This is a genomic window from Dyella acidisoli (assembly GCF_030160295.1).
GTDB lineage: Bacteria > Pseudomonadota > Gammaproteobacteria > Xanthomonadales > Rhodanobacteraceae > Dyella_B > Dyella_B acidisoli.
The window spans coordinates 399622-456006 of record NZ_BSOB01000010.1; the positions used below are offsets into that span (position 1 = coordinate 399622).

Genomic DNA, 56385 nt, shown 5'->3' on the forward strand with positions numbered 1-56385 from the left:
GATCTTCCAGCTGCATCGCCGACTGCGTCAGCACGAGCTGGTCGCCGTCCTTGAGCGAATTCGGCGAGCCACCGGGCTGGATCGCAACATACTGGCTGCCGATCAAACCACTGGTGAATACGGCGGCGGCCGAATCGTCAGGAATCTGGTTGTATTTGCTGTCGATGGCCAGCGTGACGGTAGCGTCCAGTTTCACCGGATCGGCCTTCACATCGGCCACACTGCCGATGGCCACGCCCGCCATCTTCACTGGCGCCCCTTCCGACAGTGCACCGACATTGGTGAAATGGGCGGTCACTTTGTAACTGCCACCGATAGCGTCAGCCACGCCGCCCGCGCCAAAGAACTTGCCGAGCATTTCTTCCAGCGGCTGCGTCGAGCGGGTCAGCACCAGATGACCGCCGTTCGCCAGATAGTTCTTGGCACTGCCGAACTGCAGACCTACGTACTGGTCGCCCAGCAAGCCGCTGGTGTAGATCACCGCGGTCGAATCGGTGGGAATCTGGCCGAACTTCTTGTCGATCGAAAGCTTGACATCAGCCACGTCTTTGCCTGGCTCCAGCGAGATCGACTGCACCTGGCCCACACGCACGCCCGCCACTTTCACCGGCGCACGCTCCTTGAGCTGGCCGACGTTTACGAACTGCGCGTCGATGACGTAGCTGGCCCCCTGGTGACTGTTGACGACCGACGTCGTCTGCGTCGCGAGATAGGCCAGTGCGGCGAAACCGAACACGATGAACAGGCCGGTGCCGACGGCATAGGATTTTCGCTGGCTCACGAGGAGGTCCTCAGAAATAAGCAATAAGTCATGATGGTCACATCAGGAAAGCGGTGAGCACGAAGTCCAACGCGAGAATCGCGATTGACGACGCCACCACGGTGCGCGTGGTGGCGTACGCCACGCCCTCGCTGGTCGGCGGCGTGGTGTAGCCCTGGAATACAGCGATCAGCGCAATCACTGCGCCAAACACGAGGCTTTTCCAGATCACGCCATTGATGACGTCGTCCCACACATCCACGTTTGCGGTCATGTTCGACCAGAACGTGCCGTTGTCGACGCCCAGCCAGTCCACCGCAACCAGCTGGCCACCGAAAATGCTCATTCCACAGAACACGCAGCACAGCAGCGGCATGGCGACCAGGCCGGCAAGAAAGCGCGGAACCGCGACATAGGCGATCGGATCCACCGCCATCATTTCCATCGCCGCGATCTGGTCGGTAGCGCGCATCAGACCGATTTCCGCTGTGATCGACGTGCCCGCGCGACCTGCAAACAATAGTGCGGTCACCACCGGCCCCAGTTCGCGATAGACCGCCAACGCCACCACTGAACCTGTGGCCGACGTGCCGCCGAAGATCGACAACACGTGATACAGCTGCAAGCTGAGCACCATGCCTATGAACAAGCCGCAGGTCATGATGATGGTGAGGCTCATCGCACCAACGAACCACAGCTGGCGGACCGTTTCGCGCGCATACCGCAGACTGCTTGGAATGGCTGCAAGAATCCGCAGCAGGAACAGCCCGCAGCGGCCGATCTGGGCCAGTGAGCCGATCACGACATTTTCGCCGCGCTCAAGTTGTGTGCTCATGCTGCGCCCTGCTTGAAACCGAGGGCCTGCGCGTAATCGCCGGCCGGATACTGGAACGGTACCGGACCATCCGCATCGCCACCGAAGAACTGGCGCGTCCATGGCGAACCGTCATGGTCGATGGTCTTGGGATCGCCCTGCGCCACCACTTTGCCGTTGGCGATCAGATAGATGTGATCGGCCACCTGCTTGATCGCCTCCAACTCGTGCGCCACCAGCACGCTGGTAATGCCCAGCGTCTCGTTGAGCGTGCGGATAAGTTTCAGCACCTGATTGAGCGCGATCGGATCCAGGCCTACGAACGGTTCGTCATAGAGGATCAGCATGGGATCGAACACGATCGCGCGCGCCAACGCCACGCGTCGCGCCATGCCGCCGGAAAGTTCAGCAGGCATCAGCGAGGCCGCACCACGCAAACCCACCGCCTGCAGCTTGGTGAGCACGATGTTGCGGATCAGCACTTCCGGAAGCTTTGTGTGCTGACGTAGCGGGAACGCCACGTTCTCAAACACGTCGAAATCGGTAAGCAGCGCGGAGTTCTGGAACAGATAACCGATACGCTCACGCAGCTCGAACAGGGCATAGCGCGACAACTTCGACACGTTGAACCCATCCACCCACACTTCGCCGGCAGCACCACGCATTTGTCCGGTGATGTGCTTGAGCAGGGTGGTCTTGCCGGTGCCGCTGGGCCCCATGATGGCCGTCACCTTGCCGCGCGGGATATCCAGGTCCAGCTTGTCGAACACGGTCTTGCCGTTGAGCACCGTGGTAAGGCCACGGATGCGCACCAGGGCACGATCCTCAGGTTGGGCTTGGACGGTCTCGGTCATGGCAAGGGGATGAGGGGAAAGTGCAAAAGTTAACTGAACTGGGCGCCTAATGCTATCCGGCCCGGTACAGTAATGATCCGAATTTCGAGTTCAGGTATTGGCCAGGAGTTCCCGAATCAAGGTCTCGTGGCGCTGGCATTGCAGCGAGCTGCGCTGGCGGACCGCCCGCACAATGGCCTGCAGGGTATCCAGCGCGTCCTCGAACCGGTCGTTCACGACGATGTAGTCGAACTCATGGGCGTGGGCGATTTCCCCACGCGAATTGCGCAGCCGGCGCTCGATCACTTCCTCGCTGTCCGAGCCGCGCCCTCTCAGGCGCCGCTCCAACTCCGTGCGCGACGGCGGCAAGATGAACACGCTCACGCAATCGGGCTTGGCCTTGCGTATCTGTGCGGCACCCTGCCAGTCGATCTCCAGCAGCACATCACGCCCTTGCTGCAGTAGATCCTGCACCGTCTTGCGCGAAGTGCCGTAGAAATTGCCATGCACTTCAGCATGTTCAAGAAAAATGCCCTCGACCACCTCGCGCTCGAACTCGGTGCGCTCCACGAAGTAATAGTGCCGGCCGTACTGCTCGCCTGGACGCGGTGGACGCGTGGTATGCGAAATCGACAACGAGATGCTCGGCTCGCGCTCCAGCAGTGCGTTCACCAATGTAGATTTGCCTGCACCGGAGGGCGCGGCAACCATGAAGAGCGTGCCTTCGGTAGCGCCAGTATTGGACGTATGCGCGCTCATTCGATGTTCTGCACCTGCTCGCGCATCTGCTCGATCAATACTTTCAGCTCTACCGCAGCATTGGTCGTACGCGCATCGATCGATTTGGAGCCGAGCGTGTTCGCCTCCCGGTTGAATTCCTGCATCAGGAAATCCAGGCGACGGCCGACTGGCTCCTTCAAACTGAGCACACGACGCGTTTCGCCGATATGCGTGCTCAAGCGATCCAGTTCCTCGTCCACATCGGAACGCGTAACTTGCAGCACCAGCTCCTGCTCCAATCGCCCGGGATCGGCCGGCTGCTTCAAATCGGCCAGGCGCGATTCCAGCCGCGCACGCAGGGCGGTGCGGATCTCCGGCATCCATCTGCGCACATCGGCCACGATGCGCTCGATGGCATCCAGTCGCTCGCGCAGAAGATCGGCCAGCTTGGTGCCTTCGCGCTCTCGCGTGGCCGTCAGTGCTTCCAATGCCCGGTCGAGCACGTCCAGCAGCGTGGCCTGCTGCGCTTCCTGATCCACCTCCGCGTGCTGGAGTACACCCGGGAAACGCAACAGTTCCGTGAATTCAATGCGCATGCGCGGAAAGCGCGCTTCCATATCCAGCGCCAGTTCGGACAGGCGGCCCACCAACGCGCTGTCCACCTGCAGCGATTCACTGCGCGATTCGCCACGCCGCACGATCACGTCCACCTTGCCACGCGAAAGCCGGCTTGCAATGCGTTCGCGCAACGCAGACTCGAAACTGCGCATGTCTTCCGGCAGCCGCGGGCTGAGTTCCAGATAGCGGTGATTGACCGCGCGCAACTCGCATGTCAGCGCCCCCACTGAGGTGGTCACTTCGGCGGACGCGTAGGCGGTCATGCTGCGAATCATGGAGACGTGGGGTCCGGACAGTAAGGAAAGTGGTCAATGGTAAACTGTCTCGTCCTGACTTGCCCAATAAACCTATGCCAGTGTCCCGTCCAAGCGGTCGCGCCAACGACCAGTTGCGCACCATCACCATCGAGCGTCACTACACCCGTCACGCCGAAGGTTCCGTGCTGATCGCCTTCGGCGACACGCGCGTGCTATGCACCGCCAGCATCGAAGATCGCTTGCCGCCCTGGCTGCGCGGCAAGGGCGAAGGCTGGGTCACCGCCGAATACGGCATGCTCCCGCGCGCCACGTCCACCCGCACGCAGCGTGAAGCCACGCGTGGCAGCCAGGGTGGCCGCACCATGGAAATCCAGCGTCTGATCGGCCGCAGCCTGCGCGCCTGCGTGGATCGCCAGTCGCTGGGCGAACGTGTGATCACCCTGGACTGCGACGTGATCCAGGCCGACGGCGGCACGCGCACCGCTGCCATCACCGGCGCCTACGTGGCACTGGTCGACGCAGTGAACGTGGTAATGAAGCGCGAGAACCTTCGCCGCAATCCGATCATCGGCGCAGTGGCTGCGGTATCGGTGGGCGTTTATCAAGGCATGCCCGTGCTCGACCTCGATTACGACGAAGACGCCAACTGCGATACGGACATGAACGTCGTGATGAACGACGGCGGCGGCATCATCGAAGTGCAAGGCACGGCCGAAGGTCACGCGTTCCGGCGCAATGAAATGGATGCCATGGTCGACTTGGCCGAAAAGGGCATCGCCGAATTGATCGGCCTGCAGCGCGCAGCGCTCGAACAAGGTTGATAGCCTTCATGCAACGCATCGTTCTCGCCAGCAGTAATCGCGGCAAGCTTGCCGAATTCAACAAGTTGCTCGCCGATAGCCCGTTCGAAGTGATTCCGCAGACCGAGCTGGGTGTTGAGGATGCCGAGGAAACCGGCCTCACCTTCGTCGAAAATGCGCTGCTCAAGGCGCGTCACGCATCACACGTCACCGGCTTGCCCGCTCTCGCGGATGATTCGGGCTTGTGCGTGATGCATCTACGCGGCGCCCCCGGCCTCTACTCTGCGCGATACAGCGGCGGACACGGCAACGCGGAAGCCAATAACGCACGCCTGCTGCACGAACTGGACGGCGTTCCGGCGGAACAACGCGGTGCTTTCTTCATAAGCGTGCTGGCCTTGCTATGGCACGCCGACGATCCCGCGCCGCTCATCGCGGAAGGACGCTGGCATGGCCGCGTACTCGATGCACCACGCGGCGAGCGCGGTTTCGGCTATGACCCGCTATTCCTGCCGCACGGTCAATCGCTGAGTGCAGCCGAACTGGACCACGACGTGAAAAATAGCCTCAGCCACCGCGGCCAGGCCATGGTCAAATTGCACGCACGCATCGCCGAATTGCACGCCTAAGATGTCGCTGATCGCACCACCGCTTGCCTTGTACGTCCACATGCCGTGGTGCGTAAAAAAGTGCCCGTATTGCGATTTCAATTCGCATGGCCTTCGGGGTGAACCGCCATACGCGGCGTATGTGGATGCCTTGCTGACCGACCTGGACGCCGACCTGGCCGACTTCGGCAACGCGCTGCAGAGCCGGCCGATCATCAGCGTGTTCTTCGGCGGCGGCACGCCGAGCCTTTTCTCGCCGGATCTGATCGCGCGTTTTCTCGACGGCGCCCGTGCACGCCTGCCATTCGTCGATGCGTGCGAAATCACGCTGGAAACCAATCCCGGCACCGTCGAGCATGGTCGTTTCGATGGCTATCTCGCCGCGGGCGTCAATCGCATTTCCTTCGGTATCCAGAGCTTCGACAACAACAAGCTCAAACGCCTCGGACGCATCCACTCTTCAGCCGAGGCGGAAGCTGCGGTGAAATCCGCACAGGATGCGGGCATGGCAAACATCAACCTGGATCTGATGTACGCGCTGCCGGAGCAGACACTGTCCGGCGCCCTGCACGACGTGGAGCGTGCTGTCGCGCTGCAGCCTGCGCACATTTCGCACTACCAGCTCACGCTGGAACCCAACACTGTATTTGCCGCGCACCCGCCGCCGCTGCCGGATGACGACACGGCGTGGGCCATCCAGGAAGCCTGCGAAGCACGACTGGCCGAAAGCGGCTATGCGCAATACGAAATTTCCGCCTACGCCAAACTCGACCGACGTTGCGAACATAACCTCAACTACTGGCGCTTCGGCGATTACCTGGGGATTGGCGCCGGCGCACACGGCAAGCTCACCGATACCGGCACCGGCGAAGTGCTGCGCCGCTGGAAAATCCGCCATCCCAACGCCTATCTCGAAGCCGCCAGTACACCCGCCCGCGTCGGTGGCCACGCGTCAGTGCCGGCAGATGAACTGCCGTTCGAGTACATGCTCAATGCCCTGCGCTTGATTGATGGCGTCCCGCTGGATGACTTTGCCGCCCGTACCGGGCTGCCTGCCGAGCACATCGCCGACCGCCTCGCCGCGGGCCGCCAGAAAGGCTGGCTGGAAAACGACCCTCGTTATCTGCGTACCACGCCGCTGGGCCAGCGCTTTCTCAATGATGTCATCGGAAGTTTCCTGGCGTAGTCAGCACCCAAAAATGTGACCTAATTCACAAAACCTATGACGAAGCCCTGGAACAGGCATACACTTGCCTTACGGGGAACTCACGGGGAATTCGGGTCATGGATGTCGAGCCAGGGGTGTATCCATCGTCTGCGCCTGCAGGTCGCTCTACCGACCTCAGCAGGATGCCCTTGCGCGTACGCAAACTGATCGAAACAGCCTGCATTCTGTGCGACCACTGGGCCGAACCCACACTGCGCCTGTGCCTGGACCGCTTCGATAAGCGCCTCTACGACTACGCCGAACAATCCCGCAATCATCTCGAAGAGCAGCGCTGTTTCGATAGCCGCCATCTGGTGCAACGCGGACGTACCGCGTTCGTGCAATCGTTCAGCGCCAAATTGCGTGCGAGCTTCGAGCGCATGGGCGAGGAAGAAGATGAGCGAGCTCCGCAAACGCTGAGTCAGCATTCGCTGACCCTGCTCGACCGCACCGAACACGAACTCACCGCCGCTCTCGACAAGCTCGCGGCGCGTGGCGAGGCACAGAACGGCCCGATTCTGTCCGAGCTTTCCTATCGCCTGGCCGTGCTCGTCGCAGCTCCGCCACTGGAAGGCAAGCAACTGCCAGCCGGCCCGCAAAATATGGCGCGTATTCTGCGCGCCGCCAGCGAACCACTGGATCTGCCGATCGAACATCGCCTGTTGCTGTTCCAGGAATTCGAAAGCAGCGTTGGCCGCACACTGGTGTCGCTCTACGAAGGCATCAACGCCAAGCTGCTGGCGGATGGCATTCTCCCAAGGCTGCGCGCATTCACTGTACCGCGTCCAGCGAACGGTCCCGCGTACGCCGGTTCGCCGAATGCCACTGCAGCGCCGTCGTCGACAACGGCGCCCCATCGTTCCGCACACGGCAACGAACCGATTGCCGTGCTCGAAACGCTGCGCGATTTACTCGCACGTCAACGCGTGCATCCATCCAGCGTAGCCGCGCCCACAAGCGCGCGCACAGCCACACCTGACGAACTGCAGGTAGCCATGTCGGCGTTGCAACAGCACATGGTGCAGGTCACCGATCGCACCAGTCGCGAGCTGCGCAGTGCGCAACGCCTCCAGGAGGAGTTGATATATCAATTGAATCTCGGCCTTCCGCACGATGCGCCACGCATGCAGTTGACGCCCGAGCAAGGCGATACGGTGGAATTGGTGGCCATGCTGTTTGAGCAGCTTGCCCAGCAGCTGCATCACGGCCCTGATGCGAACGCACTGCTTGGCAACTTGCAGTTGCCGCTGTTGCGTCTGGCCGTCTCCGATCGTGATTTCTTTGACCAGCGCGAACACCCTGCACGCCAGTTGCTGAGCAAGCTGACCGAAGCCCTTGATACTTGGCTGCATAGCGCAAACGGCGAAACTGATCACCAACTGCTCGCCAAGCTCGGCCAACTCGTGGAACGTGCGCAGCTGGAGCCACCCTCTGCAGGGCTCTACACCACCCTGCTGGCGGATATCGACCACCATCTGATGCAGCTGGTACGCAAAGCGCAAGCAGCTGAGCGTCGCCACGTGGAAGCCATGCAAGGCCGCGAGCGACTGGAGCAGGCACGTCGACGCGCCGATGAACTGATGGCCGAACGCTTCGCGATCGTATCGCCACGCGGCCTGTTGCGCACCTTGCTGGAGCGCGCGTGGACAGACGTACTGGCACTGACTCTGCTGCGTCACGACGAACACAGCGAAGCCTTCCTGCATCAGTTGCGCATCACAGATCAATTGCTCGGCCAGTTTCCGGTGAATGATCCCTTGGCATTGCAGCAGGAAGTGGAAACAGGCCTGCAACAAATTGGCATGCATGCGGACGAGGCTGAGCAAGTCGCACAACGCTTGATCAGCGTGGACGCACCGCCGCCTGTCGTCTCCACGCCCGCTGCACCCGATATTCCCAAACCTGTCGCTACCGAAGCAGCAAACCCCGAACCCGCTCCGCAACCAGAGCCGACACCAGCAGTGGCGGCAAAAACACATTCGACACGCCTATCCGATCCACCCAGCACGACCGATCTCGCAATCCGCCTCAAGCAGCGCCAGCGTCTGGGTGAACATCGCGCCGAGGAAACTCCGCAAGCGACGCAAGCCGCCGTGGTGCCACCACTCGGCTTGCGTGAGGCGCGTATCCATAATCATTTGCGACAACTGCCATTCGGCACCTGGTTCGAGTTCACCGATCCGGCCACTGGCAAAACCACACAGCAAAAGCTGGCCTGGTTCTCGCCGATCTCAGGCAACAGCTTGTTCGTGAATCGCCGTGGTCAACGCAACGACGTCATGAACTTGCAGGAACTGGCACATGCGATAGCAGATGGTCGCGTGCGCGAGATACCCGCGCAGGATGAAAACCTCCTCGACCGCGCCTGGCACGCACTCACCAACAACCTGCGGCGTCCTGCGCCACTGCTGCCAGAGGCCCGCCCATGAACGAACAACGCCGCGCCCCCCGCAAACGCCCTAACTACGTCGTCACCGTTACTGATGCGCTCACCGGCCAGTCGCTCGGCCACGTGGGCAATCTCTCCAGCAACGGCATGCTGCTGATCAGCCAGCACTCGCCTCGCAGCGAAGCGGTTTATCAAGTCTGTCTACCGCTACCTACGCGAGACGGCAACATGCCGACCATCGAGGTCGGTATCCAGGAGCAATGGCACGAACCGGCGGCCACACCCGGGCAAATCTGGTCCGGATTTCGCATCATCGCCATTGGCAGCAACGATGCTGCGCAATTGGAGCGTTGGCTGCACCAGCCTTGATGTTGTTAGCGCACGCACGAAATACGTAAACATTCCTGCGCCAACTTAGGCACATAACTTTTCACGAAACTGGATCTTTCCTAGCCGTCATTCCGGCGAAGGCCGGAATCCAGTTTAAATGCGTTGTGCGAAGCACTCAAAACCGGTTTTGTGTCCTTCGGACGCGATTTTTAACTGGATTCCGGCCTTCGCCGGAATGACGGTTAGGCATGATCAAGCATCTCTAAGGTTATGCTGAATTTCTCGCACGCATCGATGAATTTCCTCTACACCCGTAACGCACTCTGATACAGACGTACACCCGCGCTACACTGCCCGAATCAACACCTCCGCGGAACGTCGCATGAGCCAAGATCTCGCCCCCCTGTTCGCCCAACACATCGCCACGCTGCGCCAGCGCGCGGACCAGGCGCTGGCACTGGGCGGTTTCGATCATCTGCTGATCGCTGCAAGCACACCACTGCGCAAGTTCCTCGACGACCAGGACTACTCCTTCGTCGCCAATCCACATTTCCGTCATTGGTTACCGCTCACCGACACACCGGGTAGCTGGGTGGTGTATACCCCCGGCAACAAGCCAAAGCTGATCTTCGTGCAGCCGCGCGATTACTGGCATGTGGTGCCGGCTGCGCCGAGTGGCTATTGGGTGGATCAGTTTGACATCACAACGGTGCGCACGCATGCCGAAGCCGTGGCGTTGCTGCCGAAAGGCCAACGCGCCGTGATTGCGCCGGAATGCCCAAGCATCGACGGTGTGGAAGCCAATAATCCCGAAGTGGTGGTCAACTACCTCCATTGGCATCGCAGCTACAAAACACCCTACGAGTTGGAGCTGATGCGCGAAGCCAGCCGCATTGGCACGCGCGCACATCGCGCCGCCGAAAGCGCCTTCCGCGCAGGCGAGAGCGAATTCGGTATCCAGCTCGCTTACCTCGCCGCCGCCAGCCAGACCGAAGCAGAGCTGCCCTACTCGAACATCGTGTGCCTCAACGAACACGGTGCAGTGCTGCACTACACGCACTTCGATCGCACGCCGCCGAAGCAAAGCCGTTCGTTCCTGATCGACGCGGGCGCCAGCAAATCGGGTTATGCCAGCGATATCACGCGTACGTATGCAGCAGCGGGTCATCTGGAATTCCAGGCGTTGATCGACAGCATGGAACGCGCGCAACAAGGTTTTGCTGCGAAGGTAAAGGCCGGACAGAGCTATGCGGACCTGCACATCCATGCGCACCATGTGCTGGCCGAAGTGCTGCGCGAACATGGCCTGATCCGCCTGAACGCCGAAAGCGCAGTGCAATCTGGCGTGACATCCGCATTCTTCCCGCATGGTCTTGGCCACCCCATCGGCTTGCAGGTGCACGACGTCGCCGGCTTCCAGGTCAATGAGGCCGGCGGCTTCATTCCGCGTCCGCAAGGTCATCCGTATCTGCGCATGACGCGCGTGTTGGAACCGGGCATGGTCGTCACCATCGAACCGGGCCTGTATTTCATCGACATGTTGCTGGAAGAACTGCGCGCCAAGCCGGTTGCCAACGACATCGACTGGAACAAGGTGGACGCATTCCGTCCTTACGGCGGCATCCGCATCGAGGACGATGTGGTGTGCACGAACGACGAACCGGAAAACCTCACACGCAATGCGTTTGCAGTGCTGAGCTGAAAGCCATACAACGCGTAGTGCGTAGGTTGGGTTAGCTCAGCGTAACTCAACAATACCGTCCCAAAGATGTTGGGTTACGCTGCGCTAACCCAACCTACGGGCTTCACTACGGCCCGCTCGCAAGGAGCGGGCCAACATGCGGTGATTCGGCAAAGAATCACCAGACCAGTTGATCCTGGTCAATATCCCGCCTCTAGGCGACGCTGAAAATCCCCTACGAGATGAGTCTTTCATAGGGGCGAGCCACCACGACCAACGCCGTGCCTCGTGCTGCGTCAGCATGGCGCACGACAGTGCGCCGCAAACCGCGTTATGCTGCTCCGCAATGTCATAGTTGGTAGGAAACCTCTGCTATGCACATGTCTTCTGAGACTGTCCGTCCCTCTTCGCCGCGCAATCCGCTGCGCCGGCTGAGCGTTGAACTCATCCTCATCGTTCTCGCGAAAATCGCTCTCCTCTCGCTGATCGGCTGGTACCTATCGGCGCACTATCCGCGCGCCGATACACGCCCTGCAGCGGTCGAACGGCTGCTCGCCCCTCCTCCGACCTCCAAGCCGGAATCCAAGCCATGATGATCGACCCAGAAGTCGTCACCCTCTCCCGTCTTCAATTTGCGCTTACCGCGCTGTATCACTTCCTGTTCGTACCACTCACGCTGGGGCTGGTGTGGATTCTGGCCATCATGGAAAGCGTATATGTGATGACCGGGCGTGAAGTGTGGAAGCGCATGGTGCAATTCTGGGGTGTGCTGTTCGGCATCAACTTCGCCATGGGCGTGGCCACCGGCGTCACCATGGAATTCCAGTTCGGCATGAACTGGGCTTACTACTCCCATTACGTCGGCGATGTCTTCGGCACGCCGCTGGCTATCGAAGGCCTGATGGCGTTCTTCCTCGAAGGTACGTTGGTGGGAGTGTTCTTCATGGGTTGGAAACGCCTTTCGCGCCACGCCCATTTGCTGGTGACCTGGTTTCTCGCATTGGGCACCAACCTCTCGGCATTGTGGATACTGATCGCCAATGCATGGATGCAAAATCCGGTGGGTGCAAAGTTCAATCCACAGACGATGCGCATGGAGGTGACGTCGTTTACCGATGTGCTGTTCAACCCCGTCGCGCAGGCGAAATTTGTGCACACAGTAAGCGCGGGTTACGTGATTGGTTCGATGTTCGTGCTGTCGATCAGCGCCTGGTATCTGCTGCGTGGACGCAATGTTGATTTCGCGCGTCGCTCCATGACGGTTGCGGCAAGCTTCGGTCTGGCCGCTGCGCTGTCAGTGGTAGTGCTGGGTGACGAATCCGGCTACGCCGTCTCCGAAAACCAGAAGATGAAAATGGCGGCGATCGAGGCCATGTGGGAAACCGAACCGCCGCCGGCTTCGTTCACCCTGTTCGGTATTCCCGACGTGCAGAACCGCACCACGCATTACGCCATGCATATTCCGTGGGTGATGGGCCTGATCGGCACGCGTTCGGTAGACAAGCCCATCCTCGGCATCAACAACTTGGTGGAAGACACCAAGGGCAAGATTGGCAATGGCATCCAGGCTTACGATGCGATGCTGACCCTGCGCAAAGATCCCAATGATGCCCAGGCGAAATCGACCCTGGCGCAATACGACAGTGACATGGGCTACGCCTTGCTGCTCAAGCGCTACGTCGCCGATCCGCGCCAGGCAACGCCCAGCGACATCGACAAGGCTGCCGCGTCCACCATTCCCAACGTACCGGTGCTGTTCTGGTCGTTCCGCATCATGGTTGCCTGCGGCTTTTACTTCATTGCGCTGTTCGCGTACTCGTTCTGGTTGGCCAGCAAACGGCGGCTCGACAACAACCGCTGGTATTTGAGACTTGCGCTATACAGCCTGCCGCTGCCGTGGGTCTCTACGGAGCTTGGCTGGATCGTGGCCGAATACGGCCGGCAGCCATGGGCGATCGAAGGCATTTTGCCTACCGCACTGGGCGTGTCGTCGGTATCCGCCGGACAGGTATGGACTTCACTGAGTGGTTTCGTGTTGTTCTACAGCTTGCTCGCGATCGTCGATGCGGTGCTGATGCTGAAGTACGCACGCAAAGGGCCGGATGAACTCGGCATCTGGCCGGTGCGGGAAATAACGCCACCGCTTGAAAGCACAGTCAGCGCGCACTGAGGAGAACGCCATGTTCGACATCACGACTTTGCGAGTGATCTGGTGGGTGCTGCTCGGCGCCTTGCTGATCGGCTTTGCCATCATGGACGGATTCGATTTCGGCATCGCCGCCCTGCTGCGCGTGTTGGGTCGCGACGAGCACGAACGTCACGTGCTGCTGGAAACCATCGAACCGACATGGGAGGGCAACCAGGTGTGGTTCATTCTGGGCGGCGGGGCCATCTTCGCCGCATGGCCGATTCTGTATGCCACTGCATTCTCGGGCCTGTATTTCGCGCTCGCGCTGGTGCTGCTCGCTTTCATTCTGCGACCAGTGGGATTCAACTTCCGCGGCAAGATGCCCGATGCGCGCTGGCGCGCCGTGTGGGATGGCGTGCTGATCTTCTCCGGCTTCGTGGTGATGCTGATCACCGGTGTCGCCTTCGGCAACCTGTTTCTCGGCCTGCCGTTCCGTTTCGATGATGATCTGTACATGACCTGGCAAGGCAGCTTCTTCGATCTGCTGCATCCCTTCGCCGTACTCGCCGGCCTGGTCAGCATCACCATGCTGCTTACGCATGGCGCATGCTGGGCAGCGTATCGTGCCGATCACGCGATCGCGGAACGCGCTGCACGGATCGCTCGCTGGATGGCCTTGGCGTATGCCATTACGTTCATCGGTGCAGGTATCTGGTTGGGCTACGGCGTCCCGGGCTTTACCGTGCTCGGCCCGGTTGTGACCGATGGCGTATCCAATCCACTGCTCAAGCAGGTAGCGATAGGCAGTACCTGGTTTACCAGCTACATGCTGCATCCCTGGTTCTGGGCGGCGCCGGCGGTCGGCATTCTTGGTGCAATCGGTGTGCAGTGGACCGTCGGCAAACTGAATCTGCTTGGCTTCTTGTGCAGCACCCTGATGATCGCCGGCACCATTCTCGCCGCCGGATTCTCGCTGTTTCCGTTCCTGCTGCCGTCGAAGCTCGATCCGCGCTCCAGCCTCACGATCTGGGATGCTTCATCCAGCCACGGCACACTGATGCTGATGCTTGGCGCAGTAGCGGTGCTTTTGCCCATCATCATCATTTACACCAGCTGGGTGTACCGCGTGATGCGCGGACGCGTGATGTTGAAAGACGTACAGCACTCGCATAACGGTTACTGAGGAGCGAACCATGTGGTATTTCACTTGGGTACTTGGATTAGGCCTCGCCTGCGCTTTCGGCATTTTGAATGCGATGTGGTACGAGGTGCGCGCGACGGATGAGACACAGAAGCAAAAGGAATCCGAGCGGTCATAAGCGTCAACTTGAGATTTCTTCCCTCCTCTGCTGCAAGCAGAGGAGGGACAACAAACTCACACAACAGCCCAGAGTTTCTTCGCCTCCTCTGCGATCACATCCGGACGCTCCTCCGGATAGAACAGCTTCGCATTCGCCACTTTCCGTACCCCTAGCGAATTCCCAAGCGTCTTGTCCAGATACTCCGCTCCCGCTAGCGAAAAGATCGTATCGTCCACACCCCACACGATGCGCGTGGGCACTTTGCAGCGGCGAAGCGCGGGTCCGATGTCCTGCAGTGGGTTATGTTCCAGCGCCATTGCATAGGCATGCACCAGAGCCTTGCGGCGAGGTGAGCTCACTAGCGGCTTAAAGTAGCAGTCGATGGCTTCATCCGTAGGATCAGCAGGATTAGCGAAACACATGCCGCCGATGCCCTGCGGCGAGCGCGCCAGCTGCTTGTCTGCCAGCCAGGGGGCAAGCCATTGATCGACGAATTTGCCTTCATGCGATAGCGCGATCACCGGCAGCATGGCCGCTGGCGGACTTTCATGTTCCGTGTCGCAATTGGTAAGCAGCAAGCTGCGAACGCGCTCGGGATGCCGCGTCACGAACAACTGGGCAACCGCACCGCCGCTGTCGCTGCCAACCAGATCCACGCTCGCAATACCGAGTGAATCCAACAGTGTAATCAACATGGCAACTTGCGCGTCGGGTGTAACGCTCTGCCCTTCGGCCACTTCGGTATAACCCAGGCCAAGAAAATCTGCCGCGATGCAGCGACGATACGGCGAAAGGCGATCCAAGGCACCGCGCCATTGGAAGCTATTCAACGGGAAGCCGTGCAAGAACAGCGCCGCTTCTCCACTGCCGCGTTCCACGTAGGCAATACGACCGAACGACGTCTTCAGAAATCGACGACTGGCGTGAAAGCTCTTTTCGTCCAGGGCCTGTTCTACTCGGCTCTTTGCCAGAAGGCGTGGCGCGTGTCCCGTCAAAACGCTCGATGCGATCAGGCCAGCGGTGAGTTGCAAAAATGCTCTGCGTTGCACGTTGGTTTCCCCATGTGATGGATGGCCACATCATTCCATTCGATGGCTCATGCAATCAATGACGCGCAGGGTCATGGCTGTATGACCTGGAAGGTCATGGCTTTCTTGTAGTCGCCGGCTTAGCATCCCCGCAGACCATCTTGCGAGCTGCCCGCTTGGACGCTTCGATCTCCACCTCTCCTGCCCACGTTGGCCATCTACTGCGCGAATGGCGCGCCAGCCGACGGTTCAGTCAGCTAGACCTTGCGCTAGCAGCGGATGTATCGGCCCGTCACCTCAGTTGTGTGGAAACCGGCAAGGCCCAAGCCAGCCGTGACATGGTGCTGCGCCTGGCCGATGCGCTTGAGATGCCTCTGCGCGAATGCAATGCGCTACTGATGGCGGCGGGCTATGCGCCGAGATACCCGGAAACTTCGCTGAGCACACCGGCCATGGCGCAGGTGCGCCGCGCCATCGAGCTGATGCTCAAACAACAGGAACCCTATCCCGCGTTTCTGCTCAATCGGCATTGGGACGTGCTGATGGCAAACCAGGCCGCCGCACGTGTTGCGAACTTTGTATTGCGCGGCGCCAGCAGTTCGCATACGAACATGATCCGGCAGATCTTCGATCCGAACGATCTGCGCTCGGCCATCGTCAATTGGGAGGACGTTGCGGGCGACCTGATCCGGCACCTGCACGACGTGATTGCCGCCACACCATCCGACGGTGTTGCGCGTGCATTGCTGGAAGAAGCGCTCGCATACCCTGGCGTGCCTATGCAATGGCGGATAAGGGATCTGGGTGCAGCGCCATCACCGCTGCTCACCACCATCTTTCGCGTGGATGGCCAGCAGCTGAGCTTCTTCTCCACCATCACCACGTTCGGTACGCCGCGCGACGTCACCATCGATGAATTGCACATCGAATCGTGCTTTCCGATGGATGAGGAAACGGCCGAATATTGCCGCGAGTTGGTAAGTCGCGAAGCTTGATGCCCCCTCCCCCTGCTTTGCAGGGGAGGGCCGGGGTGGGGTTGCACGAGCTTGCTGCGCAATTTGCATTCGTCGCGAGGTTGCTTCACCCCACCCTAACCATCCCCTACTACACGTAGGGGAGGGGACCATTGCGTCGAAAATCAAAGTTTCTGGTAGTTCAACCAACGCGCTTGCCCAATTGCCGGATCGGTCACGCTCGCCTCGCCCGCCTCCACGTGCCCGGCCAGACGTTGCACGAAACCCGCTTCCGCGTCAGCTCGCACGATCAGGTCGTACCAGCCGTAGCTGTCACCGAGATGCCAGGGCTTCTCCGCGTGCTCGCCCGGCTTCAGCAGATAGGTGACGGACTCGCCGTTGTAGAGGTTCTCGACCGAGACGTTGCAATAGTCGCGGCCATCGTTCGCCAGCATCAGCACAATGCGGGCATGTTCGCGTTCGTAGCGGCTGGCGATCTGCAATACCGTCTTGCGCGAGGCACTATCGCCCTTGAAGCTGCGGACGAAGCCGTTCGGCCCATAGGCGTGCAATTCGTAGGCACCCTGGATCGGCCATGTGGCAGAAAGCGACTTTTCCGCTTCGACGGTATAGAACCACGGGCCGCTGGATGTTCCGGCCGAACGCACATGGAAGCAGGCACCTGCGCGGCCTTCGTTGTGGAAATCGATGCGCAAGTTTCCATCTTCCCAATGACCGTGCGCCTGCAAGTCGTAAGGCAGTGCACGCGCTGGCTTCACGCCTTGCTCCTGCACCGGCAACGCCTGATTCGTGGGCGGCATGGGCGAATAATCGGGGTGACGCAGATTGTCCGGCGGCACATAGGCCTGCGTGTTCGGCAGCGGCACCTGCGCACCATTGGGCTTGGCGAAGTCGAAAGCCGAAGTCAGGTCACCGCACACTGCACGACGCCATGCAGTGATGTTCGGTTCGGGCAACCCGTAGCGTTTCTCAATGAATTGAATGATCGAGGTGTGATCAAACACCTCCGAGCAGACAAAGCCACCCTTGCTCCACGGCGATACCACGATCATCGGCACGCGCGGCCCCAGGCCATACGGACCGGCCGGGTAATAGATGTTGCCCGGAAAGATTTCGTTGGCGGTCGAAACGGTCGACTGCCCATGCGCATCGGAAGGCGGCACGCATGGTGGCACGGCGTGATCGAAGAAGCCGTCATTTTCATCGTAGGTAATGAAAAGCACGGTCTTACTGAAAACGTCCGGATTGCTGGTCAACGCATCCAGCACCTGCGAGACATACCAAGCGCCATAGTTCGCCGGCCAGTTCGGATGCTCGGTATACGCTTCCGGCGCCGCGATCCACGACACCTGAGGCAATTTGTTGGCAAGTACATCGCTGCGCAGCTGATCGAACAAACCACCGCCGGCAGAGATATTCGTGCCAGTGCGCGCGCCCTGATACAGCGGACTGTTGGGCTGCGCATTCCGATATTGGTTGAAGTACAGCAGCGAGTTGTCGCCGTAATTGCCGATGTAGGCATCGTCGGTCCAACCCCAGAATCCGGCTGCATCCAGGCCCGTGCCAGCGTCTTGGTAGATCTTCCAAGAGATGCCGGCGTCCTGCAGCACTTCCGGATAGGTGGACCAGCCATAGCCGGCTTCAGCGTTGTCGATTACCGGACCGCCACCAGTGCCGTCGTTACCCACCCAACCGGTCCACATGTAGTAGCGGTTCGGATCGGTAGGGCCCAACACGGAGCAGTGATACGCATCGCACACTGTGAACGCGTCGGCGAGCGCGTAGTGGTAGGGAATGTCTTCGCGCGTGAGGTACGCCATCGTCGTAGTGCCCTTGGTCGGCACCCATTGATCGTACTGGCCTGCGTTCCATGCGCTGTGCGTGCTGGTCCAATCGTGTGCGAGGTCTTCCAGGAACTGCAGCCCCAGATCCGGCGCAGTGGGGTGGAACGGCAGCACATAACCCGAACCGTCGGGCTGGTACCACACCGAGTTGCCAGACGACAGATTCACCGGGCGAGGGTCACCGAAGCCGCGCACGCCCTTCAACGATCCAAAGTAGTGATCGAAGGAGCGGTTTTCCTGCATCAGGATCACGATGTGCTCAACGTCCTCGATCGTGCCCGTTCGGCGATGCGCGGGAATTTCCAGTGCGCGCGTAATGCTGGCGGGGAGCATCGAGGCCAGCGTGGTGCTGCCCAGTAGCTGCAGGAATCGGCGGCGGCTCATTGAGGTCATGCTGAATCCCTTTGTTTCGCGCGTGAATGATGCCGCGCGATGCTGCGTGGAGAACGTTGCAGGCGTGCGACATCCGTGGGACTGGTTGGCGAATCGAGTGGGTAATCACAGTGTTTGCGAAAGGTACGGCGACGAATCTTTCACGCGTTGCCAACGTAACGGCGTTTTCGGTGATGTGTGACCTTGCCTTGTCGTCATTCTGGCGAAGACCGGAATGACGATGAGGGGAAGCTGGCATCAGTACCGAGGCTTACCGTCCCGCCAACAGAGCCTCAATCTCCTCCGGCTCCTTCGGCACATCCACCGTCAGCACCTCATTGCCATCGCGCGTCACCGCTACATCGTCTTCGATACGAATACCGATGCCGCGCCATGCTTCAGGCACGGACATGTCGTCCGGCGCGATGTAAATGCCAGGCTCAACCGTAAGCACCATGCCCGGCTCCAGCATGCGCGGTTCGCCATCGACGCGATAATCACCTACGTCGTGCACATCAAGGCCCAACCAGTGACTGGTCTTGGCGGGGAAGAAACGTTTGTAGCTGCCTTGCGCGATGGCTTCGACTGGATCGCCCTTGAGCAGGCCGAGTGCACACAGACCCTCAGTGATCACATGCACGGCCACATCGTGCGCGGTGCTGTAGGAACGCCCTGGCTTCACTTCATCGATTGCAGCGTGCTGCGCCGTCAGCACGATTTCGTACAGCGCGCGCTGTTCGCGATTGAAGCGTCCGCTAATGGGAAAGCTGCGGCTGATATCGGACGCGTAACATTCCAGCTCCGCACCAGCGTCGATCAGTAACAGATCGCCTTGCCTGAGCGGTGCGCGATTGGCTTGATAATGCATGGTGCAGGCGTTTACACCGCCGGCCACGATGGGCGGAAACGCCGCCACCGCACCGCGACTACGCATGATGCGCAGCAGTTCTGCTTCCACTTCATATTCATGCCGGCCGGCGCGCGCCATCGCCATACCGGCCAGATGCGCTTCCGCAGCAATGGCGGCCGAGGCGCGCATCAACTTCAGCTCCGCGCGTGATTTGTACAAACGCAGATCGTGCAGCAGATGACCAAGCGCCACGAATTCTTTCGGCACCACGCCGCCGCCGCGCAATTGCCGCAACCGGCGCATCCAGCCGAGCAGTTGCGCGTCGAATTGCGGCTCACGGCCGAAATGGCAATAGACCCGCGCACGGCCTTCGATCATGCCCGGCAGGATGTCGTCGATGTCGTCAATGGGGAACGCATCATCCATGCCGTAATCGGCCACGGCGCGCTCGGTGCCGATGAATTCGCCATGCCAGCGCTCGCGTTCCGGATCGCGCTCGCGGCAGAACAGCACCATTTCGCCATGCTGGCGGCCCGGCAGCAACGCAAGCACCGCGTCGGGCTCGGGAAAGCCGCTCAGGTAATGGAAATCCGAATCCTGACGATACGGCCATGCGGCATCGGCATTGCGCATACGTTCGGGCGCGGTGGCGATCAACACCACTGCGTCTTCCCTGGCCATCTTCATCAATTGGCGGCGACGCCGCGCAAATTCCTCGGAAGCGATATTCAATGCAACGTGCCGCTGGAAGACGGGTTGGGAATGTGACACTCCGTGAACACCAGCATGGCGCCCATGCGCACGAATTCGTGCACTTCGATCAAGGCGTCTTCATCTTCGTCTTCGTTGGTGAAATCGAGCGTCGAAGAAGCAATCGCACCGAGATCGCCCAGGATTTCCTTGCCCTCGTCAGATAGCCGTTTGTGCGCATCCGGACCGCCCAGGCCGAAACCGCCTAAAAAGCCGCGACACCAATCCACCAATGCGTCGGCACGTTCCGGCAAGGGGCGATCGTCCGCTGGCACCAGGGGTTCGAAGCCAAGTTCAGGGTCCCCCAGTTCTTGCTCGCTTTGGCTGACCAATTGGTCCAGCAGAGACTGGTCCCTTTCGGACACGCGGTCGCTACCCGCTTCGAGATGCAAGGCGTTCAGCACGGATCGCTTGCCCGGCCTGCCGCTTGCTGCCAGGAAGCCGCACAGGGAACCATGTAACTCACTGGCGGGAATGGACAATCGCAGGCTCACAACGACATCGTCCAGTTCGTCGTAACCGATGGGCTCGGGGGCGGTCATCTCGATCTCCGTTAACCTTGGAGGCGCAAGTTTAGTGCACCACAGTGCATAGGCGATCCGGCCCACAGATTTCGCACAATGTCCTGATATAGTTTGGCTCATGAAGACACCCGACGCCGCCCGGTACGAGCTTGCCGCGCTGAATCAGCAGCTTGACCGGTTGCTCGAATACGTTCATCGCTTGAGCGAAGAAAACCGCAGCTTGCGCCATAGTCAGGAACAACTGGCGAGCGAACGCGCAAATCTGCTGGCACGCAATGAACAGGCGCGAAGCCGGGTCGAAGCGATGATTCAACGACTCAAGGCGCTCGAGAACAATGGCTGACGTCATCAGCATGTCCACCAACGAACCCGTTTCGCTGCGCCTGATCGATCGTGAATTCCTGATTGCCTGTCCGCCGGAAGAACGCGACGGCTTGCTGGAAGCGGCGAGCTTTCTCGATCGCAAGATGCGCGAGTTGCGCTCGCACGCCAAAACGCCGGGCTTCGACCGCTTGGCAGTCCTCGCGGCGATCAGCATCACGCACGAATACCTGCAATTGCAAAAGCGTGCCAACACCGCAGATCACAGCGGTGCTGAACCCGATCTTGTCGATGGACTGGCTGCATTGCGCCGCAAGCTTGAAGCCGCACTCGATGCGCAACTAAAATAGTCCTCGGCGTTTTCTGCGGTGTGCGCCAGCACACTCTTACATATTGCCTTGTTCCTATATACGACCCGGGTCGGTTACTTAAGGTTGTTGCGCAAGTCCGCCGCGAGCGGAAAGCCTTGAAGCCTTAATATCCCTCCCACCTGATCCCATTGGATCAAGGTCGTTTGGTGGGCAGCGGCATCGCGGTTGACGCCACCCCATTCCCAGCCCGGACGCCGCCCAGCGCGGCGTTCGGTCAGCGGGGCACTGAGCCAAGCCCCCAAGGGGTGATCTGACCCATTCTGTGTAGGCGGCATGATGTCCAGAAGGCTTGCAGGGTGTGTTGCGCGGCGCAGAGAAGACTGGCCGTCTTTTCAAGCCGCGCGACGCAGCCTGCGAGCCTTCTGGACATCACCCCGTCATTTCAATTCAATGCGCGGGGGCCAGCCGTGTCTGTCCCCATGCCTTCGGTCCATCGTCTCGACAGACGGCCAGTCTGCCTTTGCCGATGGCCCTATGGCCTGCGAACAGACACGGCTGGTGACGCCTACGCAGAATGGATCAGAGCACCCCATGGGAGACGCGCGACGTGGACACCGCCGCACGACGTCGTGAACTACGCCAGCGCTTGGCAGAACGCCGCCGCGCCCTCACCCCTCCCCAGCGCATCGCCGCCGCACAGGGCCTTCGGCGCAGCCTGGAGCACCTGCCCGAATACCATACGGACACGCGTGTTGCCGGCTACTGGGCCTGCGACGGCGAGTTGCCACTCAACCTGGTGATTCCACCGCTAGCCACGCGCGGCCAGCAGTTCCTGCTGCCCCTGATCGGCCAGGACAACCTCTTACGCTTCGCGCCCTGGTCGGCAGGTGATCCGGTGCAACCCAACCGCTTCGGCATCCCCGAACCGGTCACACCGCGCGAATGGTTCGCCCCATTCCAACTCGACCTGGTGTTCGTGCCCCTGCTCGCCTTCGACCGCCACGGCAATCGCCTGGGCTACGGCGGTGGCTACTACGATCGAAGCTTCGCCTTCCTGAAAGATCAGCTGCGCCCGACCGAGCCCTTGCTTGTGGGCATTGCCTACGATTTCCAGGAGTTGCCAGAAATCGCTCCTGAACGCTGGGACATATCGCTGGACTTCATCGCTACCGATCGCGAACTTATCGACTGCCGCGCCAACACGTCAGGAGACCTGAACGCATGAAATATTGGCTGATGAAATCCGAGCCCGACACGTTTTCCATCGACGACCTCAAGCGCAAGAAACGCGAGGCCTGGGACGGTGTACGCAACTACCAGGCACGCAATTTCATGCGCGACGACATGCGCGTAGGTGATGGCGTGTTCTTCTATCACTCCAATTGTGCAGAACCCGGCATTGCAGGCATCGCGGAAGTAGCCAGCGACGCGTACCCCGATCCCTCCCAGTTCGATCCCAAGAGCAAATATTTCGACGCCGCCAGCTCACGCGACAACCCTCGGTGGATGCTGGTGGACGTGAAGTTCGTAAAGAAGCTCGGACGCGTCATCACGCTGGACGAATTGAAAAGCCATCCGAAGATCGCCGAAATGACGCTGCTGCGCAAAGGCAATCGCCTGTCGGTGATGCCGGTAGACGCGGCGGAATGGAAATACATCCTAGGGCTGGAATAGCTCACGCGCAGACTCCCTCTCCCATCCGGGGAGAGGGTTGGGGTGAGGGGCCAATCTCGCGAGAAACCCAAGCTGCGCGACTTCAGCGCAGAGCGGCATCACCTTGCAGCACCGCAAGATGCAGGCAGCCCACAAATCACCGATCATTTCTCTTTCGGCCTCTCAGGACATTCGCATGAGCAACAACGAAGAAAAGCGCCTCGCCGGTGAAGCAGCGATCAAATACGTTGAAGACGGCGCCGTCGTAGGCGTTGGCACCGGCTCCACGGTCGCCCACTTCATCGATGCCCTCGCGCACATCAAGGATCGCATCCAGGGCGCTGTTTCCAGCTCGGAACAATCCACCGCGCAACTCAAGAAACACGGCATCCCCGTGTTCGACCTCAACGCCACCGGCCCGCTGGCGTTGTATGTCGATGGCGCTGACGAATGTGATCCGCACAAGCGACTCATCAAAGGCGGCGGTGCGGCGCTCACCCGCGAAAAAATTATCGCGGAAGCTGCGCAGAAGTTCGTATGCATCATCGATGCCAGCAAGCGCGTGAACATCCTCGGCAAATTCCCGCTGCCGATCGAAGTGATCCCCATGGCCCGCAGCTTGGTCGGCCGCGAGATCGTCAAACGTGGCGGCAACCCGGTGTGGCGCGATGGCGTCGTCACCGACAACGGCAACTGGGTAATCGACGTGCACGGCTGGCAGATCGCCGACCCCGTTGCGTTGGAAACCGAGCTGAATCAGATTCCGGGCATCGTCACTGTTGGCTTGTTCGCGCGACGCCCAGCGGACGTGGTGTTGATCGGCGACAAATTGATGTAACGATTGCTGCCTGAAGGAAGTTCATTGGTGAAAAAAGACGACGTTACACGTGACGTAGCGCGCAATATCGAGCGCGCAGGCATTTACCAGATCATGCGTGCACTGCCTTGGCCGCTGAAGTTATTGGCCACCATTGCCGCATTGGCGTATTTGTATTGGGCGGCGCACTGAGTTACTGCTGCGTCACGCCATAAAAAAGCCCCGCTAATTAGCGGGGCTTTTTCTTTCTGCGTGAGCTCTTGCCTACTTCGCGTTGCCGAACTTATAGGTCGCTTCTACAAAGAACTCGCGACCATCGACGTCATAGTTCAGCTGGTTGAACGGCTGTGATGTCGTACCAGGGTAGCTGCGGTCAAGCGGCGGCATCTTGTTGAAGACGTTGATGACATCGAGCGTGAGCGCCAGGCTCTTGATCGGGCTGTAGCTGAAGGTAAGGTTGTAGCGGATCCACGGAGCCAGCTTGCCCGCACCTGGCGCGTAGTAATTGTTTGCGACAGTAGCCAGATAGTTTGGCGATGCACCATCACGAATACCGTAGACCGTCATACCCCATGTTTGCGTTGGCGACAGCCAGCCCACCGAACCATCGACCCTGCTCTTGAACTCCGTGCTGTAATACGGCTCGCGCAATAGATTGATGAACGGATCGTTCGGCAACAGTTGTTGCCTATGCGTCAGGATGTCGCTCCAGGACGTCTTCACGTTGACGTTGCCGTAGGGGCCAATATCGTGGCTATAGTTGGCCTCAGTGATTACCGCATTCAGATATTCACGCGCTACGTTGACCTTTGGCGTAAGGATCTCGGTGATTGGGGGCAACAGTCCTGGTGCTAACGGAGTGCCCGAACGAATCACCTTGGACAATGCGTCTTGGCAGGTTGGCGAATTGACATCAAAAATGCCCAAACGGCAATTGCTTTCGGTCTGTGCCAGGAAGTCAGAACTTTGCGCCTGAACTTCGTTACGAATGTTGTAGTGGTAATAATCCGACTTCAGACTGAAGCCTTCGAAAGGCGACACCACGAAGCCCAAATTAAACGTCTTGGCGACGATTGGCTGCAGCTTCGGGTTACCCGATTGCTGACCAAAGAATTGTTCGCCACTCAGCTGTCCCGGGCAATTGGCAATATTGCCGCCGGCGTAACCCAGCTTTGCACAGTTGTAGTAGTCGACCACGCTACTGTAGTAGCCGCTCGGTCCCTGGAACTCATCCGGCAAAGTCGGAGCCTTGAAAGCCGTGCCATAGGAGCCACGCAGCAACAGAAGATCACCAAACGGACGAAATTCGACACCGAGGTTGTAAGTCGCGTGGCTCACGGTGCCGCCAGCGACGTTATAACCGTCGTAACGACCGGACATGTCCACAGAAAGCATCTTGAAGAGCGGTGCGCTGAATTCGATCGTTCCTGCATAACGCGAGCGGTGGCCCGCGCCCGATACATCGGTAAACTCATACGTCTGGCCGTTGAGCGTGCGCGGATCAGGTGAGTAGTTCCACCCCTGATTACCACCCTCGATCACAGCAGCTACACCAGCGTCGCCACCGGGTAGAGAGAACAGCGATGCATTGGTGACCTGGCCACGGAGCATGTTGTCCCAGGTCTTGGCATATGTCTCGGTGAAACCAGTAAATCCGCGGAATGCTGAATTCGGAACAGGCGTGAAGAAGGCTTGGTAATTTGGCGCGTAGATGGGGTACCCATTTGGATCAGGCCCCGAATTTGGGCCGAGGATGTTCGCGAAATAGTTGTTGATCTGGTTAGTCCAGCGCTGGAAGCTACGCTCCTGCAGATGATCTTCGGAATGATTGAAGGTCAGGTCATAGTCCCAGTTCGATTGGCCGAAACCACCCTTCGCGCCCAGGCTCAGGTACACCGAGTTTTCGACGTTGTTATCCAGAATGTGCTGGAAACCGCCGGCTTCTTCCGGGCTAAATGCATGCTGGGCCAGGACATAGTCTTGCAGGTTGGAATCGTAGTAGATGGGGCTTTCCCAGAATAGGAAGCTGGAACCTGCCGTGAGTTTCTGTTGGTCATAGGTGTACAGCAAGGTCTGGTAGAGCTGCACATTGCTATTCAGATCATACGTTGCGTGCGTATAAAGGTTCACCGTATTTTGTTTATTGGTTTCGGTGACGTCACCCGCACTGTATTGCGAACCACAATATTGGCCGTGATTCAAGCGATTCTGAAGCTGCTCCGTGCCGCCGAATTGGCCCGTAACGGCCGAGCATCCAATGCCCGGATTCAACTGATTAGGACTGTAGTACGCGTTCACTAGTTGTGTTTCGCTCAGCACAAGATAGTCGCGCGACGCAGTGGGGGGCGTGGTGCCCTGCGTAAAGTATTGACGGGTCAAGCTACGATCGAAGCCCCAAATCGGCTCAATGCTCTCAACCTGGAGACCTCCAACAAAGTTGAGGTTGCCCCATTTGAAACCATCGGCCACATACAAGCGCCGATCGGCACCACCGCCACCCGTGTGCCAACCGAAGCGCGCATCGACAACAGGAGCGTCAATCGTTTTTTTCAGCACGATGTTGATAACACCGGCGATGGCATCCGAACCATAGATGGACGACTGACCACCCGGCAGAATGTCGATGTGATCGATCATCTCGATCGGAATACTGGCCAAATTATTGAACGCTTCGCTGCCGTTATAGAGCGCAGGGAAGTCTCCCATCGGCAAACCATCGATCAGGTACTTGGTGTAGCTAGGATCAAGGCCAAAGAAACTGAGCGTCTTCGCGGTTTGGGTGAAACCACCCGAGTTATTCGGGCCCTGCACACTGCCGGTTGCGAAGGTACCTGCCTGCAGCGCATCGGCAACGCTGGTAAAGCCGCGATCCTTCAACTGCTGAGCTGTGATCGTGATGACAGGCTTGCTTGTTTCAACCACAGTCTGTGGAATCAGCGAGCCGGTGACATTAATCGTTTCCAGCTTTTTGGCTTTGTTACTTGTGTTGTCCGCTGATGCGCTGGACGCTGGCTGACTGCTGGACTGTGCATCCTGCGTCGCATTGGTTGAATCGCCAGATTGGGCATTGCCCGCATAAGCGTTCGCGCAACCGAACGCCAAAGTAGCCACAACGGCTGCGGCAAGTTTCGACTTCAACATTGAATTCCCCTAGCTCCGATCAAGTTACGCGAAGGACGCCCGTTTCCCAGCGGAAAACGTCCTATTCCCCAGACGAAGACGTGCCAGATAGGCATAAGCACGCCCCGATACTCCCCATTTCCAGCTCGATGTCACGAACCGACGTCACGAACCAGAGAAGCGCCCTAGCAGGTTCGTGCTGCAATCATGTTTACAAGAGATGTAAAAATTTCACAAATGCTTAGGACGCAAAAAGTCAGGAATATTTGCTAATAAATGCGTGCAATTATGATTTTTTGTAACAAGCAAGCGTTTTGCGAAAATGAAGGTAGGGATTTTTCTTCGCTATACGTTTATAAGTAAATCGGCCTTATAAACCTCGAATTCCTTACTGCTTGCGCGGACTTCATCCACATCCGCTCGCTCATCGAAAAGACCTCGATCAACTTATGCATGGGCTGTTGCACGCCTACTTCAATGGCGATTCGCCTCAAGAGTAAGCACGGTGTCGTCGGCTCGACTATTAAGCCGTCCGCGACAACTTGTCGGGTACAGTCCTACTCATAGCGCCGCGACCAGAACAGCATGGTCTCGACACTGCGCTTTAGCTCGCCTTCGCTACAACTACCGACCAGTTCAGCCAAAAATGTCAGGACCTCTGCCTGGCCGAATGTTCTACACCAATACGAAGGAAGTTCTCTGACGCTTAGGTTCCAGTGTTGAGCCGGCGCATATACCGATGCGTCCAGCGACAAGGGAGATGAAGGTGTCACGCTTAGCAGTATGGTGCCCGCCAATTTCTGTCGTTCGTAGTGATTTTGCTTTAACTGCGAATCATAAAAGAACGATAAGAGGCCGAAATAAACCTCTCTTTCAGGTGCGTCGCTACAGCTAAGGATAAGCTGCCTCAGCTGCTGCGGATTCGACGAGCCAAGCTCGTCGGCTGCGAATCTGACTTTCTCAATAACCTTGAAGCGGTTCCATGAGTTCAAAGCAGCACCTATCGCGCAGGAGCGGACACCCCGTACGCCAAACCAACTTCAAGTCCGGGCATTAGCATCTGGTGGACGGACTGGGATGCATTTGATCATTCACTGCCAAGAAAGAACGGCTGCTCATACGAGCCTGATGCGAATTCATCCGATCGGCGACCTCAGCATAGGCGATGTTGCTTCGTTGCATGCCACCGTCTTATATGAGGCTTGGGTGCTGAAGCCGACCTCGGCGCAACCGGTAGCCTGAAGAGTGAGGTATGGAAATTTGGGTCCGAGATGCCTCACAGCCACGTGTAAAAAGTCACCTTCAATGGGTGTTGCCGTAATCGTGCAGGCTAGGATTGTTCGCCCCATCCATGGGGCTCACCCCTCCGCGCTACGCACTCCGGGGCCAGCGCTTAGGCGCTGTCCAAATTTGTTCCAGACAAATTTGTCGAACGCGGCTCGCCTCCCTGACCCTCCCAGCCAAAAAACAAAAAGCCCGCCACATGGGCGGGCTTTTTGTTTTTGGCTGGGAGACTAGGATTCGAACCTAGATAAACGGAGTCAGAGTCCGTTGTCCTACCGTTAGACGATCTCCCAATACCGGAGCCGCGCGGTGCGCTCTGACTTGATGCACCGGGCGGTCGAAGCGTTGCCTCTTGCGAGGATTAGCGCTTCGAGAACTGGGTGGCGCGACGTGCCTTGTGCAGACCGACCTTCTTACGCTCGACTTCGCGGGCGTCGCGGGTCACGAAGCCGGCCTTGCGCAGCTGCGACTTCAGGCTTTCGTCGTACTCGATCAGGGCGCGGGCGATGCCGAGGCGGATTGCGCCGGCCTGACCGGTGATGCCGCCGCCAGCAACCGTGACCTTGATGTCGAACTTGTCGCTGCTTTGGGTGAGTTCGAGCGGCTGGCGCACGATCATGCGCGAGGTTTCGCGGCCGAAGAACTCGTCAAGGCTCTTGCCGTTCACTTCGATCTGGCCGTTGCCCTTGCGCAGGAACACGCGAGCTGCGGAGGTCTTGCGACGGCCGGTGCCGTAATTCTGTTGAATCGCCATGATGATTTGCTCTTATTTAAAAGTCCGCACAAGGATGTGCGGGCTCTTGCGAAGGAATCGCATTACAGTTCCAGCGCCTTCGGCTGCTGGGCGGTATGCGGATGTTCGGCGCCGCCGTACACCTTGAGCTTGCGATACATTTCGCGGCCCAGCGGGTTCTTCGGCAGCATGCCCTTCACGGCGATCTCGATGACGCGCTCGGGGTAGGTCGCCAGCAGATCCTTCAGACTGGTGGTCTTGAGGTTGCCGACGTAACCGGTGAAGCGGTGATACATCTTGTCGTCCAGCTTGGCGCCGGTGACAGCCACCTTCTCAGCATTGATCACGACGATGTAATCGCCGGTATCCACGTGAGGGGTGAACTCGGGCTTGTGCTTGCCGCGCAAGCGACGCGCGATCTCGGTCGAGAGGCGACCGAGCGTCTTGTCCGTGGCATCAACCACGTACCAGTCGCGCTTGACGCTTTCCGGCTTGGCGCTGAACGTTTTCATTTCGGAATACCTGTCTGCCGCCAATAGGGCGGTAAGCGGAATCGGTGAATAAAGGCGCGAGATGATAGCGAAGCTTTCATCTATCGCGCAAGCCCACGGTGGGGTTGCGAGTCGCGAATGATAGCATGAACGGCATGCCCCTTGAGAACCCCCGCCACCGCATCGCCGTGCTGGCCGACCAATGTGTGCAATGCGGCCTGTGCCTGCCCGTTTGCCCCACTTACGCCCTGGACGGCAATGAAGCCGAATCCCCAAGAGGGCGGATTGCCATCGCAGCAGCACTGGCTCGAGGGCAGTTTCCCCCTACCCCGGAGCTGCGCACGCCACTGGATCACTGCTTGGGCTGCCTGAGCTGCGAGCGGGTTTGTCCGGCGGGCGTTAAATATGAGGAGCTACTCGTGGAGACCCGAGCCCTCCTTGGGCCGGCACCGGAACGGCCTGGCTTGTTGCTTGAGGTGGTGAAAAGGCCGGCGCTGAACCACCGGCTCCAGGACTTGGCCCGCTGGACACGAGCTAAGCATTGGCTTGGAAGGGTATTGCCTGGTCGCTGGAGAGAGGCACTGTCCTTATTGCCGCGAAACCAAGACCAAGTTCGTCGCGCCCAAGACAAGCTCAAACACCCCCGCCCTCCAGCAACAGGCGGAGAAGGAGGTACGGTCGCCCTTTTTCCAGGATGCACGGCAAGTGTGCAGGATGCAGAAGCTGAGCGCGCTGCCGAGATGCTTTTGACTGCAGCGGGTTATCGAGTGGTCCGTCTGCCCGCGCTCTGTTGCGGTGCCTTGGATCTGCACGATGGCGCCACCCGCAACGCCGAGACTGCCGCCGCCCGCGTTCGGCAAGTATGGGCGGATGTCAGCGCGGATCATCTGATTACGGTAACGACCGGCTGCCTGAGCACTTTGCGCCAGGCCTTGCCAGACGTCCGCGTGGACGATCCGTATCGCCTGCTGGCTGAGCGCATCGATAGACTGCAATTCCACCCCCTGCCCGCTCGCGTCGCACTGCACGTACCGTGCACGCAAGCCAATGTGGCACGTAGCGATGCGACGCTTACGCAGTTGCTGCAACGGATTCCTCAGCTGGAACTGAAACGCCTGCCCACACCGCCCTACTGCTGCGGTTCGGCGGGCAGCCATGTGCTGCAGTTCCCCGAACGCGCTGCGCGGTTGAGAGAAGGCGTTTTGTCTCACGTAGAAACGCTGGATGTGCGATGGCTTCTGTCGTCCAATATCGGTTGTCGTCTGCACCTTGCGGCAGGACTGGACGAGCGCTCATCCAACCTGCCGACGTTGCACCCGCTGACCCTGCTCGCGCAGCAATGGATACCGTCATGAACGTACGTATGCTTACCCCGCTCGATCGACTGCTCGCCGGCATCGAGCGTGCGCTTGAAACCGTCGCCGGCACCCCGGAAGCCCATCGCCCCTCCCCATCGCACCACGCCACCGAAGCTGAGTTGGACGACAAGGAACGCCGCCATGCTGCGGGCCTGATGCGCGTGAATCACACTGGCGAGGTGTGTGCACAAGCGCTGTACGACGGGCAAGCTGCACTGGCGCGCAAAGAAGAAAACCGCGCGCATCTACAGGAAGCCGCCGCTGAGGAAACTGACCACCTCGCCTGGTGCGCCGAGCGCCTGCACGAACTGGAAAGCCAACCCAGCCTGCTTAACCCGCTGTGGTATGCGGGCAGCTACGCCATCGGCGCACTGGCCGCACTGGCAGGCGACAAGGTCAGCCTGGGATTTGTGGTGGAGACCGAAAAGCAGGTGGAAGCGCATCTGGCCGAACATATGGACAAGCTGCCCGCGCAGGACGAGCGTTCGCGCGTGGTGCTGAAGCAAATGCAGGAGGATGAAGTGCGGCATGCGCAGCATGCGCGGGAGCGTGGCGGCATTGCATTACCGTTTCCGATTCCGCAAATGATGCATGCGACGTCAATGGTGATGAAGACGGTCGCTTATCGGATTTGAGCGAACACCTGGGATGACGAGATTGCATAAAAAAACCCGCCTTTCGGCGGGTTTTTCGTCACATCAGATTGCGTCCGTGGAACAGCTCTTCAATCTCGCGACGCAGCAGTTGCTCGATCTTCTGCCGTTCCTTGAACGAGAGATCGTCCGCATGCGCCTCGAACAGATACGTATCAAGGTCGAAGTCCTTGATATGCATCTTGGTGTGGAAGATGTTTTCCTGATACACGTTCACGTCGAACATCTCGTACTTCTGGCGGATGTGGCGCGCCAGGTAATCCTGCACGGAGTTGATCTTGTGGTCGATGAAGTGCTTCTTGCCCTTCACGTCACGCGTGAATCCGCGCACGCGGTAATCGCACACCACAATGTCCGACTCGAAGCTGTCGATCAGGTAGTTCAGCGCCTTCAACGGAGAGATGACGCCGCAGGTGGCCACGTCGATATCCGCGCGGAAGGTGGCAATGCCGTTGTGCGGATGCGTTTCCGGATAGGTGTGGACAGTGATGTGGCTCTTGTCCATATGGGCCACCACGGCATCCGAAATGGTGTCGCGGCCGAGCTTCTCCACCACCGGCTCCTCGGAGATGAGGATAGTGACGGAGGCACCCTGCGGGTCGTAGTCCTGACGGGCTACATTGAGGATGTTCGCGCCGATGATCTCGGCCACATCGGTAAGGATCTGCGTGAGACGATCGGCGTCGTACTGCTCGTCGATGTACTCGATGTAGCGCTGGCGCTGGTCTTCCGACACTGCGTAGCAGATGTCGTAAATATTGAAGCTCAGGGCTTTGGTAAGGTTGTTGAAGCCCTGCAGGCGCAGGCGCGGGAGAGGTTTCACCACGGCGACACTCCATGGCCGGGTCACGGCCGACAGGTGAGGCGGGTTAGCTACAAGGGTCCCCGCTGATTGAAAAAGCGTGCTGGACCCTTATCCTGCACGCCCCTTGTGTACGGACGATGGCAAAGAAGCAGCCGCCGTCCGGAAGACTGCGAAGTATGCGGCAATTTGGATGAAAACAGAACCTTTCGGCTTCTACTTCGATCCGCTCATGCGGACAGCCTCACCCGTTCGAAGGCAGGACGATTGACGCGCACTGGCGCACGCTTAGGCCAATCGGCGCATCCCTCGTCTTCACATGTCTTTGCCATAATGCGAAAGTCGCATAGGGATGCGTTTACATTTGGACGAGGTCGCAGGGATTTGGCGCGGCCCTTGAGACCAACTCAGCTTGGGGAAAACTTCTGTGGTGCAACTGAAATACCAGTTACAACAGGCCTTCGAACGTTCACAGGCTCCGCTCGGCTTTGCGCCAGACCCGGCTTCCATGGAACGTTTCCTGGGGCTCTGCCACCGCCGCCGCTACCCGGGCAAGACCGCCATCATCCGACCGGGCGATCCGGCCAACACGCTCTACTACGTCATCGAAGGTTCGCTGGCCGTCTGCACGGAAGACGAACAGGGCCGAGAGCTGATCCTCGCCTACATCAGCCGCGGCCAGTTCATCGGTGAGATGGGCTTGTTCGTCGAGCAGGCGCAACGCGAGTCGATGGTGCGCACCCGCAGCCCATGCGAGATGGCTGAGATCAGCTATGAACGCCTGTTCCAGTTGATGGAAGGCCCGCTGCGCGAGGAATGCCCGAAGATCCTGTTTGCGATCGGCGCACAGCTCACCCATCGTCTGTTGCGCACCTCGCGCCAGGTGAGCCGCATGGCCTTCATGGATGTCACCAACCGCATCTCGCGCACCCTGCTGGACCTGTGCCAGGAGCCGGATGCGATGAGCCACCCCGACGGCACCCAGATCCGCATCTCCCGTCAGGAAGTCAGCCGCATCGTTGGCTGCTCGCGCGAGATGGTCGGTCGCGTGCTCAAGCAGCTGGAAGAGCAAGGCATGATCGATGTGTCGGGTAAGACCATCGTGGTGCGCGGTACGCGGTAATGCTCTTCTTCCTCTCTCCTTCGGGGAGAGGATCGAGGTGAGGGGCCACGGCTTGCCTCACCTTCCATAAGAACCACGCTTTGATTTCACTTCACGGCGAGACCACCCCTCACCCAAACCCTCTCCCCAAAGGGGAGAGGGAGTAGATCATTGCGGCTTGTAGATCATGTACACATCCGCCCGCTCGTAATGCGAGCCGGAGCGAGTCGTCGGCTGCAATACGAACCCCGCCTTCTCATACATCCGCAACGCCGTCTTGAGGCGGCTGTTGGATTCCAGGAACAGCTCGTTGCCCTTGCGCCGATGAAACTCGGCGATGCACGCGTCGAGCAAGCGCTTTCCGGCGCCCAGGCCACGGAAGGTTTCGTCCACCCCCATCTTGGTCAGCTCGAACACTCCGGGCGACTCCTGCAACAACGCGCAGGTGCCGATGACCTCTTCGCCCAAGCGTGCGAAAAAGATCGCACCGCCCGACTGCAGCACGTAGCGTTCCGGATCACTCAGTACCGCACGATCGATGTCCTCGATGCGGAAGTAGCGCTCCAGCCACTGCGCATTCAAGCGATAGAAGTGTTCGCGCAGTTTCGGCGTATACGGCACGATCTCGAGCGGCGTGGCCATGATCGCGGCATGCTCCGCCAGAATTGCGTCGACGACCGGGCGCTGCTGCAAGGCCCGCTCACATGCCGCCAGTGCATCCAGCAACTGTGTGGCGTGTTCGTCCAGCGAAGCCGTTACGCCGCGCCGCACGGCGCACCAGATCGGGCCGAGCTCGGCGAGCGATGCGTGCGCTTTGTCGGTAAGCGCCAAGACGGTGCGGCGACCATCCGCCGGATCGCGCCGGCGCCGCACCATGCCGGCCCGCACCAACTTGTCGGTGAGCTGGCTTACCGCCGAGTGGGTCTGACCGATCGCATCGGCCACCTCCGTCACGGAACTGGGGCCTGTATCCCACAGATAGCGCAACACAGGCATCCAGCGCGATTCGATGCGGGCACCGAGCGTCTCGTACACGGCGTCAGCAGCGCCATAGAAATGATCGCTGAGCGCTTTGAGGCGACTGCCAAGCGCCAGTCTGCCGAGGGATGCCAAGTACATATTGTCGGTCCACCTAAAAATACGTAAGCACTAACGTATCTCCGCCAGACAACGCCTGCAAGAGCCCTTTGGCCCTCTGCCGCATTCAGGGATAAAGCATCGACCGCAGCTGCGCCAAACCCAGGATCAGTACCAGGCAACCCGCGTCACCGGCCTGCCCATCGCCTTCTCCACCCGCTTGCACAGCTTCGGTGTGCCGTTCACGAGCACGGCTTCGCCTGCCTGCTTGAGCATCGGCAGATCCTGGAAGGAATCGCTATAGGCGAGCTTCCAGCTTTGCACACCCTTTGCTGCAAGGTTCCGCACCTTGCGGCGACCGACGTTGTGCACATGCAGGCGCATGCCGAACAGACCGGGTTTGAGTTGCGTTGCAAAAATAGTGAGTTCGGGAAGGCCGAGCTGGCTAAGCAGACGCGTCACCAGAATGCGCTCGCAGCCGGTAACGACGATGACCTCATCCCCTTCCGCCAGATGCTTGCGCAACGCGCTCAAACCGTCGCGGTAGAACTGGCGCGGACGACGCACCAACTGATCAGCGAAGGCTTCCGCGGCTACCTCATAGCGCTTGGCGCCAAGCCCACAAAGCGCCACATGCGTAAGCGCCCACGACGCGCGCCTGCGCGAGAACACACCGCACAGCAGCCACCACGGCATGGTTAGTACCGCCAAAAACTTATAAATAGGCGAGCCGGCATAGCGATGACGGATGAACATCTCGAAAGCGTCGCCCTGAAACAGCACGCCATCGAAATCGAACAACACCGTACGCGACGCATCAGCATCGCTACCGGCTTGCGCCGGCGCGTGAGTCATTTCCCCTGTAAACATGATCAGTGCGTATTGAACAGCCGCTTCAGTTCCTGCCCCGGATCGGCGGCGCGCATGAAAGCCTCGCCGACCAGAAATGCGTTGACGCCCGATTCGCGCAAGCGGGCCACGTCCGTCGGCGTGTGGATGCCCGATTCGGCAACCAGAATGCGGTCGTATTCCATCAATTGCTGCAGCTCAAGCGTGATCTCGAGCGAGGTTTCGAAAGTGCGCAAGTTGCGATTGTTGACGCCGATCAGCGGCACCGGCACCGCCTGGGCACGTTCCAGCTCTTCGGCATCGTGCACTTCGCACAGCACGTCCAAATCCAGATCGGCCGCCAGCAGCGACAGTTCCAGCAAATCGGCATCGCCGAGCGCAGCCGCGATCAACAGAATGCAGTCGGCGCCGATCGCGCGCGCTTCGTACACCTGATACGGATCGATGATGAAATCCTTGCGCAGCACCGGCAACGAGCACGCAGCGCGCGCTTGCTGCAGGAAAGCTTCACTGCCCTGGAAGAAATCCTTGTCGGTCAGTACCGACAGGCAGGCCGCGCCGCCCAGTTCGTAGCTGCGCGCAATCGACACCGGATCGAATTCCGGGCGGATCACGCCCTTGCTCGGGCTCGCCTTTTTCACTTCGGCGATCACCGCCACGTCACCCTCGGCGATCTTCGCCTCGATGGCTGCTGCGAAGCCGCGGGTATCGGGCATGTCCGCCACGCGCGCGGACAGTTCCTTCAGCGGCAACTTGGCGCTGCGCTCGGCGAGCTCTTCCACCTTACGGGCAAGAATGCGTTGAAGGATGTCGGTCATGGCACTCGGATCGGCACTTGGAAAACGAGGGAAAGGCAATGCAACGGTCGGGCTAGTATCAACGATCCGCAAGCCGCCGGGTGGCTGCCACGAACGCGTCCATTTTGGCACGGGCGGCGCCGCTGGCGATGGTGGTCCGCGCCAGCTCGATACCGCTGGCGATGCCGTTGACCACCCCGGCGGTATAGAGCGCCGCCCCGGCGTTCAAGCAGACGATGTCGTGCGGCACTCCGTGCCGGTTTTCCAGGGCGTCCAGCAGCATAGCCTTGGATTGCTCCGCATTTTCGACGCGCAGATTGCGGCTGGAGGCCATGGCCAAGCCGAAGTCCTCCGGCTCCACCTCGTATTCGTGCACTTCACCATCGCGCAACTCGCCAACCAGGGTGGATGCGCCTAGTGAAATCTCGTCCATGCCGTCGCGCCCCCACACCACCAGGGCGTGCTTGGCGCCTAAGGCTTGCAATACGCGTACCTGGATGCCGACCAGATCGGGATGAAAAACTCCCATCAGAATGTTCGGTGCACCTGCCGGGTTGGTAAGCGGCCCCAGAATGTTGAACAGCGTGCGTACACCCATTTCCTTGCGCACCGGCGCGACTACCTTCATCGCCGGATGGTGATTGGGGGCGTACATGAAGCCGATGTCGGTATCGATCATGCACTGTGCCACCTGTGTCGGCGTCAACTCGATGCACGCACCGAGCGCCTCCAGCACGTCCGCACTGCCCGACTTGGACGACACGCTGCGCCCACCGTGCTTGGCAATGCGCGCACCGGCGGCGGCGGCCACGAACATCGCAGCGGTGGAAATATTGAAGCTCGACGCGCCATCCCCGCCGGTACCGACGATGTCGAGAAAATGCGGATGCGGCGGCGCCTCCACCTTGGCGGAAAGCTCGCGCATCACGCGCGCCGCACCCGTGATCTCGCCCACCGTTTCTTTCTTCACACGCAGGCCGGTGATGATCGCCGCCGTCATCAGCGGGCTCACTTCGCCATTCATGATCTGGCGCATCAGCGCGATCATTTCATCGTGGAAAATCTCGCGATGCTCGATCGTTCGCTGCAACGCTTCCTGCGGCGTGATGGTGATGACGCGCCCCGTCATGCAGCAAGCTTTTGCAGCGGTTGCCTGAGGAAGTTGCGCAGCAGGTCATGACCGTACTGCGTAAGAATCGATTCGGGATGGAATTGCACGCCTTCGACAGCCAGTGTCTTGTGACGCAGGCCCATGATCTCGTCGATGGAGCCGTCCGGGTTCTCGGTCCAGGCTGTCACTTCCAGGCAATCGGGCAGCGAGGATTGCTCCACCACCAGCGAGTGATAGCGCGTCGCCTCAAACGGATCGGGCAGGCCGGCGAACACACCCTTGCCAAGATGGCGCACCGGCGACGTCTTGCCATGCATGATCTGCTTGGCCCGAATCACCTTGCCGCCGAACGCCTGGCCGATGGCCTGATGCCCTAGGCACACGCCGAACACCGGAATTTCCCCACTCAACTCGCGCAACGCCGCCAGCGACACGCCCGCATCGTCCGGCGTACCTGGACCAGGGGAAATCATGATGTGCGATGGCCTCAAAGCGCGGATGCCGGACACGTCCAGCGCATCGTTGCGTACCACCTTCACCTCCTGCCCCAGCTCGCCGAGATACTGCACGAGGTTGAAGGTGAAGCTGTCGTAATTGTCGATCATCAACAACATGGCTGGGAAAATCCTGATAGCGCTATGCCGCATTGCGGCATGGATGCTCATTGTGCGCGATCACGTTCGCGCTCGTCATCTGCTTTGAGTCAGCCCGCTCATGGCGAACCGTCATGTGAGCAGGGCTGCTCGCGAAGCATGCTAACAAATGAGAATTAATCTCAACAATACTGCGCGTTGGCAACCCGCCGAGGCGAACCAACTCCTGCAGCGGATAGCGGCACAGGCGACAACAACACACCGCCTTGTCGCAACCGGAATATTGTACGGGCACCTATCACCCATTCTTGTCGGTATTTCGCATGCCCGCGACAGCTATCGACGAAACGAAGACCACACCCCTAACAAAGCCTCGCGTGCGCATGCGTGAGCTGATCCTGACGGTCATCGTCGCGCTAATCGTGTTGGTTTTCGGGTTGAAGAAACCCTCCTACAACTGGGACATGATCGGCTACGTAGCAGTGGCGCTCAGCGCAGAGGGTTATTACGGGGCCGATCTGAACAAAGCGACGTACGACAGCGTGAGAAGCGAGGTCAGCGCGAGTACCTTCGATCAATTGACGCAAAGCGACGATTATCGAAAAACCGTCTTTCGCGATCCATCATCTCTCGCGCAACACGTACCGATCTATGGCAACCGATTCCTATATAACAAGCTGATCTGGATAGTTCATGCCATAGGATTGGACTACCCCCGATCGACCTATGTCGTGAGCGCTGTGTTTGCGGCCCTATCGGTCGTGCTGCTTGCTTTCGTCGCCCATGAAATCCTCGCACCAGTCACTTCCGTTCCGCTGGTCGTCGCGTTCTCCGGATTCATTGACCTCGCCCGGTTATCCACACCCGATGCAATGGCGTGTTTCTTCTCTCTCCTGATGATCTATGCACTGATCAGGAGAAGCACTCTGGTTTTCATCGCCGCAGCCATAATGCCGCTTATCAGGCCGGATTTCCTGCTGCTCTCGTCGCTAGTTGCCGGACATACCTTCATCTTCGGGCAAAGAAGGTACGCGCTCGCGTCGGTGGCAGCAGCCTGCATGCTGTATTGGTGGGTTATGAGGATGAACGGTTCTTACGGGTGGTTGACGTTGTACAACACCTCACTGATCCACAAGACAGCTTATCCAGCCACGCTAGTCCCTTCACGAGCCATCGGCGACTATCTGAGACCATTCGCTTCCTTGGCCGACGACTTCACGATGCGCTCGCATTTCGTGATCTATGGCTTCGCCATTTGGTTTCTGACCAGGGATGGAGCTAAGGCACTTCACCTAGATAGCCGTCTGCTGAGTGCCGTCTTCATCATTCCGATGGCATTCGTCGCCATCCACCTCTTGCTCTTTCCTGCAATGACCTATCGTTTTTTTGTATTCGCCGCATCGCTCGTTGCGATCGGATTGATCAGCCAGATGAGGCTGGCAAAGCTGACTGACCATCCCAGGTAGTGATTGTCTCCAATGACTACCTTCACATGCCTGGACAAGCTGCACGCAATACGCTCCGAAAGAGACAGGTGCTCCATACAAACAGGTGCGGTCATGAAGTCTTATGTGCTTGGTGTCGTTTTTCTGCCGTTTGTCTTTGCTGGAGCATCTTTTGCAAAAGATGCCGAACACACTGTCGACCTGACACCTCAACTTAAAGTGGGTCAGACCTACAGCAACGTGTTTTCCATCCTGCGCTCAATAAAAGCGCCAGGTTATGACGAACAGGCCCGTCGCAATGGCGGCTCAGCCGACTATACGGTGGTCGCTTCAGCACCAGCCGAATGGCGTTTCAACTCGGCATGGAGTTATGACGGTCAACAAGCTGGCGAAGACCAGGAAGCACTTCGCGATGGCGGCCGCACGTATTGTTCCATCAAGGAAGGCGCTACCGATCAATGCAAGCCTTATCTCGAAGCAAGCGGATTGCTCTACAACCCTGCCATATGGGGCGTACCGCCTCAGCATATCGCCGAAGGCATGACGTGGAAGGTCGATCTGAAGCAGCCTTGGGAACTGGGCGGCAAAGATGGAATGGAAACCGTAACAGTGATTCGTGTTGATGCCCGCACCGGCAGCGTGACGTTGATGCGCGAAGGCCATGCCACCGGTTCCTATGGGGAAAGCGATCCCGCAACCGTGCGACTCACTCACGACGGCAAAACGGAAACCTTCGCGGTCGCGCCAGGCGCGTCGCATTGGAAGGGATATACCACGTTCCTAAAAGGCATCGTTTTCAACGATCAGTTGCTCGTCACGCGTGACGATGTACTTCGAGGAAAGGATGGAAAGGAGCTGAAAGCCACGGAGCGGCGCATCATGCTGTTGAATGCAGCACCGTTCCCGACGCTTTAAGCTTCCATCGATCGATCCGCAAGCAGAGTGAACATCGCGCCCCAACCTGCCGTCAGGGGTGCGTGAGCACGTGACGCGTATAGCTCTCGATCACCAGGCTGAAAGGTTGGTTGTCGCCGGTATACAGCACAGCGCGGTGCTGCAATACGTGGTCCGGGATCGTCAGCGGCGCGGCGCTCGCGGGCGGCAGCGATGAACCGCTATCCCAACCTTCGGGTAGAGGCGACCACAGCAGATCGGCGGAAAGCGTCTGACGACGAAAATGCAGCGGCTGGACGACTTTGCCGAACGGCACGTCGGAGGTGTCCAGTTGATGGTTCATGTCTTCGGTCAGGCGCGAAGGCACGTACCAGTTATCGGCATCAGACAACACGACATCACCACAACTCAGCGCCACGCGGCGATAGCGCACAGGTTCGTTCGGGCCGATGCCCAGCAGGCCGCGGGCACCATCGGGCAAGGGCTTGTCATCGCCATGCACGCGATGAGCAACAATTTTCGCCTGCGGCGACAAACGGTGCGCGGCGCACCACTGCTCCAACGTCAGCGTCGCGCTGGGATGGCTGAGCAGTTGCGCGTTCAAGGTCTGCAGTTCGGCAAGCGCCTGAGTACGGCTGAGCAGAGTGTCCGGCCAGGTTTGCGTTGATTCGCGCGCTGTCAGCGGTGATGCACATGTCAGCATCGTCAACAAAACCAGATGGCCATAGTTACGAACCGTTTGCTGCATGTCTCATAATCCTTTCGCCGCTTGCGCCACCGCGCGGAATAGCGCGCGCCCTTTGTTCATCGTCTCCTCCCACTCCGATGCAGGGTCGGAGTCGTACACGATGCCGGCACCGGCCTGCACGTGCAGACGACCGCCCTGGATAACCGCCGTGCGGATAGCGATGGCAGTATCCGCATCGCCCCACCAGCCGATCCAACCGATCGCGCCAGCGTAGATGTTGCGCTTATAGGGTTCGAGTTCCTGGATGATCTCGATCGCGCGGATCTTCGGCGCGCCACTGACCGTGCCGGCGGGGAACGTCGCTTTCAGCACATCCATGTAACTCAGATGCGGCTGCACATCGCCTTCCACCTGCGACACGATGTGCATTACATGCGAATAGCGTTCGACCACAAAGGACTCGCTCACTTCGACGCTGCCCGTCTCGCAGATGCGGCCGATATCGTTGCGACCGAGATCGATCAGCATCACGTGCTCGGCGCGCTCTTTCGGATCGGCCAACAGTTCGGCTTCGAGCGCTTTGTCCTCTTGCTCCGTAGCGCCGCGCTTGCGCGTGCCGGCGATCGGGCGGACAACCACTTTCCCGTCCTTGAGACGCGCGAGAATTTCCGGCGAAGAGCCGACGATCTGCGTATCGCCCAAATCCACGAAATACATATAGGGCGATGGATTCATCGCGCGCAATGCGCGATACACATCCACAGGGCGCGCGTTGAAACCAACACTCAGCCGCTGCGAAGGCACCACCTGGAACACGTCGCCCGCGCGGATGTATTCCTTCGCGCGCTCTACCACCGCTTCGAACTCTTCGCGCGTGAAGGAGGATTTGAAATCGCTCTCGTTGAGTGCTGTCGATTGCGCGAATTGCGGATACGCTGCGCCGCTCTGCCGCAGACGATGCGTGAGCGCGTCGAGGCGGCGCTGCGCATGCGCGTAGGCCTGCGGGTGTGACGGATCGGCATGCACGATCAAATACAGACGGCCCTTGAGGTTGTCGAATACGGCGACTTCCTCGGCCAGCATCAGCAGAACATCGGGCGTGCCCAGTTCGTCGGTGCGATCCCATTGCGCCAGGCGCGGCTCGATGTAACCGATGGTCTCGAAACCGAAGTAGCCCACCAGGCCTCCGCTGAAAGCCGGCAACTGCGGCAGACGGGGCACGTGATACTGCTGACGGAGTTTTTCGATTTCGGCAAGCGGATCATCCAGGTGGCGACGCTCGACGACTTCGCCGGCATCTTCCACTTCCAATTCGTGACCACGCAAACGGTATACGCGCTGCGCCGGCAGGCCGATGATCGAGTAGCGTCCCCAGGTCGCACCACCTTCCACCGATTCGAACAGGAAGGTGTAGGGCCCGTCGGCCAGTTTGAGATAGACCGATAGCGGCGTGTCCAGATCGGAGAACACTTCGCGCACCAGCGGGATGCGGGTGTGGCCTTGCGCTGCGAGCGCATTGAATTCGTCGCGGGAGATCACGTCGTTGAATCCGTGAGACGCAGAAAGGGGTGATTGTATAGGGCGACAGGCTTTTGTCGCCCCTCCCCTTTCGTGACATCGATCCTCAACCCGCGAGGCGCTGCCTTGGCATGCCATGCAGACGCAGGCTGAAGGCCACCCCGCTACCGTCTTCTAGATTGCGCGCGGAAGCTACACCGCCGTGGCGCTCTGCCACCAGGCGTACGACATAGAGTCCCAGGCCGAGATGCGGTGCATCGCCAGGTGTGGCCTTGTCGCGTAGACTGACCAGCGAATCGAACAAGCGCCCCTGCATCGCCGCGGGCAGCGGCGGCCCCTGATTGGCCAATTCGATCTCGGCGCCACCATCAACCGGGCGCAAGCTAAGCCTCAGCCAGCCATCGGGAGGCGTAAATGACAGGGCGTTGTCGAACAACTTGTCCAGGGCTTGCGCGATCAACTCCGGCGCTCCGTGCAAATGCAGAGACTGGTCCGGCAACACGCATTCCAGTGGGCGGGTGCCGGCCAGTGGGCGGTATGCCTCGGCGCACCCCCGCACGACGTCTACCAAATCAACATCTTCCGGCTCGGCCGCGGCAATGGCGCGTTCCATGCGGCTGGCTTCGCTCATTGCTCGTACCAGCGTACCCAGACGCGCCACACCATCACGTGCGCGGGCCAGATAGGGTTGCGCTTCATCGGATAGTTCGGCGTGTTCGAGGTTGTCCAGCGAAGATTTGACGATCGCCAGCGGCGTGTTGAGTTCGTGCGAGAGTTTCGATGCCAGCGTGCGGAGGTAATCGGTATAGCCGCCGACGGCTTCGAACAATTTTTGGAAGCTGCGGGCCAGGTCGCCAATCTCGTCGTCCGACTCGGCCATGGGGAAATGGCTCTGGATCATTTGGCCGTCCAGACGGCCGTCATTCACCTGCGCGCGCTCCACTGCGTCGCGCAAGCGGCCAAGTCGCAGGCTAAGACGCGTGGCGAAGAACAGCAGAATCGCACCGGCCACCAGCATCACGCCGAAGCTGGTCAACAAAAGACTGAGGAACGCGCGATTGGCCAGCAAAGGCACCGCGCGGCTCGCCTGCTCCATCAGCAGCACGCCCACCACTGTCTGGCCGCGCTCCACCGGCACGGCGGTTGCCAACACGACGCTGTCGCGCTCTTCGCCCTGTCGCCACACAGCGGTGGCTTGGCCATCGCGAGCCGTTGCTACTTCAGGCAGGTCCAATTTCGGTGCGTCGGTCGTCCACGCCTCGGCTTCTTCCAGCGGATTGGCGAGCAACGATCGGTAGATCAGCGAGGACCACCAGCCCGGCTGCGGACCAGAAGCTGTCAGGCGACCGCTCTGCGCAAGCAGCCAGCCCGCCGGTGCAAGCAGGCGCGCGCGCGTACCGCTGGGTGCAAGCAATGCGAGTTCCTGCGAAACATCCTGGGAGTAGCGCCACAGCGGACGTGTCTCGACCGCAAGCGGATCACCACCATTGGCTGCCGTGTAAATGCCTACACCTAGCGCGCTCAACCCCAGCCCGCGCGGCAGGCGTAGCTCGGCGTGATAACCACCGCCATCTTCCTGCCACTGGCCGATGACACGATCCGGTAAATCGCCCGCCGACGGATCGAGCGTGAGCGCGGTGAATGCGCCTGGTGCGGCGCTTGCGATCAGGTAACGCCGATGCTGATCGCCCTGCACCAGATCGAGCATCAGATGATCGGCCGAAGACGCATTCACATCGCCCGCGTCGGCGCGCGTGCGGCGTGCCACGCGCACGTCAATGTAGAGGTAGAAGCCGTTATCGTCTTCCGCCAGCAGTAGCTTGCCCTGCTTGCCGACCGGCTGGCTCCATGGCGTCATCGGCGCCCAGTCATCACCATAACCATCGATGACGATGGGGTTCACTGCCTCCTGCACGTACCAACCTTTGCCTGGCTGCGGCAGCGGTATGTCGGTCACCGCCAGGCTGCGCGCCACCGCGGCAGCCGTGGCGGTGAGTGCCTGCTCCTGTCCCTGGCGCAGCAATGTTTCCATTTGTCGCACGTACAACCATCCTGCGACCGGCAATGCGAGGGTGCAGAGTGCGACGAGCAGTAATTTTTGGCGCAGGCTCATGCGTCAACGATACCGTTTTCCACCAGCAAGCTTACTTCGTGGCCGTGGCGTGCGCCGGTTGCTCGTCCGAGACGTATTTCATGTAGAGGGATTGCTCTACCACGCGCTTGAACGTGCCGATCAACGCCTGCTTGTTTGGATCGGTGTCGCTGATGGTCATCGACCAGCTATAGCGAACACCGCTTGCCTTGCCGGGGTCGCAGAAGACGACGACGTCATCGATGTGATCGGATCCGCGATAAAGCACACCTTGGCAAGTGATCGCCTTCGGATTGGTTACGGCGAATGCGTCGGGCTGTCCATGCGCGTCGGACTGAAGGTAGTGCTTGCGGTCTTCTTGCAGTTCCGAATCAAGCGTAGGCAGCCTCGCCGACCATACGTTGAGCACCATGACGCGCTCGGGCTTGCCGGTCCACTCCCCTTGATAGATCACAAGATTGACCCCGATCGCCTTGGCATACGTACAGCAATCGTTGGTCCAGCCCGCGGGCGATTCGGTCACAATAGCCCAGCCAGGTCCGTTCTCACCCGCCTTGCCGTACACGATGACCGTATGCGCATCTGCGTCTTTGCCGTACGCCTGTGTTGCCAGCATACCCAGCAGCAAAACCAGCAGCAGGCGCCGCATTACGGGCGCCACCGATAACCGACGCCATGTACCGTTTCGATCGCATCGAATTCCGGCGCCACCGCGATGAACTTCTTGCGAATGCGCTTGATGTGCGAGGTGATGGTGGCGTCGTCTACCACCAGCTCCGCTTCACGCATCAGTTGGTCGCGGTTTTTCACGTGGCCGGGAAAGCGCACCAGCGTATGCACCATCCAGAATTCAGTCACGGTGAGCGGTACTTCCACATCGTTCCAGCTCACGCGCATACGCTCGGATTCGAGCTTGAGCGGACCATGCCCAATCACCGTTTCGCTGGAGGTAGGGGCCTTCAGCGATTCGATACGCCGGAACAGCGCGGCAATGCGCGCAGCCAGCTGATGCAGGCTGGTGTCCTTGCTGAGGTAATCGTCGGCGCCCAGCCGCAGGCCGGAGATCACGTCGAAATCCGAATCACGCGCGGTGAGGAAGATGATCGGCAGCGTGGCCGATTTCGCGCGCAACTCGCGGCATAGATCGAATCCGCCTTCCGGTTCGTCGCCCAGGCCGATGTCGATGATCACCAACTCCGGCAGGCGAATGGCGAATGCGTTGGAGGCTTCCTGCCGCGAACCGTAGCCCCGTGTGTCATAGCCGAAGCGGTTCAGGGCCTCGACGTAATTGGCGCGAATCAGCGGTTCGTCTTCGACGATGGCAATGCTGCGTCCCATGTGGATTCCTCGTGAGATTGGCGCGCAGCGTGCTATGCGAACGACGCTTGCGCAAGCCGGAGGTGCGGCTTGCCCGCGTTCTGCCATATTCCATCGCCCGATCGCCCTTGAGGTGCCGGCTGCGACGCCGTGGACGGGTGTTTGATATGTCCAACCCGCACAGCAACGAGCCTTATCCATGCGCGCTGATCCCTCTGTCGATCCCAATGCCGAGCTCCGCTCTTTCGAGCCGTTGCGCGTGGCCTTGGCCATCGGTTCTCTGCTGCTGGCGGTACTGATGAGCCTGCACTGAAGTTTTGCGTGAAGTTGCCGTGGAAGGCATGGGCGCGACCGGCGCACAAGGACGTCTGCCGGTCGCGCCACCCGGAGGGACGAACCCCGCAGGCAGCTAGCAAACCGCACCACTAAGCCATTTCCCGAGCATGATGGTCCTCTGGTCGTTCCTCCCCCTCCTCCCCGGAGGGGATTTTTTTGACCGGGAAAAATTATTTGTCCGCGATGGGAACCATTCGGAGGGAGCCCGGTCCGATTACTTGGCAGGCACATAGTCCATTGCCGTGGAACTGCCCTGGGTCTGATTGACGGCCGAGCCTCCCGTCCTTCAGGCACGAGCAGGATGACTTGCCGATGGTGTCTCCTCTAGCGTCTTTCCGACGCCCCTCCAACCCGGTGCAGACTTCCCCCTGCGCCGGGTTTTCTTATGTGAAGCTCTGACTTCAGCCGATCGCGGCGCGCATCTTGCCGATGACAGCCTGATAGTCCGCCGCACCGAAGATGGCGGAACCGGCCACGAAGGTATCGGCACCGGCTGCGGCGATCTCGCCGATATTGTCCGCTGTAACGCCTCCGTCGATTTCCAGACGGATGGCGCGACCGCTCTCGTCGATCAGGCGGCGCACACGGCGCAGCTTTTCCAGTGCCTGGGGAATGAATTTCTGGCCACCGAAGCCAGGGTTCACCGACATGATCAATACCAGGTCAAGCTTATCCAGCACATGATCAAGCCAGTTCAGCGGCGTAGCCGGATTGAACACCAGGCCCGCTTGGCAACCGGCGTCCTTGATCAGCCCGATCGTGCGGTCCACATGCTCGCTGGCTTCAGGGTGGAAGCTGATCAGGCTGGCGCCCGCCTTGGCGAAATCTGGCGCGATGCGGTCGACCGGTTTCACCATCAGGTGTACGTCGATCGGCTTGGTGATGCCGTAATCGCGCAACGCTTTGAGCACCATCGGCCCCATGGTGAGGTTGGGCACGTAATGGTTGTCCATCACGTCGAAATGCACCCAATCACCGCCCGCAGCCAGCACCTTGGCGGTGTCTTCGCCCAGTCGCGCGAAATCGGCAGAGAGGATGGAGGGGGCAATGACGGGGGATTGTTTGCTCATGGCATAGAAAGGTACGCGGGGAAGCGGGCATTCTACCGGGATGCGGATGTCCCCGTTCCCTGCTTATTTGAAGCCGCGCTCCGCCTTGATCCGCTCGTAGGCCGCGTTGATTTCGCTGGCCCGTGACTCGGCGCGCTTGCGCATCTCTTCGGGCAGATCGCCCAGGCGGTCGGGATGGTGTTCCGAAATCAGCTTGCGATAAGCGCGTTTGACGATGCGCTCGTCCGCATCGCGCGTGACACCGAGCACGGCATAGGGATCAGGTCCTTGCGTGTTTCGCTGCGGCGGCACGTAACCACCACCGGTGCTGTACGCACGTCCACGCGCGCCCGCGGCGCCTTGTTGCCATACGTAGCCCTTCATCGCCATCAGCGCCATCAGTTCCATGTCGCTGATGCGCAAGGCGAAGGCGAGTTGGCGCAGGATGGCCATCTTTTCCGGCGAAGGATTACCTTCGGCCAACACGGTTTCGATCACCACGTCCAACAACGGAAAGGCGTGATCGCGGCGCAAGCCCACCCATTGGCGCAGCGCGTTGATAGGACCACTCACGTCGAATTCGGGCTGCTTGCCCGTATTGAATGCCTGGATCGCTAGCTGGCGCGCACGCGCATCCAAGCCCATGCGCGTCATGACACGCTCGGCCGTCGCGATCTCCGCTTCGGATACGCGGCCATCTGATTTTGCGATGGCGCCCAGCAAGGCAAACAGCGGCGAAATATAGCCGCCAGTTTCAGGGATCGCGCTGCGCCGCTGGCTGTAGCGCAGGTTATCCAGCACGAAGCCGATGACGCCGCCCACGCCCATGCCGACAAAGCCATGACCAAGCAGCAGGCCCGCCATCGCGAACCAGAAGGTGTAGGTGTAACTCATGGATGCCCGACTGCCTGCGGTTGCGGTGTCTGCGTGCTGTACCAGCGGGCCAGTTGATCCAGTTCCGCGTCATTGAGCGGACCGATCGCGGTGCGCATCAGCGGCACGTTGCGCGTGCCATCGCGGTACTGCTGCAGCGCATTGCGCAGGTAATCCAGTCGCTGCCCTGCCAGGTTGGGTGCACCCGGAATTTGCGCCATGCCGGCTTCGCCATGACAGGCGGCACACAAACCCAGGCGCACCGGCTTGGGTGGCAAATCGGCAGCAAGCGTTGGCGCGGCACAGGTCAAACCGAGTGCCGCGATCAGTACGAATCGCATCGGGAGCACATAGGCATTAAAAGCGCCCATCTTATAGCAGTGTCCCACCGGTAGTGACCGGTACAATAGCCAGCTTGTCTTGCCCATCGGAGCGCACCGTGCCCACTACCTTGCTGCAATCGAACCTGCCTGGCCTGGAGCTGATCCATCGCGGCAAGGTGCGCGACGTCCATGCGTTGTCCGGCAATCGCCTGCTGATCGTCGCCACCGATCGCCTCTCCGCGTTCGACGTGGTGCTGCCCGATCCGATTCCCGGCAAGGGCGAAATGCTCACCCAGATTTCCAATTTCTGGTTCGGCAAGACCGCGCACATCGTGCCCAACCATTTGCTGCACACGCCACTGGAAGAAGTACTGCCAGCCGGCACGGATCTGGCGCTGTATCGCAAGCGCGCTGTGGTCACCAAGCGGTTGAAGCCGGTACCGGTGGAAGCGATCGCACGCGGCTACCTGATCGGCTCGGGCTGGAAGGATTACCAGGCCACCGGTTCGCTGTGCGGCATCAAGCTTCCCGCCGGATTGCGCCAAGCCGAGCAATTGCCCGAACCGATCTTTACCCCGTCGACCAAGGCTGCAGTTGGAGATCACGACGAAAACGTGAGCTTCGATGCAGTGATCGCCGCCGTCGGAAAGGATCTGGCCGAACAGGTGCGCGATGCGACTCTGGCGATCTACAAGTGGGCGGCAGCGTATGCGGCTGAGCGCGGCATCATCATCGCTGACACCAAGTTCGAATTCGGCACAGACGAAGACGGCAAGCTGTACGTGATGGACGAAATGCTGACGCCCGATTCCTCGCGCTTCTGGCCGGCCGATCAATACCAAGTGGGCATCAGCCCGCCGAGCTACGACAAGCAGTTCGTGCGCGATTACCTGGAAACGCTGGACTGGAACAAGAAGGCGCCCGGCCCGAACGTTCCAGCCGAGGTGATCGCAGGCACATCGGCCAAGTACGCCGAAGCATTGCAACGTCTAGCCGGCATCACGCTGGGATGAACCCGTGAACGCCTGGGGTTATCTCGCCCTGGCGATCATCGCCGAGGTGATCGCCACCAGCGCGCTGAAAGCCGCCAATGGCTTCAGCCAACTGGTGCCCAGTATCGTGGTGATCGTCGGCTATGGCACGGCCTTCTACGGCCTGAGCTTGGCGCTGCGCAGCGTGCCACTGGGCATTGCCTACGCAATCTGGTCGGGCGTGGGTACGGCACTGATCGCACTGATCGGCGTCGTGCTGTACAAGCAGAAGCTGGACCTCGCCGCGATGTTCGGCATCGGGCTGATCGTGGCGGGTGTCCTGGTGCTCAATCTTTTTTCCAAGAGCTCTGCACACTGATGGCGCTCGATACCGATCAACGCAGCATGCGCGACTGGCTCGACAGCTACAGCCAGGATCATCAGCGCCCCATCAATCGTTTGCTGCATTGGATTTGCGTGCCGCCGATCGTGTGGGGCGGAATGGCCCTGTTGTGGACCGTGCCGGTACCGTCATCACTGCTGAAACCTGGCGCATGGGCGGTGTTTACGATCGTGCTGATGTTTGCGTGGTACTGGAAGCGCTCACATCGCCTGGGTGCTGCATTGCTGATTGCGCTCGCCATTCTTGCAGTGGTTTGTGCTTGGACGTTCGAACAGCTTGGGCCGGTGTCGATGCGATGGCTGGCGATCGGTGTGTTTGTAGCGGCATGGATCGGCCAATTCATTGGTCATGTATTTGAAGGACGGCGACCAAGTTTCTTCACTGACCTGGCTTATCTGCTGGTCGGCCCTGCATGGCTGATGGACAAGCTGTTGAACCGAATCGGCTTGAAGGAAAAACCATGACGGGTTTTCTCGCACTGCTCAGCAGCCTGATCTGGTGGGTGCTTTACGGCAGTATCGGCGCGGTCGTGCCGAGTGCGATTGCGTGGATCGTGTTGCGCTGGAGCGAAGGTGCGCCGGTGGTGTTCAACCGCACTTATCTTGCGTGCTTGATCTGGAGTTTGCTTACGTTGCTGCTAGGCGCAATCGCTGCCGCGCATGTCGGTGTGATGCGACCGCCATTCGGACCGTTGATTGCCAGCGGCGCTTTTCGTGTGGCGCTAGTGATATCGATGCTGATCGGCGTGACCGCCTTGTGGCGATTGATTCCGCGGGTCGATGCGCGACGGATTCGCATCGGCAGTGCATGCGTGGCGGTGGCAGCGGTAATGGCGATTGTGTTTGGAGTCGCCACGACGCTGACAAGCGCTTGATCTTGCTTCAACGCGTAGATTGGGGTGCAAACCCCAATATCGTTATTTTCCGTACACCTCGATGTTGGGGTTTGCACCCCAACCTACGTCGCTACGATGCAGTTCGTGGCTAGATTTGCCCCTCACCCCAACCCTCTCCCCGAAGGGGAGAGGGAATAGAGCGTGTCGTCTTACCCAATTACGCGCTTCACTTCGTCCACCACATGCGACACGGTAAAACCAAAGTGCTCGAATAACGCCGGCGCTGGCGCGGAAGCACCAAACGTGGTCATGCCGACTACCGCACCATCCAGGCCCACGTACTTGCACCAGAAATCGGCACTGGCCGCCTCCACCGCTACGCGTGCGCGGCACCAGCCGGGAAGCACACCTTCGCGGTATTCCAGCGGCTGGGCATCGAACACTTCGTTACAGGGCATCGACACTACGCGCACCGGAACATTCTGCTGCGCCAACGTGCGCGCCGCTTCCATGGCCAGTTCCACTTCGGAACCGGTGGCGATCAGGATTGCCTTGAACTTGGTATCAGCCGGATCGAGCAACACATAGCCACCACGCTTGATGTCGGCCAATTGCTGCGCCGTGCGCAGCTGATGCTTGAGCGTCTGGCGCGAGAAAATCAGGCAGGATGGGCCGCGCTTGTGTTCGATTGCTTCTTTCCATGCCACTGCTGATTCCACCGCGTCGCACGGACGCCACAGGCGGTTGTTCGGAATCAGGCGTAGCGAAGCCAAGTGCTCCACAGGCTGATGCGTGGGGCCGTCTTCGCCCAGGCCAATCGAATCGTGCGTGTAGACATGGATGGAGTGCGCGGGAATCAGCGCACTCATACGCACGGCGTTGCGCGCGTAATCGGAGAACACTAGGAAGGTGCCATCGTACGGAATGAAGCCACCGTGCAAGGCGAGGCCATTGGCAATCGCGGTCATGCCGAACTCACGCACACCGTAGTGCACGTAGTTGCCGTCGGGACCGGTCACGCTCTTGCTGCCCTTCCACATGGTGAGGTTGGAGCCGGCCAGATCGGCCGAGCCACCGATCATTTCCGGCAACAGCGGACCGAAGGCGTCCAGCGCCATCTGCGAAGCCTTGCGGGAGGCCACATCCGGGCCGTCCGTGTGGACTTTTTCGACATAAGCCTGCGACTTGGCCGCCCAATCGGCAGGCAGTTCGCCGGCCATGCGGCGACGGAACTCAGCAGCAAGCTCCGGAAACGCAGCTTCGTATTTGGCGAAGACTTCGTTCCACTGCTGCTCGCGCTCTGCGCCAACCTTCTTCTTGTCCCACGCTGCGTAAATGTCCTGCGGGATTTCGAACGGCCCGTAACGCCAGTCGAGTACGTCGCGCGCAGCCGCCACTTCATCTTTGCCCAGCGGCGCACCGTGCGACTCTTCCTTGCCCTGCTTATGCGGAGCACCGAAGCCGATTATGGTTTTGCAGCAGATCAGCGTGGGCTTTTCGCTCTGCGCGGTGGCAGCGGCAATCGCCTTTTTCACCGCTTCAGAATCGTGGCCGTCGACGCCGCGAATCACGTTCCAGCCGTAGGCTTCGAAACGCTTAGGCGTGTCGTCGGTGAACCAACCTTCCACTTCACCGTCGATGGAGATGTTGTTGTCGTCATAGATCGCGACAAGCTTGCCGAGCTTCCAGGTGCCGGCGAGCGATGCGACTTCGTGCGACACGCCTTCCATCAGGCAGCCATCGCCCATGAAGACGAACGTGTGGTGATCGACGACGGTGTGGCCAGGACGATTGAAGTGCTCGGCGAGTAGCTTCTCTGCTAGCGCAAAGCCCACGGAGTTGGCGAGCCCCTGGCCCAGCGGACCGGTGGTGGTTTCCACGCCTGGCGTTTCGCTCGCTTCCGGATGGCCGGCCGTCTTGGAATGCAGCTGGCGGAAGCGCTTGAGCTCACCCATCGGCAGATCGAAACCCGTCAGATGCAGCAACGCGTACTGCAGCATGGAGCCGTGGCCGTTGGAGAGCACGAAGCGATCGCGGTTAGGCCACTTCGGATTGCTGGGATTGAACTTCAGGAAATCGTTCCACAGCACTTCGGCGATGTCGGCCATGCCCATCGGCATGCCAGGGTGGCCGGACTTGGCTGCCTCCACGGCATCCATGGCTAGGGCGCGGACGGCGTTGGCAAGTTCGCGACGAGACGTCATCAGGGGTATCTCCGGGGGGCAGGCGCAAAAAGAAATATTGTCGCTGATCGCTTGCGTTCTGTCGTCCGATCCAAGGACTCCGCGACAGCCTCCGGGGGACCTCTTGCACGCAATCTTAATCAATTCTTAATACTGAACTACTCGGTATTGAATCTATCGGACGCGTCCTTATCTTGTGCACACGCATCGCTCAAGCGTGCGTACGGGCAGTCGGCATCCCCCTCTGTGTCGAGCCGCCCGATCAATGCACAACAAGGAATACCACCATGAAAAAGACGCTGTTTGCTGTTGCCCTGGCTGCCGTAGGTGTTGCGACCGTTCCCGCCGTTTTTGCGCAGAGCGAGCCCACCCAAACGGCCCAACAGGGTTGGTATGTCGGCGCTGAGGCCGGTTACGGCCAAGTCAACAAGGGTCCGTACGATTCCAATGGCGATGCCATCGGTGGCATCAAGGGCGGTTACCGCTTCGCGATCAATCCGGAGACCTCGTTTGGCGTAGAAGCCGGTTATCAATACTTGGGTCGGATCGACGCACGTGCCTCGGCGGGCTCTTCCCTTCGGTCCAAGCTTTACGGCCCCACGCTCGGTGTGAACCTGCGCTACAACTTCACCCCGAACTGGTACGGCGAGGTACGTACGGGCGCTTTCTATGCCCAGGGCCAGGGTCTGACCAATAGCGTCAACTCGAGCTACGAGCGCTTTGATCGCACCCGTTACTACGCTGGCGTAGGTGTCGGCTACAACATCGACCAGCACTGGAGCGTAGGCGTGAACTACAACTACTACGATGCCACCAGCCGCGGCGGTGAGCGTGGTGTGCAGTTGCAGACCAACGCGTACACGCTGGCTGCGGAATATCGCTTCTGAGCGGTGTTGCTCCCTCTCCCCGGAGGGGAGAGGGGACAAACAAAAAAAGAGCGCCTCGCGGCGCTCTTTTTTTGTTTACTCGTACACGGAAGCAAGGATCAGCCCTTCCACTGACCCAGCGCAGCCAAGCCGTTGTCCTTGGCGCGCGCATGAACCACTTTCTGCGCTTCGGCATAGTTGGCCTTCATGTCCTTCGACCACAGCTTCAGCGCTGCCTGCTGCATGGCGCGGCCGTAGGAGAACGACAGCGGCCACGGATGCGGACCCATGCGGTTCATCGCATTGAGATGCGCCGTGGACTGCTCGTCCGTCTGGCCGCCCGACAGGAACACGATGCCCGGCAGCGTGGCTGGCACGGTGGTCTTGAGCACGCGCACGGTGGCTTCGGCGACTTCCTCAAAACTGGCCTGCTCGTCCGCGTCCTTGCCCGGAATCACCATGCTGACCTTCAGGATGGTGCCTTCCAGCAGCACGTTGTGCTCGTACAAGGCATTGAACAGGCTGCGCAGCACGGCTTCGTGCACTTCGTAGCTGACTTCGATGGAGTGATCACCGTCCATGATCACTTCCGGCTCCACCATCGGCACCAGGCCGGCTTCCTGGCAGAGCGCGGCGTAGCGGGCGAGCGCCTGGGTGTTGGCTTCGATCGCGGTGGAGCTGGGGTTGTCTTCGCTGATGTTGATCACCGCGCGCCACTTGGCGAACTGCGCGCCCAGCTTCACGTATTCAGCCAGGCGCTCACGCAGACCGTCGAGGCCTTCGGTGATCACGTCGCCCGGAAAGCCAGCCAGCGCCACGGTGCCCTTGTCCACCTTGATGCCGGGGATGATGCCGTTCTTCTTCATGATCTGGGTGAACGGCACACCATCCTTAGTGGACTGACGGATGGTTTCGTCGTACAGGATCGCGCCAGAAATGTGCTCGGACAGGTTCGGCGAGGTGAGCAGCAGCTCGCGGTAAGCGCGGCGGTTCTCCTCGGTGTTCTCGATGCCGACCGACTCGAAGCGCTTCTTGATGGTGTTGGTCGACTCATCAATCGCGATGATGCCCTTGCCAGGCGCGACCATGGCTAGGGCAACGCTCTCGAGATCTTCAATGCTCATTGGACGACTCCGTAAAACTTTGGCGGCACGGGGCCGCAAGGTGGGAGGCCACCCGTGCGGGCGGACAGGCGGAAAAGGCGCGATTATAGCCCCAAGCTGTCGTTGGGGCGTTCAAGACCTGTCCTGGGGGCCGATCAGGATTCGCTGTAGCCGGGCAGTTTGCAGGGCGCCATCACCTGTGCGCGCTGGGCCGGATCGTCGGGAGCATTGAAGGGGATGATGTAGTAAGTGGCTGCCGGCATGTGGTTTTTGTTGGTGAGCGACGGGCCGTAGCGGAAGTTGGACACCGCACTCACCGCCGCTTTGCCCAGGTCGCTGGGCGGCGCCATCTTGGCCACCTGCACATTCATCGGCACACCGTCGCTGCCGATCACATAGGTCACCGCGATGCAGCTTGGCTTGTAGATGTTCACGCCGCTGTTGGGCACGTCCACCGCCACATCGCGGTTCAACAACAACCACTGATTGGAAAGCTGCTCGGGCGCCACCCTTTGCGCATGCAGCTCCTGCGCCACGACCGGCATGGCTGCCGCCACCGCCGATGCCACAAGCAAGGATTGGCCGAAACGAGTCATCGTGCGCATGGCGGAACCTCCGATGTAAGACTGTGGGGACGTGAAAGGGATGCTCTCTTCCATTCTACGTGGGCGTCACCGTTGCTGTCCGTTCGCAGACCAAAGGACCGTCGGCGAAGGCAGACTGGCCGTCTGTCGAGACGATGAGCCGATGGGATGCGGACGGACAGTAACGGCCCGGAGGGTGATGCCCAGAAGGCTCGCAGGGTGTGCCGCGCGACTTGAAAAGACGGCCAGTCTTCCCTGCGCCGCGCAGCACACCCTGCGAGCCTTCTGGACATCATGCCGCCTACGTAGAATGGAAGAGAGCATCCCTCTGTCTAGCCAACCTGCGGCGTGCCGCGCGCAGGTTGGCTTGCGCCATTTACAGATCGCGCAGACTTTCCACCATGCCGTCCGCACCCACCGACAGCAGCTTGAGGGTATTGGTACCGCCGCCCTTACCGATGTGGTCGCCATGCGTGAGCACCACGCGATCGCCCTCGGTGAGCTTGCCGGCCGCGAACAGCTGCCGCACCGCTTCGCGCGCGGACACAGCCGGATTCAAGGTGTCATGCGTAAACTTCACCGGCTGCACGTCGCGCAGTACCAGCATGCGGCGACGCGCATCCTCGAACGGCGACAACGCATAGATCGGCACGGCGCTGCGGTAGCGCGATAGCCATTGCGCCGTAGCACCCGATTCGGTCAACGCGACGATCGCGCGCACACCGATCTCGCTGGCCAGCAGCATCGCTGCCAGCGCAATGGCCTGGTCGGTGCGATCGAGATGGTGCGCGTTGCGAGTGAGGTCTTCCTTCGGCTCGAACTGACGCTCGGCGCCGAGACAGATACGACGCAGCGCCGCCACCGCCTTGTCTGGATGAGCGCCTGCCGCGGACTCCTCGGACAGCATCACCGCGTCCGTGCCGTCGATCACCGCGTTCGCCACGTCGAGCACTTCGGCACGCGTGGGAATCGGCGAGCGCACCATCGATTGCAGCATCTGTGTTGCGGTAATAACCGCGCGATTGCGTTGCACCGCCTCACGAAT

Annotated in this window: 58 protein-coding genes, 1 tRNA gene and 1 other RNA gene (2 of these 60 cut by a window edge); 28 read left to right on the forward strand and 32 right to left on the reverse strand. The window is 60.0% G+C overall.

Annotation, left to right across the window (positions count from 1 at the left end; genetic code table 11):
- From mlaD to QQJ86_RS06810, 5 genes are all read right to left on the reverse strand, one after another.
- On the reverse strand, nucleotides 1–781 hold the 5' portion of the coding sequence (gene mlaD / locus QQJ86_RS06790; RefSeq protein WP_284320155.1) for an outer membrane lipid asymmetry maintenance protein MlaD. It extends 92 nt beyond the left edge of the window; the window shows 781 of its 873 coding nt (coding positions 1–781); its start codon is at nucleotides 779–781; its stop codon lies beyond the left edge, outside the window.
- 37 nt (nucleotides 782–818) lie between these two features.
- Nucleotides 819–1595 carry a lipid asymmetry maintenance ABC transporter permease subunit MlaE gene (gene mlaE, locus QQJ86_RS06795; RefSeq protein ID WP_284320156.1) on the reverse strand — a complete coding sequence of 259 codons (777 nt, stop codon included), beginning with the start codon at nucleotides 1593–1595 and terminating at the stop codon, nucleotides 819–821.
- A complete protein-coding gene (locus tag QQJ86_RS06800; protein ID WP_284320157.1) occupies nucleotides 1592–2428 on the reverse strand; it encodes an ABC transporter ATP-binding protein in 837 nt (278 codons plus the stop codon). The genes mlaE and QQJ86_RS06800 overlap by 4 nt, the downstream gene beginning before the upstream one ends.
- A gap of 90 nt (nucleotides 2429–2518) precedes the next feature.
- On the reverse strand, nucleotides 2519–3166 hold the full coding sequence (gene gmk / locus QQJ86_RS06805; RefSeq protein ID WP_284320158.1) for a guanylate kinase: 648 nt from the start codon (nucleotides 3164–3166) through the stop codon (nucleotides 2519–2521).
- Nucleotides 3163–4020 carry a YicC/YloC family endoribonuclease gene (locus QQJ86_RS06810; RefSeq protein WP_284320159.1) on the reverse strand — a complete coding sequence of 286 codons (858 nt, stop codon included), beginning with the start codon at nucleotides 4018–4020 and terminating at the stop codon, nucleotides 3163–3165. Before QQJ86_RS06810 ends, gmk begins: the two co-directional genes overlap by 4 nt.
- 74 nt (nucleotides 4021–4094) lie before the next feature.
- Here QQJ86_RS06810 and rph point away from each other — a divergent pair, with 74 nt between their 5' ends.
- The 10 genes from rph (at nucleotide 4095) to cydX (ending at nucleotide 14464) form a co-directional block, all read left to right on the forward strand.
- Nucleotides 4095–4823 (forward strand): ribonuclease PH, encoded by a 729-nt coding sequence (rph, locus tag QQJ86_RS06815; RefSeq protein ID WP_284320160.1) that lies wholly within the window; start codon nucleotides 4095–4097, stop codon nucleotides 4821–4823.
- An 8-nt stretch (nucleotides 4824–4831) separates the two neighbouring features.
- Nucleotides 4832–5431: an RdgB/HAM1 family non-canonical purine NTP pyrophosphatase gene (gene rdgB, locus QQJ86_RS06820; RefSeq protein WP_284320161.1), complete on the forward strand. Its 600-nt coding sequence runs from the start codon at nucleotides 4832–4834 to the stop codon at nucleotides 5429–5431.
- Between the two features lies 1 nt (nucleotide 5432).
- Nucleotides 5433–6596, forward strand: a complete 1164-nt coding sequence (hemW, locus tag QQJ86_RS06825; RefSeq protein ID WP_284320162.1) for a radical SAM family heme chaperone HemW — start codon at nucleotides 5433–5435, stop codon at nucleotides 6594–6596.
- Nucleotides 6597–6694: 98 nt separating this feature from the next.
- Nucleotides 6695–9046 (forward strand): DUF1631 family protein, encoded by a 2352-nt coding sequence (locus tag QQJ86_RS06830; protein WP_284320163.1) that lies wholly within the window; start codon nucleotides 6695–6697, stop codon nucleotides 9044–9046.
- On the forward strand, nucleotides 9043–9375 hold the full coding sequence (locus QQJ86_RS06835) for a PilZ domain-containing protein (protein WP_284320164.1): 333 nt from the start codon (nucleotides 9043–9045) through the stop codon (nucleotides 9373–9375). The genes QQJ86_RS06830 and QQJ86_RS06835 overlap by 4 nt, the downstream gene beginning before the upstream one ends.
- Nucleotides 9376–9718: 343 nt before the next feature.
- A complete protein-coding gene (pepQ, locus tag QQJ86_RS06840; protein ID WP_284320165.1) occupies nucleotides 9719–11038 on the forward strand; it encodes a Xaa-Pro dipeptidase in 1320 nt (439 codons plus the stop codon).
- A gap of 353 nt (nucleotides 11039–11391) precedes the next feature.
- Complete coding sequence (locus QQJ86_RS06845; protein ID WP_284320166.1) at nucleotides 11392–11610, forward strand: hypothetical protein; 219 nt, start codon at nucleotides 11392–11394, stop codon at nucleotides 11608–11610.
- Nucleotides 11610–13187 (forward strand): cytochrome ubiquinol oxidase subunit I, encoded by a 1578-nt coding sequence (locus QQJ86_RS06850; RefSeq protein ID WP_284320467.1) that lies wholly within the window; start codon nucleotides 11610–11612, stop codon nucleotides 13185–13187. The genes QQJ86_RS06845 and QQJ86_RS06850 overlap by 1 nt, the downstream gene beginning before the upstream one ends.
- A 10-nt stretch (nucleotides 13188–13197) precedes the next feature.
- The gene (gene cydB / locus QQJ86_RS06855) at nucleotides 13198–14328 is read left to right on the forward strand and encodes a cytochrome d ubiquinol oxidase subunit II (RefSeq protein ID WP_284320167.1); all 1131 of its coding nucleotides are present in this window, start codon (nucleotides 13198–13200) and stop codon (nucleotides 14326–14328) included.
- Between the two features lie 10 nt (nucleotides 14329–14338).
- Nucleotides 14339–14464, forward strand: a complete 126-nt coding sequence (gene cydX, locus QQJ86_RS06860; RefSeq protein WP_284320168.1) for a cytochrome bd-I oxidase subunit CydX — start codon at nucleotides 14339–14341, stop codon at nucleotides 14462–14464.
- A 56-nt stretch (nucleotides 14465–14520) separates the two neighbouring features.
- Here the strand turns inward: cydX and QQJ86_RS06865 are convergent, their stop codons facing one another.
- Nucleotides 14521–15495: an alpha/beta fold hydrolase gene (locus QQJ86_RS06865; protein WP_284320169.1), complete on the reverse strand. Its 975-nt coding sequence runs from the start codon at nucleotides 15493–15495 to the stop codon at nucleotides 14521–14523.
- Between the two features lie 140 nt (nucleotides 15496–15635).
- Here QQJ86_RS06865 and QQJ86_RS06870 point away from each other — a divergent pair, with 140 nt between their 5' ends.
- On the forward strand, nucleotides 15636–16469 hold the full coding sequence (locus tag QQJ86_RS06870) for a helix-turn-helix domain-containing protein (RefSeq protein WP_284320170.1): 834 nt from the start codon (nucleotides 15636–15638) through the stop codon (nucleotides 16467–16469).
- Between the two features lie 143 nt (nucleotides 16470–16612).
- On the opposite strand, the gene QQJ86_RS06875 is transcribed toward QQJ86_RS06870, so the two are convergent.
- The 3 genes from QQJ86_RS06875 to QQJ86_RS06885 form a co-directional block, all read right to left on the reverse strand.
- Nucleotides 16613–18685: a phosphocholine-specific phospholipase C gene (locus tag QQJ86_RS06875; RefSeq protein ID WP_284320171.1), complete on the reverse strand. Its 2073-nt coding sequence runs from the start codon at nucleotides 18683–18685 to the stop codon at nucleotides 16613–16615.
- 250 nt (nucleotides 18686–18935) lie between these two features.
- Entirely contained in the window at nucleotides 18936–20285 is a 1350-nt protein-coding gene (locus tag QQJ86_RS06880) for an aminopeptidase P N-terminal domain-containing protein (RefSeq protein WP_423372890.1), read from the reverse strand.
- A complete protein-coding gene (locus QQJ86_RS06885) occupies nucleotides 20243–20806 on the reverse strand; it encodes a UPF0149 family protein (RefSeq protein WP_284320172.1) in 564 nt (187 codons plus the stop codon). Before QQJ86_RS06885 ends, QQJ86_RS06880 begins: the two co-directional genes overlap by 43 nt.
- Before the next feature lie 100 nt (nucleotides 20807–20906).
- Here QQJ86_RS06885 and QQJ86_RS06890 point away from each other — a divergent pair, with 100 nt between their 5' ends.
- From QQJ86_RS06890 to QQJ86_RS06920, 7 genes are all read left to right on the forward strand, one after another.
- Nucleotides 20907–21131: a TIGR02449 family protein gene (locus tag QQJ86_RS06890; protein WP_284320173.1), complete on the forward strand. Its 225-nt coding sequence runs from the start codon at nucleotides 20907–20909 to the stop codon at nucleotides 21129–21131.
- The gene (locus QQJ86_RS06895; protein ID WP_284320174.1) at nucleotides 21124–21459 is read left to right on the forward strand and encodes a cell division protein ZapA; all 336 of its coding nucleotides are present in this window, start codon (nucleotides 21124–21126) and stop codon (nucleotides 21457–21459) included. Before QQJ86_RS06890 ends, QQJ86_RS06895 begins: the two co-directional genes overlap by 8 nt.
- Before the next feature lie 7 nt (nucleotides 21460–21466).
- A non-coding RNA gene (gene ssrS, locus QQJ86_RS06900) (6S RNA) lies at nucleotides 21467–21652 on the forward strand.
- 375 nt (nucleotides 21653–22027) lie between these two features.
- Entirely contained in the window at nucleotides 22028–22645 is a 618-nt protein-coding gene (locus QQJ86_RS06905) for a 5-formyltetrahydrofolate cyclo-ligase (protein ID WP_284320175.1), read from the forward strand.
- On the forward strand, nucleotides 22642–23094 hold the full coding sequence (locus QQJ86_RS06910) for an EVE domain-containing protein (protein WP_284320176.1): 453 nt from the start codon (nucleotides 22642–22644) through the stop codon (nucleotides 23092–23094). Before QQJ86_RS06905 ends, QQJ86_RS06910 begins: the two co-directional genes overlap by 4 nt.
- Before the next feature lie 175 nt (nucleotides 23095–23269).
- On the forward strand, nucleotides 23270–23911 hold the full coding sequence (rpiA, locus tag QQJ86_RS06915; protein ID WP_284320177.1) for a ribose-5-phosphate isomerase RpiA: 642 nt from the start codon (nucleotides 23270–23272) through the stop codon (nucleotides 23909–23911).
- 27 nt (nucleotides 23912–23938) lie between these two features.
- Nucleotides 23939–24082: a hypothetical protein gene (locus QQJ86_RS06920; protein WP_284320178.1), complete on the forward strand. Its 144-nt coding sequence runs from the start codon at nucleotides 23939–23941 to the stop codon at nucleotides 24080–24082.
- A gap of 72 nt (nucleotides 24083–24154) precedes the next feature.
- Here the strand turns inward: QQJ86_RS06920 and QQJ86_RS06925 are convergent, their stop codons facing one another.
- The 5 genes from QQJ86_RS06925 to rplM all read right to left on the reverse strand — a co-directional run bounded on the left by QQJ86_RS06925 (nucleotide 24155) and on the right by rplM (nucleotide 29539).
- Nucleotides 24155–27031, reverse strand: a complete 2877-nt coding sequence (locus QQJ86_RS06925; protein ID WP_284320179.1) for a TonB-dependent receptor domain-containing protein — start codon at nucleotides 27029–27031, stop codon at nucleotides 24155–24157.
- 536 nt (nucleotides 27032–27567) lie between these two features.
- Nucleotides 27568–28002: a hypothetical protein gene (locus tag QQJ86_RS06930; protein WP_284320180.1), complete on the reverse strand. Its 435-nt coding sequence runs from the start codon at nucleotides 28000–28002 to the stop codon at nucleotides 27568–27570.
- A 511-nt stretch (nucleotides 28003–28513) separates the two neighbouring features.
- Nucleotides 28514–28587 (reverse strand) — tRNA-Gln (locus QQJ86_RS06935).
- A 68-nt stretch (nucleotides 28588–28655) separates the two neighbouring features.
- Nucleotides 28656–29048: a 30S ribosomal protein S9 gene (gene rpsI, locus QQJ86_RS06940; RefSeq protein ID WP_284320181.1), complete on the reverse strand. Its 393-nt coding sequence runs from the start codon at nucleotides 29046–29048 to the stop codon at nucleotides 28656–28658.
- Between the two features lie 62 nt (nucleotides 29049–29110).
- A complete protein-coding gene (rplM, locus tag QQJ86_RS06945; RefSeq protein ID WP_284320182.1) occupies nucleotides 29111–29539 on the reverse strand; it encodes a 50S ribosomal protein L13 in 429 nt (142 codons plus the stop codon).
- Nucleotides 29540–29673: 134 nt separating this feature from the next.
- Here rplM and QQJ86_RS06950 point away from each other — a divergent pair, with 134 nt between their 5' ends.
- Nucleotides 29674–30873, forward strand: coding sequence for a (Fe-S)-binding protein (locus tag QQJ86_RS06950; RefSeq protein WP_284320469.1), 1200 nt, complete (start codon nucleotides 29674–29676; stop codon nucleotides 30871–30873).
- Nucleotides 30858–31511, forward strand: coding sequence for a 2-polyprenyl-3-methyl-6-methoxy-1,4-benzoquinone monooxygenase (coq7, locus tag QQJ86_RS06955; protein WP_423372888.1), 654 nt, complete (start codon nucleotides 30858–30860; stop codon nucleotides 31509–31511). Before QQJ86_RS06950 ends, coq7 begins: the two co-directional genes overlap by 16 nt.
- A 58-nt stretch (nucleotides 31512–31569) precedes the next feature.
- Here coq7 and speD read toward each other — a convergent pair whose 3' ends face one another.
- Nucleotides 31570–32355, reverse strand: a complete 786-nt coding sequence (gene speD, locus QQJ86_RS06960) for an adenosylmethionine decarboxylase (RefSeq protein ID WP_126685269.1) — start codon at nucleotides 32353–32355, stop codon at nucleotides 31570–31572.
- Nucleotides 32356–32758: 403 nt separating this feature from the next.
- On the opposite strand from speD, the gene crp reads away from it, so the two are divergent.
- A complete protein-coding gene (gene crp / locus QQJ86_RS06965) occupies nucleotides 32759–33454 on the forward strand; it encodes a cAMP-activated global transcriptional regulator CRP (protein ID WP_423372887.1) in 696 nt (231 codons plus the stop codon).
- Between the two features lie 147 nt (nucleotides 33455–33601).
- Here the strand turns inward: crp and QQJ86_RS06970 are convergent, their stop codons facing one another.
- From QQJ86_RS06970 to QQJ86_RS06990, 5 genes are all read right to left on the reverse strand, one after another.
- Nucleotides 33602–34552, reverse strand: coding sequence for a bifunctional helix-turn-helix transcriptional regulator/GNAT family N-acetyltransferase (locus QQJ86_RS06970; protein ID WP_284320184.1), 951 nt, complete (start codon nucleotides 34550–34552; stop codon nucleotides 33602–33604).
- A 126-nt stretch (nucleotides 34553–34678) separates the two neighbouring features.
- Complete coding sequence (locus QQJ86_RS06975; protein ID WP_284320185.1) at nucleotides 34679–35380, reverse strand: haloacid dehalogenase-like hydrolase; 702 nt, start codon at nucleotides 35378–35380, stop codon at nucleotides 34679–34681.
- 2 nt (nucleotides 35381–35382) lie between these two features.
- Nucleotides 35383–36177 (reverse strand): indole-3-glycerol phosphate synthase TrpC, encoded by a 795-nt coding sequence (gene trpC / locus QQJ86_RS06980; protein WP_284320186.1) that lies wholly within the window; start codon nucleotides 36175–36177, stop codon nucleotides 35383–35385.
- A 58-nt stretch (nucleotides 36178–36235) separates the two neighbouring features.
- A complete protein-coding gene (trpD, locus tag QQJ86_RS06985; protein WP_284320187.1) occupies nucleotides 36236–37285 on the reverse strand; it encodes an anthranilate phosphoribosyltransferase in 1050 nt (349 codons plus the stop codon).
- A complete protein-coding gene (locus QQJ86_RS06990; RefSeq protein WP_284320188.1) occupies nucleotides 37282–37881 on the reverse strand; it encodes an anthranilate synthase component II in 600 nt (199 codons plus the stop codon). Before QQJ86_RS06990 ends, trpD begins: the two co-directional genes overlap by 4 nt.
- A 362-nt stretch (nucleotides 37882–38243) precedes the next feature.
- Between QQJ86_RS06990 and QQJ86_RS06995 the strand changes: the two genes are divergently transcribed.
- Nucleotides 38244–39326, forward strand: coding sequence for a hypothetical protein (locus tag QQJ86_RS06995; protein WP_284320189.1), 1083 nt, complete (start codon nucleotides 38244–38246; stop codon nucleotides 39324–39326).
- 93 nt (nucleotides 39327–39419) lie between these two features.
- Nucleotides 39420–40220 (forward strand): hypothetical protein, encoded by an 801-nt coding sequence (locus QQJ86_RS07000; RefSeq protein WP_284320190.1) that lies wholly within the window; start codon nucleotides 39420–39422, stop codon nucleotides 40218–40220.
- A 52-nt stretch (nucleotides 40221–40272) separates the two neighbouring features.
- Here QQJ86_RS07000 and QQJ86_RS07005 read toward each other — a convergent pair whose 3' ends face one another.
- The 8 genes from QQJ86_RS07005 to QQJ86_RS07040 all read right to left on the reverse strand — a co-directional run bounded on the left by QQJ86_RS07005 (nucleotide 40273) and on the right by QQJ86_RS07040 (nucleotide 48413).
- A complete protein-coding gene (locus QQJ86_RS07005) occupies nucleotides 40273–40947 on the reverse strand; it encodes a hypothetical protein (protein WP_284320191.1) in 675 nt (224 codons plus the stop codon).
- 3 nt (nucleotides 40948–40950) lie between these two features.
- Nucleotides 40951–42426 carry an anthranilate synthase component I gene (gene trpE, locus QQJ86_RS07010; RefSeq protein WP_284320192.1) on the reverse strand — a complete coding sequence of 492 codons (1476 nt, stop codon included), beginning with the start codon at nucleotides 42424–42426 and terminating at the stop codon, nucleotides 40951–40953.
- 85 nt (nucleotides 42427–42511) lie between these two features.
- Nucleotides 42512–44518 (reverse strand): ATP-binding protein, encoded by a 2007-nt coding sequence (locus QQJ86_RS07015; protein ID WP_284320193.1) that lies wholly within the window; start codon nucleotides 44516–44518, stop codon nucleotides 42512–42514.
- A 31-nt stretch (nucleotides 44519–44549) separates the two neighbouring features.
- Complete coding sequence (locus QQJ86_RS07020; protein ID WP_284320194.1) at nucleotides 44550–45146, reverse strand: hypothetical protein; 597 nt, start codon at nucleotides 45144–45146, stop codon at nucleotides 44550–44552.
- The gene (gene pdsR, locus QQJ86_RS07025) at nucleotides 45146–45835 is read right to left on the reverse strand and encodes a proteobacterial dedicated sortase system response regulator (RefSeq protein ID WP_284320195.1); all 690 of its coding nucleotides are present in this window, start codon (nucleotides 45833–45835) and stop codon (nucleotides 45146–45148) included. Before pdsR ends, QQJ86_RS07020 begins: the two co-directional genes overlap by 1 nt.
- A 716-nt stretch (nucleotides 45836–46551) precedes the next feature.
- Nucleotides 46552–47220, reverse strand: a complete 669-nt coding sequence (rpe, locus tag QQJ86_RS07030) for a ribulose-phosphate 3-epimerase (RefSeq protein WP_284320196.1) — start codon at nucleotides 47218–47220, stop codon at nucleotides 46552–46554.
- A gap of 63 nt (nucleotides 47221–47283) precedes the next feature.
- Complete coding sequence (gene djlA, locus QQJ86_RS07035) at nucleotides 47284–48093, reverse strand: co-chaperone DjlA (protein ID WP_284320197.1); 810 nt, start codon at nucleotides 48091–48093, stop codon at nucleotides 47284–47286.
- Nucleotides 48090–48413 carry a c-type cytochrome gene (locus QQJ86_RS07040; RefSeq protein WP_284320198.1) on the reverse strand — a complete coding sequence of 108 codons (324 nt, stop codon included), beginning with the start codon at nucleotides 48411–48413 and terminating at the stop codon, nucleotides 48090–48092. Before QQJ86_RS07040 ends, djlA begins: the two co-directional genes overlap by 4 nt.
- A gap of 98 nt (nucleotides 48414–48511) precedes the next feature.
- Between QQJ86_RS07040 and QQJ86_RS07045 the strand changes: the two genes are divergently transcribed.
- The 4 genes from QQJ86_RS07045 to QQJ86_RS07060 are packed head-to-tail and all read left to right on the forward strand — an operon-like array spanning nucleotide 48512 to nucleotide 50643.
- Nucleotides 48512–49408 (forward strand): phosphoribosylaminoimidazolesuccinocarboxamide synthase, encoded by an 897-nt coding sequence (locus QQJ86_RS07045; RefSeq protein ID WP_284320199.1) that lies wholly within the window; start codon nucleotides 48512–48514, stop codon nucleotides 49406–49408.
- A gap of 4 nt (nucleotides 49409–49412) precedes the next feature.
- Nucleotides 49413–49745, forward strand: a complete 333-nt coding sequence (locus QQJ86_RS07050) for a DMT family transporter (protein WP_284320200.1) — start codon at nucleotides 49413–49415, stop codon at nucleotides 49743–49745.
- On the forward strand, nucleotides 49745–50233 hold the full coding sequence (locus tag QQJ86_RS07055) for an Mpo1 family 2-hydroxy fatty acid dioxygenase (protein WP_284320201.1): 489 nt from the start codon (nucleotides 49745–49747) through the stop codon (nucleotides 50231–50233). The genes QQJ86_RS07050 and QQJ86_RS07055 overlap by 1 nt, the downstream gene beginning before the upstream one ends.
- Nucleotides 50230–50643 carry a hypothetical protein gene (locus tag QQJ86_RS07060; protein WP_284320202.1) on the forward strand — a complete coding sequence of 138 codons (414 nt, stop codon included), beginning with the start codon at nucleotides 50230–50232 and terminating at the stop codon, nucleotides 50641–50643. The genes QQJ86_RS07055 and QQJ86_RS07060 overlap by 4 nt, the downstream gene beginning before the upstream one ends.
- 170 nt (nucleotides 50644–50813) lie before the next feature.
- On the opposite strand, the gene tkt is transcribed toward QQJ86_RS07060, so the two are convergent.
- On the reverse strand, nucleotides 50814–52808 hold the full coding sequence (gene tkt, locus QQJ86_RS07065; RefSeq protein WP_284320203.1) for a transketolase: 1995 nt from the start codon (nucleotides 52806–52808) through the stop codon (nucleotides 50814–50816).
- A gap of 266 nt (nucleotides 52809–53074) precedes the next feature.
- Between tkt and QQJ86_RS07070 the strand changes: the two genes are divergently transcribed.
- A complete protein-coding gene (locus tag QQJ86_RS07070) occupies nucleotides 53075–53674 on the forward strand; it encodes a porin family protein (protein WP_284320204.1) in 600 nt (199 codons plus the stop codon).
- A gap of 98 nt (nucleotides 53675–53772) precedes the next feature.
- On the opposite strand, the gene QQJ86_RS07075 is transcribed toward QQJ86_RS07070, so the two are convergent.
- The 3 genes from QQJ86_RS07075 to pyk all read right to left on the reverse strand — a co-directional run.
- On the reverse strand, nucleotides 53773–54777 hold the full coding sequence (locus QQJ86_RS07075; RefSeq protein WP_284320205.1) for a class I fructose-bisphosphate aldolase: 1005 nt from the start codon (nucleotides 54775–54777) through the stop codon (nucleotides 53773–53775).
- Between the two features lie 134 nt (nucleotides 54778–54911).
- Entirely contained in the window at nucleotides 54912–55361 is a 450-nt protein-coding gene (locus QQJ86_RS07080) for an energy transducer TonB (RefSeq protein ID WP_284320206.1), read from the reverse strand.
- Nucleotides 55362–55716: 355 nt separating this feature from the next.
- A protein-coding gene (pyk, locus tag QQJ86_RS07085) for a pyruvate kinase (protein ID WP_284320207.1) crosses the window boundary here: on the reverse strand, nucleotides 55717–56385 show its 3' portion. Its footprint extends 804 nt past the window's final position; 669 of the gene's 1473 nt are visible here — the last part of the coding sequence; its start codon lies beyond the right edge, outside the window; the stop codon is at nucleotides 55717–55719.

Bases quoted from the DNA above. Each gene is read 5' to 3' on its own strand.
- mlaE (WP_284320156.1), bottom strand. From the start codon at position 1,595: ATGAGCACACAACTTGAGCGCGGCGAAAATGTCGTGATCGGCTCACTG.
- QQJ86_RS06800 (WP_284320157.1), bottom strand. From the start codon at position 2,428: ATGACCGAGACCGTCCAAGCCCAACCTGAGGATCGTGCCCTGGTGCGC.
- gmk (WP_284320158.1), bottom strand. From the start codon at position 3,166: ATGAGCGCGCATACGTCCAATACTGGCGCTACCGAAGGCACGCTCTTC.
- QQJ86_RS06810 (WP_284320159.1), bottom strand. From the start codon at position 4,020: ATGATTCGCAGCATGACCGCCTACGCGTCCGCCGAAGTGACCACCTCA.
- rph (WP_284320160.1), top strand. From the start codon at position 4,095: ATGCCAGTGTCCCGTCCAAGCGGTCGCGCCAACGACCAGTTGCGCACC.
- rdgB (WP_284320161.1), top strand. From the start codon at position 4,832: ATGCAACGCATCGTTCTCGCCAGCAGTAATCGCGGCAAGCTTGCCGAA.
- hemW (WP_284320162.1), top strand. From the start codon at position 5,433: ATGTCGCTGATCGCACCACCGCTTGCCTTGTACGTCCACATGCCGTGG.
- QQJ86_RS06830 (WP_284320163.1), top strand. From the start codon at position 6,695: ATGGATGTCGAGCCAGGGGTGTATCCATCGTCTGCGCCTGCAGGTCGC.
- QQJ86_RS06835 (WP_284320164.1), top strand. From the start codon at position 9,043: ATGAACGAACAACGCCGCGCCCCCCGCAAACGCCCTAACTACGTCGTC.
- pepQ (WP_284320165.1), top strand. From the start codon at position 9,719: ATGAGCCAAGATCTCGCCCCCCTGTTCGCCCAACACATCGCCACGCTG.
- QQJ86_RS06845 (WP_284320166.1), top strand. From the start codon at position 11,392: ATGCACATGTCTTCTGAGACTGTCCGTCCCTCTTCGCCGCGCAATCCG.
- QQJ86_RS06850 (WP_284320467.1), top strand. From the start codon at position 11,610: ATGATCGACCCAGAAGTCGTCACCCTCTCCCGTCTTCAATTTGCGCTT.
- cydB (WP_284320167.1), top strand. From the start codon at position 13,198: ATGTTCGACATCACGACTTTGCGAGTGATCTGGTGGGTGCTGCTCGGC.
- cydX (WP_284320168.1), top strand. From the start codon at position 14,339: ATGTGGTATTTCACTTGGGTACTTGGATTAGGCCTCGCCTGCGCTTTC.
- QQJ86_RS06875 (WP_284320171.1), bottom strand. From the start codon at position 18,685: ATGACCTCAATGAGCCGCCGCCGATTCCTGCAGCTACTGGGCAGCACC.
- QQJ86_RS06885 (WP_284320172.1), bottom strand. From the start codon at position 20,806: ATGACCGCCCCCGAGCCCATCGGTTACGACGAACTGGACGATGTCGTT.
- QQJ86_RS06890 (WP_284320173.1), top strand. From the start codon at position 20,907: ATGAAGACACCCGACGCCGCCCGGTACGAGCTTGCCGCGCTGAATCAG.
- QQJ86_RS06895 (WP_284320174.1), top strand. From the start codon at position 21,124: ATGGCTGACGTCATCAGCATGTCCACCAACGAACCCGTTTCGCTGCGC.
- QQJ86_RS06910 (WP_284320176.1), top strand. From the start codon at position 22,642: ATGAAATATTGGCTGATGAAATCCGAGCCCGACACGTTTTCCATCGAC.
- rpiA (WP_284320177.1), top strand. From the start codon at position 23,270: ATGAGCAACAACGAAGAAAAGCGCCTCGCCGGTGAAGCAGCGATCAAA.
- QQJ86_RS06925 (WP_284320179.1), bottom strand. From the start codon at position 27,031: ATGTTGAAGTCGAAACTTGCCGCAGCCGTTGTGGCTACTTTGGCGTTC.
- rpsI (WP_284320181.1), bottom strand. From the start codon at position 29,048: ATGGCGATTCAACAGAATTACGGCACCGGCCGTCGCAAGACCTCCGCA.
- rplM (WP_284320182.1), bottom strand. From the start codon at position 29,539: ATGAAAACGTTCAGCGCCAAGCCGGAAAGCGTCAAGCGCGACTGGTAC.
- QQJ86_RS06950 (WP_284320469.1), top strand. From the start codon at position 29,674: ATGCCCCTTGAGAACCCCCGCCACCGCATCGCCGTGCTGGCCGACCAA.
- coq7 (WP_423372888.1), top strand. From the start codon at position 30,858: ATGGATACCGTCATGAACGTACGTATGCTTACCCCGCTCGATCGACTG.
- QQJ86_RS06970 (WP_284320184.1), bottom strand. From the start codon at position 34,552: ATGTACTTGGCATCCCTCGGCAGACTGGCGCTTGGCAGTCGCCTCAAA.
- QQJ86_RS06975 (WP_284320185.1), bottom strand. From the start codon at position 35,380: ATGTTTACAGGGGAAATGACTCACGCGCCGGCGCAAGCCGGTAGCGAT.
- trpC (WP_284320186.1), bottom strand. From the start codon at position 36,177: ATGACCGACATCCTTCAACGCATTCTTGCCCGTAAGGTGGAAGAGCTC.
- trpD (WP_284320187.1), bottom strand. From the start codon at position 37,285: ATGACGGGGCGCGTCATCACCATCACGCCGCAGGAAGCGTTGCAGCGA.
- QQJ86_RS06990 (WP_284320188.1), bottom strand. From the start codon at position 37,881: ATGTTGTTGATGATCGACAATTACGACAGCTTCACCTTCAACCTCGTG.
- QQJ86_RS06995 (WP_284320189.1), top strand. From the start codon at position 38,244: ATGCGTGAGCTGATCCTGACGGTCATCGTCGCGCTAATCGTGTTGGTT.
- QQJ86_RS07000 (WP_284320190.1), top strand. From the start codon at position 39,420: ATGAAGTCTTATGTGCTTGGTGTCGTTTTTCTGCCGTTTGTCTTTGCT.
- QQJ86_RS07005 (WP_284320191.1), bottom strand. From the start codon at position 40,947: ATGCAGCAAACGGTTCGTAACTATGGCCATCTGGTTTTGTTGACGATG.
- QQJ86_RS07015 (WP_284320193.1), bottom strand. From the start codon at position 44,518: ATGAGCCTGCGCCAAAAATTACTGCTCGTCGCACTCTGCACCCTCGCA.
- QQJ86_RS07020 (WP_284320194.1), bottom strand. From the start codon at position 45,146: ATGCGGCGCCTGCTGCTGGTTTTGCTGCTGGGTATGCTGGCAACACAG.
- pdsR (WP_284320195.1), bottom strand. From the start codon at position 45,835: ATGGGACGCAGCATTGCCATCGTCGAAGACGAACCGCTGATTCGCGCC.
- rpe (WP_284320196.1), bottom strand. From the start codon at position 47,220: ATGAGCAAACAATCCCCCGTCATTGCCCCCTCCATCCTCTCTGCCGAT.
- djlA (WP_284320197.1), bottom strand. From the start codon at position 48,093: ATGAGTTACACCTACACCTTCTGGTTCGCGATGGCGGGCCTGCTGCTT.
- QQJ86_RS07040 (WP_284320198.1), bottom strand. From the start codon at position 48,413: ATGCGATTCGTACTGATCGCGGCACTCGGTTTGACCTGTGCCGCGCCA.
- QQJ86_RS07055 (WP_284320201.1), top strand. From the start codon at position 49,745: ATGGCGCTCGATACCGATCAACGCAGCATGCGCGACTGGCTCGACAGC.
- QQJ86_RS07060 (WP_284320202.1), top strand. From the start codon at position 50,230: ATGACGGGTTTTCTCGCACTGCTCAGCAGCCTGATCTGGTGGGTGCTT.
- tkt (WP_284320203.1), bottom strand. From the start codon at position 52,808: ATGACGTCTCGTCGCGAACTTGCCAACGCCGTCCGCGCCCTAGCCATG.
- QQJ86_RS07070 (WP_284320204.1), top strand. From the start codon at position 53,075: ATGAAAAAGACGCTGTTTGCTGTTGCCCTGGCTGCCGTAGGTGTTGCG.
- QQJ86_RS07075 (WP_284320205.1), bottom strand. From the start codon at position 54,777: ATGAGCATTGAAGATCTCGAGAGCGTTGCCCTAGCCATGGTCGCGCCT.
- QQJ86_RS07080 (WP_284320206.1), bottom strand. From the start codon at position 55,361: ATGCGCACGATGACTCGTTTCGGCCAATCCTTGCTTGTGGCATCGGCG.